We start from the raw sequence: 50,419 nt of genomic DNA, 5'->3' as shown, positions 1-50,419 counted from the left end.
GTTGTGGGGCCTGTTGTGCAGGGTTTGGGGTGGGGGATGGGTGTGGAGCGGGCCTGGCAACGCGGGTGGGTTTTGTTGTTGGGCCTGTTGTGCGGGGTTTGGCGCTGGGGATCGGTGTAGAGCGGGCCTCGCAACGCACACGCCGGCGCCAACCCGCACACGCCCGCGCCAACACGCCCAGCCCCCGCCCCCGCCCGACCCAGCCAGCCCGATTGTGACCGCATGCCGGCAACACATCAGCGCCCGCGACACCCACAGGTGTAAACTGAACCCGCCCATCAGGGCAGATTTGATAACGACAGGGGAGCGCCGCCGTCGGAGCCTGCAGAGATGCGGGAGACGCGAGGGCGCTGAGAGTGCGGACAGCCGCAGACCCTCGAACCTGATCCGGTTAGTACCGGCGCAAGGGAGTCGAGCTTCTCAGAGTGTCCGGATCCAGGCGGCGCAGGCCGGTTGTAAATCCGGGGAGCACTTTCCCCTCCTGTAACCTCAGGAGGCAGAAAATGACCACGGTAAACGTGAAGAAGACCAGTTATAACTGGCGTGTTGTAGACATTGTTGTGGCGGCTTTGATCGCCATCGCGGGCGGCGTGATTTTCTGGGCATGGTCCCAGGGCGCTGCACTGGTATCCATCCCCCTGAACGCAACGTACCCGCCGCTCACCGGCCTGATCGCCGGCGGTTGGATGATCCCCGCAGTGCTCGGCATGCTGATCATCCGCAAGCCTGGCGCCGCGTTGTTCTGCGAGGCCATCGCTGCCACAGGCGAACTCATCATGGGTTCGCAGTACGGCACCACGGTGTTGATCTCCGGCATCCTGCAGGGCCTGGGCGCCGAGCTCATCTTCGCGGCCTTCCGCTACAAGAAGTTCAACCTGCCTACGTCCCTCCTCGCCGGTGCCGGTGCCGGGCTCTTCTGCGGCCTGAACGACTCCTTCCTCCCGTGGGGCTGGAACATCGCCTACGAAGCCATCGACAAGCTCACCTACATCACGTTCACCACGATCTCCGGCGCTGTGATCGCAGGCGGACTGTCCTGGATCGCCACCCGCGGCTTGGCAAAGACCGGCGTCCTGAGCTCCTTCGCGTCGCGCAAGGCCGCTTCGGAGCCAGTCTTCAACTGATGCGCGCCACCAACAGCGGCGCAGTGAGGCCGGCCGCTATCTCCGCCGAGGGCTGGGGCTGGCGGCATGCCGGCAGGGCCGCCCCCGCCATTGAGGGCCTGGATCTTCGTATCGAGCCGGGGGAGCGGGTCCTGTTGCTGGGGCCCTCGGGCGCCGGTAAATCGACGCTATTGCATGCCCTTGCTGGGGTCCTGGGCGACGAGGAAGACGACTCGGATGAAACCGGCTCGCTGCTGATCGACGGCGTTGCGCCCCGCGGGCAGCGTGGCCGCGCCGGATTGATGCAGCAGGACCCGGAAACGCAGGTGGTTCTCTCCCGCGTTGGCGATGACGTGGCCTTCGGCGCAGAAAACCTTGCCGTTCCGCGCGAGGAGATCTGGTCCCGTGTCCATGAAGCGCTCGACGACGTGGGGTTGCGAACCGCTGCCGGCGGCGGCTTGGCGTTGGACCACCCGACGGCGGCGCTCTCCGGTGGCCAGAAGCAGCGCCTTGCGCTGGCAGGGATTTTGGCGATGCGGCCCGGTTTGATCCTTTTGGACGAGCCCACGGCCAACCTGGACCCGGCAGGGGTGCTGGAGGTCCGCGACGCGGTCAAGCGCTGCCTGGACAAGACCGGAGCCACCATGGTTGTGGTGGAACACCGCGTGTCCGTGTGGAAGGACCTGGTGGACCGGATCGTTGTGCTGGCACCAGGGTCGGGCGCGGCTGCTGCGGCAATCCGTGGCTCGGCAACAGCAACAGCCACAGCCGGGGTGCTCCTGGACGGACCCCCGGATCAGGTCCTGTCCGAGGCCCGCACCATGCTGATGGCGGCCGGCGTATGGGTGCCGGGGTACGTTCCGGCAACCCGGACGCGGCACAACCAGCCCGAAACCGCACAACTGCTCCTGGCAGCACAGGACCTTTCAGTTTCCAGGGAAAAAGCCCGGCGCAAGGGTTTCAGGACCATCCCGCCTGTGCCGGTGCAGACAGGGATCACCGCACAGGTCCGGGCTGGCCAGGCGTTGACCATCACCGGCCCGAACGGGGCCGGCAAGTCCACGTTCGCGCTCACGTTGGCCGGCCTTTTGGCGCCGGTGGACGGCACTGTGAGTGCCACCGTCGAGCTTTCCGAGGGAGCTGGAATTGATCCGTTCAAGTGGAAAGCGGACCAGCTGATTTCACGCATCGGAACGGTGTTCCAGGAACCGGAGCACCAGTTTGTCACGGGCAAGGTCCTGGACGAGCTCATGTTTGGTCCAAGGCATCTGGGCCACGGTGAGGAACGCGTGGATGAGTTGCTGGAGCGGTTGCGTCTCACCCATCTCGTGGACGCCAACCCGTACACACTGTCCGGAGGCGAGAAGCGACGGCTTTCGGTGGCCACCGTGCTGGCCGCGCATCCCAAAGTCCTGGTGCTCGACGAGCCCACCTTTGGCCAGGACGCCAATACATGGGCCGAGCTGGCCTCGTTCCTTTCTGAGCTGCTGGATGCCGGAACCGCGGTTGTCTCGGTGACACACGACCAAGAGTTCAGCGCCGTGCTGGGTGGAACCGAATTGCGCCTGGGCACGAGCCAACAAGGCGAATCCACGCATCAGGAGGCGGGTGCAGCATGAGGGATGCCCTGAATCTGCGCGGGAATCATGCCCTCCTCACGCGTGCAAACCCCTTGGCCAAGTTCGTGTCCGTTTTCCTGATTTCGCTGGTGTTGGCCCTTTCCATCGACTGGGTCTCGGCGTCCGCAGCGCTGGTTGCGGAACTTGCCGTGTTTCCGCTTGCCGGGCTCACCCTCAGGCTGCTCTGGCAACGGGCGTGGCCCCTGATCATCGCGGCGGCCATCGGCGGCTGGAGCACGGCGATTGTGGCGGCGGACAGCGGCGCTGTACTGCTCGACGTCGGACTCTGGTCCATCAGCGAAGGTTCCCTTGAACTGGGGCTGGGTTTCATGTTGCGCGGTTTGGCGATCGCCTTGCCCGCCATCTTGTTGATGACCTGCACCGACCCTACTGACCTGGCCGATGCGCTGGCGCAGAAGGCAAAGTTGCCGCACCGCTTTGTCCTGGGATCCTTGGCCGCGATGAGGCTGGTGGGGTTGATGGCCGAGGAGTGGCAAACCATCGGAATGGCCCGCCGCGCCCGCGGAGTCGGTTCCCAGGGCAGCCCGTTCCAGCGGCTGAAGGCAACGCTGGGCCAGAGCTTCGGTTTATTGGTCCAGGCTGTTCGCCGGGCATCCCGGCTGGCGGTGACTATGGAAGCGCGCGGTTTCGGTGGCGGACAGCGGACGTGGGCGCGCGAATCCACTTACTCGTTGCTCGACGTCTGGGTGCTCCTGGGTGGCTTGGTGATCGCAGCCGGCGCCGTGCTGGCAGCTGTTGGTGCGGGAACGTGGAGCTTCGTCTGGCGCTAGTGCTTTCATGCACTGGGGCTCCGGGCACCAAGCGTGCCGCCGGCTTTTTGGGAGCCGGCGGCACTTCGCTTTTTGGGCCACGCCTACAGTGCCTGTTGGTCCTGGATCTCGTCGAATCCTGAACGGGTAAGGAAACCCAACTGGGCTTCCTTCTCCGCAAGCTGAATGATCGGCCCCAGCTCAAAGCAGGTCGCTTCCAAACGACGCAGGGCTTTGGCGTTGCGTGAGTCCGGTTCCACCACAATCCGGTCCTTGCCCGGCAGGGAGAACATGTACTTGATGAGGGCTGTTCCGAGCTTCGGCGTGAAGTGCGGGATGGGCCGTGTGGCCGGGGCCAGGAGCAGGTGCATGCCGATGTCGGCCTCCCGGGCGGGGTAGGCCTCGCCTACGGGGTCGTGCAAGGGCTCGTAGGTCTGGAAGAGTGCCAAGGGCTCGCCATCAAGGATGGCCAGGAAAGCGTGGTGGGTGTCCAAAGAATCAAGGAACTCATAAATCCCCTGGACTTCTTCACGGGTATTTTCCGTCATTCCCCAGAACTTTGCCCGAGGCTGCGTGACCCACTCAAAGATGAGATCGATGTCCTCGGCGGGGATCAGCGGGACGATGCGCAGCGCGCCCCATCCTTCGAGGTCCTCGGAGTAGGTGGTGGTGCGGACGGAGAAGTCCTGGGTGGTGGTGGTGGTCATGGCTTCCTTCGGGGCTGATGCGTGGCTGGTGCGGTGCAGGCGAGGTGCTGGTGCGGTGGTGGTGTGGGAGTAACGCGGGCTGGTGCGGTGGTGGTGTGGGAGTAGCGCGGGCTGGTGCGGTGCTGATGCGGGAGTAACGCGGGCTGGGTCAGTCTTTGATGAGTTCATGCCAGTCGGTGACTACCGGGGCCACTTCCCCGGCAGCCCAGAGCGGGAGCTGGTCGGCAAAGTGCTCGTGGTCAGGCGTGCCGGAGGCTCCGAATGGGACGATCCAACGGCTGTTGCGCCGCTCGGACAAATCCCACACGTAGCGGGCCACAGGTCCACGGAAGCTTCGGTCATCAACACCGGGCAGGCTCTCGGTGCAGAGTACGCAGCCCGTATCTCCTGCCAGCCTGGCCGTGGGTGCCGCTGATGCGAGGGGACCGGGAAGGACATGAACGGCCAACAGAGTGTGGCGGTCGCCCCAGGAGAGCACCCGGGGCTCCTCTACCGCGACGTCTTCAAGGGCTGCAGCAGCTTCCGCCGGGACGTCGATGCCAAGTTCGGAACCACGAACCAGCAGGGTTTCCAGGGCGAAGCCGATGCGGGACGCCACTGAAAGCCACGGGCCGAACAACGACGAGTAGCCAGTAGGCGCGTCCAAGGGTGCCAGCGCGGAATGCCCTGCCAGCCGCCGGACCAACTGCCCCCGCCAGGCCGCAAACACCGAGGCATGCCGGCTCCCGGCGTCCATGCGGCCGTCCCAGTCCAGCAACAGCGAACGGAGGACCCCCGCGTCGGGGGACAAACCGACTTCCCCGGACAATTCGTCCTCCCTGGACGAACCATCCGCCGTGGACAAATCGTCCTCCCCGGACGAACCATCCGCCGTGGACGAACCATCCCCGGATGAACCATCCGCCGTGGACAAACCGCCCTCCCCGGACGAACCCTCCCCGGACGAACCATCCCCGGACGCTTCATCCGCAGTCAATCCGGAGAGCAAGGAACGGAACAGCGGCCAAGGTCCCAGCAGGGTGTCCGTGTGGATGGCTTGCATGTCACCCACGGACAACGGCCCCGACGCCGACGCCGACTCGAGCAGTTCACGGATACGCACGGCCCGATGCACAGGGGCGAACTCCATGGCCACGGCGTCGCCCCCTCCGGCCGCACGGTCATTCGCGCTCACGGCAAACTGCTCCACGTCGGTGCGGGGCAGGACGACGTACTGCTGCTCCCACTGGTGACGGGGCGAGAAGGCCGGAGCCGGAAGGCGACGGTTTGCCGGATTGCGCTGTGGGACAAGCCCTGCAACAAAGTGCCGGACGGCTCCGGACGTGTCCGCGGCGATCACGCTGTTGACGGGCTCAACCCAGGCATCGAAAGCTGCTTCCACCTCAGCGACGCTGCGGCTCTCCAGCAAAGGAAGGAGGGCCTCGAAACCCAGCCGCCCTTCAACGCGGGCCGGAAAGCGCAAACTCAGGGCGTCGCCGTCGGGCGCTTCGGAGATCACCGAACCCCGCGCGGTCTCAATGACCTCAACGGTGACCGGCTCACTGTCGCGCACGGTGATGGTTTCGAGACTCACGACGGCGGTTTCCCAACCGTCCGCTCCCCGCGCCTCGATGCGGTCCCCGCCGGCGTCCGTGACCCGGCGCAGTTCTTCCTCGAAAAGGTCCTGGTAATCGGCCATGGAATTGGTGATGGCCCAGGCCGTGTGCCCGGTGTGGGCGAAATGGGGGAGGCCGGGGACACCTGGGAAGGCGAAGCCGATCGCGTCGAAGTCCGGGCAGGCGAGCCGTATTTGCTGGTACACGCCGGGAAGTTCCATGAGGCGGTGCGGGTCGCCGGCGATCAGCGGGAGGCCGGTCGCCGTTGTCGAGCCGTGTGCAGCCCAGGCGTTGCTGCCGGACCAGACGGGAGCTTCGATGCTGAACAAGCCAACGGCGTCATCGCCCAGAGTCCGGGCCACGTGGGCCCTGAACAGTTTGTTGGGGAACGTGGAAAAAAGTACGTGGTGTACCAGGAAGACACCCAGCGGGGTCCACGGATTCCAGGGCTCCGGCGCGCTGCCGGACGCAGCGAATTCCGGGCCGTTGCGCAGCCCGTCGGCCAGCGCCTGGTTGATGCCGGCTACGTACTGTCCGCACCAGCGCTGGGTCCGGGTGTCGAGGTTCCCAAAGCAGCGGCGGGCTGTGTCATCGAGCCTGGCTTGGCGGGCGAACCGGTCCCAGACCACGGCGTCGGCTCCCAGGACTTCGGCGGTGCGGCCTTCTGAGCGCCACCGTTCCAGCTCGATCTGCCACGATCGGTCGGCAGCGGCGTTGTTGCCTTGGAGGAAGGCGAGTTCGTCGGCCGAATCAGCCCACAAATGCGGGATTCCCCACCGGTCGCGGTAGGTGCCGGGGCCGCCTGCCGGGGCGGAAGGGTGCGTCAAGGCAGGCGTCATAATCTCTGGCCGCTTTCGAGCTTAGGTTAGGCTTACTTAAGTTCAAGATAAATGGCTTTGGCCCCGTTCACAAATCGTGGACATTCGTGAAGGAGTGTTGCTTGAAGCGCAATTGGGAAGGCGTCGTCCTCAAAGTCATGGGCGCCAAGGACTTCACCTTGGAGGTCACCGGGAAGGACGAAATAACCCCGGACTTCCTCCGCGTGCACGTTCGGGACGGCGGGTTGCTGGAGCGAAGCGGATTGCATCCCACCATGTGGATCCGGCTGTGGTTCGACGACGCCGGCAAGGCCCACCAGCGCGCCTACACGCTGGTCAACGCTTCCCCTGCTGACGGCACGTTCAGCATGGACTTCGCACTGCACAACGGGGTTGCCGCTGACTGGGCCCGTTCTGTCCAGCCCGGCGACACCATCGATGCCACGGTCCAGGGCAGTTCCTTCACGTTCCCGCAGCCGGTCCCGCGCCGGATCTGGGTGGTGGGCGATCCCGCCTCCATCCCGGCCATCAACTCCTTGCTGGACGAACGGAACCTTACCGCCGCGGGCGCGGCTCCCGTCACCGCCTGGCTTGAATACCAGCACGACGCCGACCCCTCGCTTCAGGTGCGGACGTCAGAGTCCGACGTCGTCACCTGGGTTCCGCGCAAACGTGACGGCGCCGCCTTGGTGGAGGAAGTCTGCGATGCGCTCACGGCCGGGACTGTGTCCGTGGAGGAGGACTTCTTCTGGATCGCCTGTGAAGCCTCCAGCACCCGGGCAATCGTGAAGCACCTGCGCAAGACGCTGGGCGTGGACAAGCACCGGATCGACGCTTTGGGGTACTGGCGCGTCTAGGAATCACGTCCAGGCGCCGCGGCGCTTCTGCCGTATCGCAGCGTTACTCGCGCCAGTTCAGGAAGCCCTTTTTCCCCTCCGGCGGCGTGAGGACCACGTCCCGCCCGTACTTCTTCTTCGCGTCATCGCCGAAAAAGGCATCAGGAACTATCCGGATTGCCTTGGCAACCTTTCCGTCCTTCATGAAGACGAACAGCGCCGGGGATGCCGTGTAGCGGTTCTCCTTGGTCAGGGGTTCGCCGAAGGCCGCTTCGATGTCCTTGGCCGGCGTCCCTTCGGTCACGAATCCGGCCTGGTCCCACTCGAAGTCCGTGGCGTCAGCCAATTTCAGGGCCGTCCCGTTCTTGGCGGATTCGAGGACCTGGTTGTTGAGCTTCTCATTCGATTCGGGCATAACGGATCCTCCTAGTGAACAGGCGGCCAGGGCGCAGGCCAGGACGAGGGTGAGCAGGCTTGCGAGCGTGGCGCGGGTTGCGAGGGTGGCGCGGCGTGTGGGGGTGGCGCGGCCCGCGGCGGGGGTGCGGCCTGCTGAAGTCCGTGGCCGGTGTCGTGCCTGTGTTGCGGGCTGGGTCCTCACGAGGTGGTCCGGGACTCGTCGTTGAACTCCGGATCCTCGCCCGGGGCGGGTTCGGCATTGTTGGCATCGCCGGTCTGGTCCATGGGGACCTCGTTGGACGGGTGGGGCAGCAGGTCCTGTCCCACCACCACGGTGTCGCCGTTGTTCACGGCTTCCTCAATCAAATCCGCAAGCTCCTCAGCACTGGCATCCGGGTTGGCGATGGCCACATTGCGGCCCACCTCATTGTTGTACAGATCCATGGCTTCACGGGGCGCAGGGTTTCCAGGGAGCTGCTCGTGGGCCGTCGCGTAATCCTCCGCCCAGTCGGCGCCGAACTCCTTGACCATGAGGGCGTTCCAATAGGCGTGGCGGAAGGCGTCATTCTGGTCATCGTTGCGGTCTGCGCTGGGAAAGCGGTCATCAGCGGTGCTGAACGCGTCATCGTGGATGTCCTTGAAAGCGTTCATCTCAAAAGGGCCCAAGCCGTTGAGGAGCTCAGCTTCCTTCTCGGTGACTTCCCTTTGGTCGACGATGAAACGCAGGGGATCCCAGTCCCCGGGCCACTTGGTGACCTTGGCATCGCTGACCTGGTACTTGTCCAGGATTTCCTGCGGTGTGGGCTGGTCCGGGTTGGACGCGGTCTTGGTGCTGGCGTCACCCCCGGAACTGCCGGAGCTGCCGGTGCTGCCGGTGCCTCCTGAGCTGCCGGCGGCCCCTGAGCTGCCGGCGTCCCCGGCGCTCCCTGAACCGCTCCCGGAACCGTTGCTGCCGGCGCCTTCAGTGGAAGCGGAGGATTGCTGGTCCGCGTTGGTCAGGACGGACCGTGACGCTTCCTCCAGGCCACGCGTTGTCCGTTCCAGCAGCGGCTTCAGCCGGCCTTGCCAATCCGCGGCAAAACGCTTGGCGTCCTGGCCCTGCCACCCGCCGCCATGGCCGGTCATTCCCTGCCCGATCAACGAGTCGAGCTCCCTGGCCCGGCTGGTCAACAGTGTGGCACCGTTGGACAGGGCCTTTGAGAGTGCTTTGAGTTGGTCGACGTCGGCGCCGTAGAAAGGCATGTTTCCCCCTGAGCTTTGCCTCCATGCTTTGGTATTGTCGCGCGAATCGCAATGGGGACCTCTGCCCAGCCACGACGGGTGGAAAGCGTTAGCCGGAAGTGAGCGGCCGCCGTCGAGCCTTTATCTCACAATCCGGGTACGGTGTGACGTTTGCCGCTCAAACGGCGTTTTATGCTCCAGTTCTAGCTCACCTGTGATATTTCTTGGATATGACGCAACCTACCGCTGAACACGTAGGCCTTCTGCTCCGTAACGCCCGCGGCGAAAAAGGGTGGACGCAGGGGCAGTTGGCTACCGAGCTTGGAACCAGCCAGAGCGCAATCGCCCGGATGGAGCAAGGCAAACAGAATCTCAGCCTTCGGATGATCGAGCGGCTCGAGGCCATCTTCGGCCGATCAATCGTCAAAGTGGGCAAGCCCCAGATGACCCACCTCCGGGTTGAGGGCGGCAGGACCCTTTCCGGAGAAGTGGATGTCAACAGCAGCAAGAATGCAGGCGTGGCCCTTCTGTGCGCCAGCCTGATCAACCGCGGCACCACCACGTTGCGCCGTTTGGCCCGGATCGAGGAAGTCAACAGGATTGTTGAAGTCCTGATGTCCATCGGCGTCGAATGCACGTGGCTCAACGGAAGCGACCTCCGCATCCGCAGGCCCGACGTCCTGGACCTGGGTTCCATGGATGTGGACGCTGCCCGCCGTACCCGCAGCGTCATCATGCTGCTTGGTCCGCTCTTGGACGAGACCAGCGAATACCTGCTCCCCTACGCCGGTGGCTGCGACCTCGGAACCCGCACAGTGGAGCCGCACATGCAGGCGCTGCGCCAGTTCGGGCTCGACGTCGAAGCGAAGTCCGGGTTCTATTCCGTGACTGCGCCGCCCGCTGATGGACACGACCGTTCCTTCGTCCTCACCGAACGTGGCGACACCGTGACCGAGAACGCCATCATGGCCGCCGCACACCGCGAGGGCACCACGGTCATCCGGAACGCGAGCCCCAATTACATGGTCCAGGACCTCTGCTTCTACTTGCAGGGACTCGGCGTGGAGATCCAGGGTGTGGGAACCACCACGCTGAAGATCACCGGCCGTTCCGCCATCGATGTGGAAATCGAGTACTTCCCCTCCGAAGACCCCATCGAGGCAATGAGCCTGATCACCGCCGGGATTGTCACCAACTCCGAGGTCACCATCCGCCGTGTCCCCATCGAGTTCATGGAAATCGAGCTCGCCACCTTGGAGCAGATGGGCCAGAACCTCGAAATCTCCGGGGAGTACATGGCACGCAACGGCCGGACCCGCCTGGTGGACGTGACTACCAAGCCATCCGAGCTCCGCGCTCCCCAGGACAAGATCCACCCCATGCCGTTCCCCGGCCTGAACATCGACAACCTGCCGTTCTTCGCAGTCATCGCAGGCAACGCCGAAGGCCAGACCATGATCCACGACTGGGTCTACGAAAACCGTGCGATCTACCTGACGGAGCTCAATAAGCTGGGCGCCCAGGTGCAGTTGCTTGACCCGCACCGGATCTACGTCAATGGACCCACCAAGTGGCGTGCCGCGGAGATCGGCTGCCCGCCGGCCCTGCGTCCTGCCGCGTGCTTGCTCCTGGCAATGCTTGCTGCCCGTGGCACGTCCGAGCTCCGCAACATCTACGTGATCGAGCGCGGCTACGAGGATCTGGCAGAGCGGTTGAACACCATCGGCGCCAAGATCGAGTACTTCCAGGACTAGGCTCCACGCCACTGTCCTCCGCAGGCCGCCTGACGCAGAATGGAGCATGCGGACGTTCGGGGTTGAGGAAGAGCTGCTCATCGTCCATCCTGTGACGGGCGAACCCTTGGCCTTGGCCGATGCGCTGCTGGCCACCCACGACCAGCCTGCCACTGCGACCGGGCTCAGTCCCGAGCTCAAGCTCGAGCAGATCGAGACCCAAACCCGGCCCTGCCACAGCTACGCCGAACTCCGGCACCAGATCCGCCGTGGCAGGGTCATGGCCAATGAGGCGGCCCGCCGGCACGGCGCACAGGTTGCTGCGATCGCTACTTCTCCACTGGATTCGAACACCCACACCACCCCGGATCCCCGGTATGCCGCCATGCTGGACCGCTTTGGTATTACCGCCACTGAGCAATTGACGTGCGGATTCCACGTCCACACCTCCGTGGAGTCGCCGGAGGAGGGCGTGGTGGTACTGGACCACATCCGCGACAAACTCGCGGTGCTCACGGCGCTCTCCGCCAACTCGCCCTACTGGCGGGGACTCCCCACGGGGTTCGACAGCTATCGCACGCAGGCATGGAACCGTTGGCCCACCTCTGGACCCTCCGCTCTTTTCGGCTCCCTTACCGCGTATCGACGCCTTGTGAAGCGGCTGCTGGATACGGGCGTGATCCTGGATGAAGGCATGATCTACTTCGATGCCCGCATCTCCCGCAACCATCCCACCGTGGAGGTCCGGGTAGCCGACGTCTGCCTCCGCGCCGAGGACGCGGCCTTGATTGCGGTGCTGGTGCGGGCATTGGTGGAGACGGCTTCCCTGGAAATGCTCGACGGCGTTGAGCCCACCCCGGTGCCCACGGCACTCCTGCGGATGGCAAGTTGGCAGGCCAGCAATGCCGGGCTGCGCGGAGATCTCCTGGATTTCGGTGATTTCCGGCCACGTCCGGCAGCGGAAGTGGTGTGGGCGTTGGTGGATTATGTGAGCCCGGTCCTGGATGACCAGGGCGAATTGGAACTGGTCAAGGCCGGCATCCAGGAGTTGCTGGATCGAGGCAATGGCGCCCACGAGCAGCGGGAAGCGGCGGTGCGCTTTACCAACAGGAGGCACGGCGGTCAGAGCCAGGCGGGTAGTCCGCCTACCGCGGAAGCCTTGGCCGCCGTCGTCGGGCATGCAGCGAAGGTGACGGTCCGCGGAACCTCTGCCGACGCGCACAAGGAGCCCGCGCCGACGCTGGCCAGGGTCAGGCGGCCCTAGGTCCGCAGGTTTCCCCGGTCTTCCGTGGACTTCGCCACCGTGCCGGCAGCGTTGACTGCTCCGGCACGGTGGGAAGGATGCTTCCCCGGCTGCAGGATCAGACCTGCTTGAGGGCCTTCTCCAGGTCCAGGATGAGGTCGTCCACGTCTTCCAGGCCGACCGACAAACGGACCACGCCGTCGCTGAGGCCGATCGCGGCCCGGCCCTCCGGTCCCATGGCCCGGTGGGTGGTGGTGGCCGGGTGGGTGATGAGTGACTTGGAGTCACCGAGGTTGTTGGAAATGTCCACCACGCGCAGCCCATCGAGCAAGGCGAACGCAGCCTCCTTGGCTGAGCGTCCGGCCGAAGGCGACAACTCGAACGTCAGCACCGTACCGCCGGCCTTCATCTGTTTCGCGGCAAGCTCGTACTGCGGGTGGGACTTCAGCAGCGGGTATTTGACCCAGCTGATGGCGGGTTGCTGCTCAAGCCACTCTGCGATCTTCAAAGCCGATGCCGAGCTGTGGTTTACCCGCAGGCCGATGGTCTCCAAACCCTTGGTCAGCACCCAGGCATTGAACGCGGACAGCGACGGGCCGGTGTGCCGCATTAGCTGCTTGACCGGGCCGTCGATGAACTCCTTGGTCCCCAGGATCGCGCCGCCCAGAACACGGCCCTGGCCGTCGATGTGCTTGGTCCCGGAGTACACAATCACGTCCGCGCCCAGCTCACCGCAGCGCTGCAGCAGGGGAGTGGCGAAGACATTGTCGACGACGACGGTCGCCCCGGCGGCATGCGCCAGTTCGCTGACGGCCGCGATGTCCACGATTTCCTGCATGGGGTTGGACGGCGACTCGAAGAAGACGGCGGTGGTCGGCTCCGAGAGGGCTTCACGCCATTGGTCCAGATCCGGGCCATCCACGAATACCGTCTCCACGCCCCAACGGGGCAGGATCTCATTGAGGATCACAAAGCAGGAACCGAACAAGGAACGGGCGGCCACCACGCGGTCGCCGGCAGCCAGCAAGGCACCCAAGGCGGTGAACACCGCGGACATGCCGGACGCCGTCGCAAAGCATGCCTCGGTTCCTTCGAGCAGCCGCAGCCGCTCCTGGAAGGTGGCCACGGACGGGTTGCCGTAGCGGGAGTAGACGAAGCGTTCGTCCTCGCCGGTGAAGGCACGTTCGGCCGCAGCGGCTGACTCATAGACAAAGCCGGAGTTCAGGAAAACCGGCTCGGACGTTTCCTGGAAATTGGTGCGGTCAAGACCACCGCGAACGGCCTGGGTGTCAGGGCTCCAGCCGGCGGCGTCGGGATTGAATGTCACTTACTCGGTCCCCAGGTTCGTCGGCAGGCCGCGGTTTTTCCAGCCGTTTACGGTGCGCTCGCCGTAGCGGTCCGGTTCGCCTTCAAAGCCTTCAAGGACGTTGTAGGCAGTGAAGCCGGCTTGCGTCGCGGCGATCGCAGCGGAGATGGAGCGCTGGCCGGAGCGGCAGATGAAGACGAGCTCCACGGCTTCGTCCTCGGGTGCCTGCTGCTGCAGGTCCTCGATGAAGCGGGAATTAGGGATGCCGCCGGCGAGGTTCCACTGGATGAAGAGGGGATCGTTCTCCGTGGCTTTGGTGTCCGGGATGCCGATGTGGGCCCATTCGCCCTCGGTGCGGACATCCACCAGGATGGCGCCTTGTTCAAGCTTGGCCCACGCGTCCTGTGGGGTCAGGTCACCTGCGTAGCTCATGCGTGGCCCTCGAATGCTTCTTCGTCGTCGTAGTTCTCAAGCTGGTCCACTGCGTTGGCCACGGCTGCGTCAGCGTTGGCGATCGCGGCGGGAAGGACAATTGCTTGGGCAACAATGACGGTGGTGCCGTTGAACGTTGCTGCCGGGCTGCCATGGAGCACATAGCCCTCGGCGAGTGCGCTATGGATACGCTCACAAAATTCACGGTTGTCCGGGCCTGTAATCAGGCGGTAGGAGAGTTTTTCTTCAGTGGGTTCAGGCATTGCTGGTGCTCCTCAGTCACGCTTGCAGTTCGAATTTGTCGATACGCCGAGTAGTCACCTGAGGCACCCCGCCGGAGAGAGGGTTGCCGACCAGCAAGTCAGGGCTTTGCGCTGGTACTCATTACTCAAGAAAAACGTAACATCGACCGGCCTTGGGCCGCACTTGCGTGCTGTTCTCCGGTCGTCATGTTGCGTAATCGGAGGCCTCCCGGGACCTCACCAAATGTGACGTCCCGGGAGCATAATTGACCCAGTACGACCCCCTGTAACTTCGCATGAAATCAGGTCGCGGTGAACGGACAGAGCAGTTCTACACTCAAGCCCATGCTGCACTTTGGATGGTTTGTAGGCCACGGATTCGGTGTCCAGGGGTGGGGGACGCCGGGCTACGGCCTGGGCTACGACTGGAAGAAACCCGCCCTGTACCAAGAGGCCGTCCGGGCGTTCGAACAATCCGGTTTGGACCTCTTCATCATTGAGGATTCCCTCACCGTGCCGGACACGTACGGCGGATCGGCGGAGGTCTCCCTGGCTCATGCCTCCTTCGCACCCAAGCATGATCCCCTGGCGCTGGTCCCGTATCTTCTGTCCGCCACCGAGCACCTGGGGATCGTCCCGACGGTCAGCGCGTCCTTTTATCCGCCCTTCACAGCTGCCCGGCTCCTGGCCACGCTGCAACACTTCTCGGAAGGGCAGCTGGGCTGGAACGTGGTGACGTCCGGCAGCGACCTCGCCGCGCAGAACTACGGGCTGGACCAGCAGATAGAACACGACCTCCGGTATGAAAAGGCGGAGGAATTCGTCGACGTCGTCAGGCGGCTCTGGCGGAGTTGGGAACCTGGCGCTGTGGTTGAGGATGTGGAAGCCGGCATGTTCGCGGACCACAGCAAAGTGCATCCGATCAACCACCACGGCGACTTCTTCAAGGTACGCGGTCCCCTGAACACGGCGCCTTTGCCTGAAGAACCCGTGTTGGTGCAGGCCGGGGCGTCACCGCGGGGGAAAGCGTTCGCAGGTGGCCATGCCGACGTAGCCATTGCCTTGGCCCGCGGCGTTGACGGTATGAAGGCCTACCGGGACTCCATCCGTGCCGAGGCCGCCAAGGCAGGCAGGAACCCCGACGACGTCAAGGTACTTTTCGTCCTGAAGCCCACCGTGGTTGGCTCTACCGCCGAGGCTGAGGACTTGCGGGCCCAGCGCCGCGAGCTCACCCAGCGGGACATCGACAGCCAGCTCAACTCCATTTCGTATCTTTCGGTGATCGACTTCAAACAATTCGACCTCGATGCTCCACTGCCGGAACTGAGTACCAACAGCAACCAGGGGACCTTGGAACACTTCGCCAAGGCGGCGCCTCCCGGTTCCACTTTGCGTGAGATCCTGCAGGCCCGGAGCGGCGGGGCAGGGGATTCGATCATCGGCACGGTGGGCCAGATTGCCGACTACCTTGAGTCCACCGGCTCCGAGGTGGGCGGCGACGGGTTCCTCTTTTCCGGTTTTGTGGATCCGGTGACGGTCCATGGCGTGCTGGATAAACTCACTCCCGAACTGCGGCGCCGTGGCCTGTTGAGGAAGAGTTACGGCAATGGTGGGTTCCGGCAGAACCTCCTGGACTTTTGATGGCCTCTGTTGAGCCCCGCACCCTTCATCTGGGGATGACGCCGATTTCCGCGCGGAGTGTTGCCCTGACGGCCGCTGAGTCCTCGTTCCACGTGAAACTCAATCAAGATGCGTTGACTCTGATGACCCGCTCACGGGATGTTCTGGAGCATGCGGCGGCCGCCGGACAGCGGGTTTACGGGCTCAACACTTTGCTTGGATCCGGCAGGGATACCGCTGTGGAGGAGAAGTCACTGCTGGCGTATCAAATCCAAGTCGTCAGGTATCACAACAGCGGCGTGGGCTCCTATCTGGACCGTCCCGCTGCCCGCGCTGTGATCCTGGCCCGGCTCATCGGGTTCAGCCGGGGAGGTTCCGGCGTGCGCCCGGAGACAGCCGCTTTCTATGGGGAGATGCTGAACCGTGGAGTCCTTCCCGCCATCCCGCGCGAAGGCTCGGTGGGTTCCTCGGACCTCACCCAGCTGGCCGCCGTCGCAGCCGTTGCCATTGGTGAGGGCCAAGCCTTCGACGCCGACGGCACTTTGATCCCCGGTGCCAAAGCGCTCGCCGACGCCGGCCTGCAGCCACTGGTCCTCGCGCCCGGCGAAGCGCTCGCCTTGGTCAGCGCCAACGCCTACTCCGTGGGCGTCGGAACCCTCGCCCTGGTGCGGTTGCAATATTTGGCCCGCCTGGCCGACGTCGCGCTTTCCCTCTCGCTGGAGACCATCGCCAGGTACGACGGCGGCGGGAACCTCAGTCCGTTCTCGTCGGCCATCCAAGCGGCCAAGGCGGTAAACGGCCAGGGTGATTCGGCGGCTGCAGTGCGCCACCTGATCAGTGGTGGCTGGATGGAAGATGTGCGTCCCGAGGTGTCGGTGCAGGATGCGTTGTCCTTCCGGGCCGCACCGCAGACGCACGGGGCGTTTCGATCCCTCGTGGCGCAGCTGGGTGCTGCGTTGGAGGTAGAGCTGAATGGTCGCGGCGACAATCCGTTGGTTGATGTCGAGTCCGGGCTCATGGTGTCCGGCGGGAACTTCCAGCCGATGCAACTGGCCCTTGCGTTCGAAGGCCTGCGGGTCGCGGTGGCACACGTGGGGATCTCCAGCGAGCGGCGCATCGCCAAGCTGTATCCGCCGCAACGGGCCATCCGGGCCAGGCACCTGCAGGCAGCATCGACTCAAGCCCCGTCTGCGAGGTCTGGACCCGGGGCCGGACTGGAGTCTGCCCCGGCTGCCGGGCTTGCCCAGGAGGAACTGCCCGGGCTGCTGTGGTACTCCGCGGCCGGGCTGTTGGCCGAACTCAAGTTCCTGGCCGCCCCGGCCACCCTCGGCGCACCAACCCTGTCTGCCGACGTCGAGGACCATTCAACGCTGGCCCCTTTGGCCCTGCAGCAACTCGAAAAGTCGGTGGAGGTGCTGGAAAAGCTGTTGGCAATCGAGGCATTGACGGCGTCCTATCTGCTGCTGGAAGCGGGAGCCGCGCAGGCGCTCGGGAAGGGGACAGCCGTCGTCGTGGGTCGACTCGCTGATGTGCTGGCCGACAGGCCGGCGGCGCCCGACCTCGTGGAACGGGCGCGGATTGCACTGCGGGACGCGACGGACCGAGTACTCCCGGAAACAGAGGAAGGGGCGGAGTTGCGGTGAACACAACAATTCGCAAACACGGAGTCCACTCGGCAACGGCTACCCCGGACGGGCTGGACGCCTCTGTCCTGGACAAAGTGGGCAACACGCCTTTGGTGAAGTTGGAGTCGCTGGGCCGCGGCCTGGGGAGCGCCATCCACATCAAGCTTGAGTCCGAGAACCCCGGGGGCTCCATCAAAGACCGCACCGCCCTCAGCATGGTTCGCGCGGCCGAGAAATCCGGGGAACTAAAGCCGGGAGCCACCATTGTGGAGAGCACCTCGGGCAACACGGGGATCGGCCTGGCACTGATCGGGCACCTGACGGGCCACCCAGTGGTGGTGGTGACGGGCGATACGATCTCCGAAGAAAAGCTCGCTGCGCTTCACAATTACGGAGCCCGCGTGATCCTGACTGACTGGAATGCGCCGTCCGAATCACCAGAGAACGCCCGCGCAGTAGCCGCCCGGATCACTGCAGAGACACCCGGTGCCTGGCGGCCAATGCAGTTCGACAACCCCGCCAATCCCTTGGCGCACTATGAAACCACCGGACCGGAAATCTGGGAGCAGACGGGCGGCCAGGTCACGCACTTCGTTGCCGGCATAGGGACCGGTGGGACCATCAGCGGGAACGGGCGGTACCTGAAGGAACGGGTGGCGGATTCACGGCCCGGCGGGCACCTGGAAGTTGTTGGAGCCGACCCCTGTGGCTCCGCCTACAGCGGCGGGCACCCCGGCGAGATCCTGGTGGATGGCGTGGGTAACTCCTGGCCGGAACCCGAATGGCCCAAGGCATTCGACCGCTCCATTGTGGACCGATTCCTGCGCATTCCCAACGACGAGGTCTACACCACCGTCCACAGGCTTCTCGACGAAGAAGGCCTGGCGCTTGGCCCGTCCTCCGGGCTCGCGGTGGCCGCGGCTGTCCGGGTGGCTCGTGCTGCGCCGCACGGTTCGGTGGTGGTGGCCATAGCGCCCGACGCCGGCACGAACTACCTGAGTAAGGCCTTCAACCCGGCGTGGCTGGCCGAGCATGGGATCCGGCTCGCCGCCGACACCCCTGCCGCGCTCGAATAGAACCCTCTTTCACATCCCCCGGGTTTGGGGCGAACCCTCTTTCACGTCCCCCGGGTTTGGGGTGGACCTTCTCTCACATCCCCGGGTTTGGGGCGAACCTTCTTTCACATCCCCCGGGTTTGGGGCGAACCTTCTCTCACATCCCCGGGTTTGGGGCGGACCTTCTCTCAGTTCCCCCGGGGTTTGGGGCGAACCTTCTTTCAGGTCCCCCGGGTTTGGGACGAACCCTCTCGCGTCAGGCTGCATGGGCCCTTTGCGCTAGGCTCCAACCATGCCCGAACAGGAAACAAAACCACGTCTGGCCGGCTATCTGGACAAGCAGCAGCCGGAACTTTATGCCACGCTGAGCCACTATTCCCAGCAACTTGTAGACGAAGCCGACCGACTGGGAATCTCGCGTCGCACCCTCGAACTCGTCAATTACTTGTGCTCGCAGATCAATGGTTGCGCCTTCTGCCTTGACCTTCACCATCGCCGGGCCCTTAAGCTCGGTGAAACAGAACAACGGTTGTCCTTGGTAGCTGTTTACAAGGAAGTTCAGCTCTTTGATTCCGCTGAAGTGGTGGCCATGGAAATCGCTGAGCAAATAACCCGCATGAGTTCTTCACGGCCCAGTCCTGAGCTCTTTGAGAAGGCACGGCAGCACTACAGCGACGAGCAAATCAGTGTGCTCTGCATGGCTGCCATCGGCATCAACGCTTTCAACCGGCTGTCCATCTTGAGCGAGCACCCGGTCCGCGCAGCCAAGAAGTAGCCCGGAAGATACAGCCGGGTGATTAAGGGGCGTGCCTCCACCACCAACTTTGGCTGGCAGGGCCGATCCGACACATCTCTTGCCCGGCGTGTCAGGGCTGCCCGGGTTTCAATGTGGGTGGTGGAGGTCCGGGAGGTGTGGCGTCCTGACCCTCTTTGAGATGGGCTCAGCCCCTGATCAACCCGCAAAGGTTGTCCAGGGGCTGAGCTGTCTCCAAACAAGGTCAGGAAGCTGCGAACCAGAAAGAACTATGCGTCCGCTGCCTTCTTGAGCGACCGGCGTCGGCCGTACTTGAAGTAGAAGACGGCGTAGCAGGCGCCCACGAACGGAACGCCGAACAACAGTGCTGCGACCTGGTTGGGGTCGAACGCGATACCGATCAGCGATACAAGGCAAAGTGCGAACGCCAGGATCGGGACCAGCGGGAACAATGGGGCCTTGTACGGCAGTGTGCTGAGGTCTCCGCCGTTCCTGATGAAAGTCCGCCGGTAAATGAAGTGCGACGCCACGATGGACATCCAGACACCCACGGTGGCGAAGCCGGCTACCGAGACGAGCACAAGATAGACCGTGGCCGGAGCCACCACGCTGCTGATCAATGAGGCCAAGCCGCCCAGCATGCTCACGCAGAGCGCCACCATCGGGATGCCGCGCTTGGTGAGTTTCTTGAATACCTGCGGTGCGTGGCCTTCATCGGCGAGCGAGAAGAGCATGCGTGCACAGGAGAAGAGGCCGCAGTTTCCGGCGGAGAGCAGCGCCGTGATGATCACGAAGTTCATGATGTCCGCGGCATAGGGGATGCCGAGCATCGAGAAAACGGTGACGAACGGGCTCTCGTCCACGCTGACTTTTTCATAGGGGATAGTGGCCGCGATGACCAGGATCGCCCCGACGAAGAAGATCATGAGCCGGATGACCGTGGTCCTCATGGCCTTGGGGATGTTGGCGCCCGGGTTGGCGGTTTCGCCCGCGGCAACGCCGATCAGTTCCGAGCCGGAGAAGGCGTAGAAGACAGCCAGGCAGGTAACGAAGACGCCGGTGAAACCGTTGGGGAACAGGCCCGCCGGCGTGCTGAAATTCTCACCAAAGGAGGGATAGTCTCCCGTAGCGAGGGGGTGGAATCCCGCCAGCGCGGCGCCACCGAGAATTATCAAGCCGACGACGGCGGCAACCTTGATAAGCGCGAACCAGAACTCCGATTCGCCAAAGACACGCGATGAAATGGCGTTCAGTGTGAACAGGACCGTGGCGAAGATGAAGCACCAGATCCAGACGTCGACGCCTGGGAACCAGCGCTGCATGAGGAGGCCGGCCGCTGTAAATTCCGAACCCAGGGCAACCGCCCAGCAAAGCCAGTACAGCCACGCAGTGGCGAATCCTGTGGCGGGGCCGATGGTGCGGGCCGCATAAATGTGGAAAGCGCCGGAGACGGGGAACGCGACAGCGAGCTCCCCGAGACAGGCCATCACCAGGTAAACCACTACGGCGCCGATGAAGAACGCCAGGACAGCGCCCAAGGGGCCGGCTGTAGCGATGGTGTATCCGGAACTTACGAACAGGCCTGATCCGATGACGCCGCCCATGGCGATCATGACCAAGTGCCGGGCCTCCATGGACCGGCGCAATCCTGTTTGCGAGGCGTCAGTGTGGGACTGTGCCTCGGTTGCCGATGCTTCGGCTTCTGTGGGGGAGCTGAGTCCCATATTCCCTCCGGGAAGTTAGCCAGCAAAGTCTGAAGTAGTACCAGCCGGACGTGATCCAACTAACACGAGAACAAGATTCATCACATGACGAATGACCATTTCAAGGAGAATAAGGAATGCGATTGAACACCCAGACAGCCCTTGGCTGAGGCTAAGAGTTCCTAATCATTTAGTCATGCGAGCGATTACTCTACTTGTTATCTGCTAGGTTCCATGCGGAGCTCCTTAGCCGGAGGCCCGCTGATGGGGTGATGCTTACTCGATTCCCGCGAACAGATGGTTCAGCTCCGCGGTGAGCTGCTTGCGCACCTCGGGCGTGCCGATTTCCTTGCCGTTGATGTGGTTCACAGGGGCGATCAAGCGAATGCTGGAAATGAGCCAGACGGCGTCGGCGTCGAACAGGTCCTGCGGTTCCAGGGGACCATAACCCAATTCCCAGCCGGCAGACTTCGCGGCAGCGAACAATGCGCCCTGCGAGGTGCCCGGGAGGATGCCGCTGTCCAGCTGGGGAGTGATGAGCCGACGAACAGTCCTGACCGAACCATCGCCGTCGTCTGCTGTTTCAAGGTGCGCCAGCAACACGGTGGACGTGGGGCCTTCCAGGACCCGGCCGTCAGTGGAGGTGAAGATGGCATCGTCGGCACCCTGCTTGTGCGCGTAGCGCAGCGCGGCCATGTTAACGGCGTATGAGAGCGTCTTTGCGCCCAGCAGCAGCCACGGTGCGCGCTCGCCGGCTTCGGTATCAAAGCCGCGGTCCAGAAGCACGACGTCGATGCCCGTCTCGCGCTGTCGGCGACTGCCCGCAGGTGAGGGCGACGCTTGTACCCAGCATGTGGGGTTGGCTGCGCCTTCAACGCCCCGGGTCACGATGAGCTTGACTACGACCTCGTCCTCTTCGGGTGTCTGGGCAGGGTGGACGTCGCGGAATTCGTTGATGGCTGTCTCGATGGCCCGGCGCCAGACGTCCTGCCCGGGGAGCTCCAGGTCCAAGGCTGCCGCGGAACTGCCCAGACGGTTCAGGTGCGCCTGGACTTTGCGGGGGCGGCCTTGAACGGCAAGGAGTGATTCGAACACACCGTCGCCGCGGGTGGCACCCAGGTCCGTTGCCATGAGTTGCGGTTGGCTGGAATCGGCAATACGGCCGTTTTCGAAGGCTGGGTCCAGGAAAACGAGGACCGTGGGGGCAGGTGAAGTCATGGTCCCAGCTTAGTGCGGGGCCACTGCGGACGACTTTGCCGGATAGGCTGTGGTCACCGTTGTTCATGGACCGTAGGGGTTATCGCGTGCTCTTTCCTTTTCCGTTTGGCCAGGAGTGGACCTGGTTGTTGGGTGCGTGGGCCATTGCGGAAGTCATCATGCGCATCGTGTTGCTGGGCATCATTCCGGGCAACCGTCGTCCCACCACGGCCATGGCATGGCTTTTGGCTGTTTTCCTCATCCCTTCTGTTGGGTTTGTGCTCTTCCTGCTTTTTGGCAATTTCAAGTTGTCCAGGCGCAGGCGGGAGCAGCAGGAAGAAGTCAACCGCCGCGTCCGCGCGGTGACCTCCGACCTCGCTGATCCCGTGAGCGTCTACTCCGGGCCGGAATGGGTGAAATCGGCGGGAGAGCTCAACCACCGGCTGGGTTCGCTGCCGATGGTTGACGGAAACAAAGTGGAGCTGATTCCCGGCTACGAGGAATCCATCAAGGCCATGGCCGAGGCGGTCAAGGGTGCGAAGACCTACGTCAATGCCGAGTTCTACATCATGAGCAGCGACTCGGTGACGAACGACCTTCTGACTGAGCTGGAGAAGGCTGCCGAACGGGGAGTGACCGTAAGGCTGCTCTTTGACCACATCGGAACGCTTCGGGTGAAGGGCTACCGTCGGCTGATCCGCCGGTTGAAGGCAGGCAAGATCCAGTGGAAGCGGATGCTTCCGCTGCTGCCCATCCATGGCCAATGGCGCCGTCCGGACCTCAGGAACCACCGCAAGATCATGGTGATCGATGGGATGGTTGCTTTCACCGGCTCGCAGAACCTCATCGAGCCGTCCTACAACAACCCCAAACACCACAAAGTGGGCCGCAAGTGGGTTGAGCTGATGTCCCGTCTTGAGGGTCCAATCGTGGCTACGCTCAACGTGGTGTTCGCTACGGACTGGCTTAGTGAAACGGACGAATCCCTCGAGGACCAGCTGCGTTTGCCAACCCAGCCGGCTCCCGGACACGTCACCGCCCAGGTAGTGCCGAGTGGCCCCGGTTTCGCCACTGAGAACAACCTGCGCCTGTTCAACACACTGATCTACTCTGCGCAGCACCGGATTTCCATTTGCAGCCCGTACTTTGTCCCGGACGACTCCCTGCTCTATGCAATCACCACGGCCGCACAGCGAGGTGTCGACGTGGAGCTCTTCGTCTCAGAAAAGGGCGATCAGTTCCTGGTCCACCATGCCCAGCGCTCCTACTACGAAGCTTTGTTGGAAGCCGGTGTGCGCATCTACCTGTACCGTGCGCCATACGTTCTCCACGCCAAGCACTTCACCATTGATGACGAGGTGGCCGTCCTCGGTTCCAGCAACATGGACATGCGCTCCTTCTCCCTGAACATGGAGGTCTCGGTGATGCTCCTTGGCGCCGAAACCGTGAACCTCATGCGGGCCGTGGAGTCCACGTACCGCGAGGTGTCCCGTGAGCTTATGTTGGAAGACTGGATGGATAGACCCCCGCTGGCCAAGTATGTGGACAACGTGGCCAGGTTGACCGCGACGCTGCAGTAGTCCTCAACAGCAGACCCAGGGTCAGTCCGGGAAGCCGGCCCCCAGCGCGGACAGCACCCCGAACGCCTTGGTCCTGATTTCCTCGTACTCGTCGTCGGCCACGGAGTCTGAGGTGATGGCCCCGCCCACACCGAGGGTAAGGATCCGCCCTCCGGTGCCGTCCGGGTTGACCACCAACGTACGGATCACCACGGCCAGATCAGTGGCCGCATTCAGCGAAAAGTAGCCAACAGCTCCCGAATAGATGCCGCGGGGTCCGGACTCGAGCTGGTCCAGGATGTCCATGCTGCTGATCTTTGGTGCACCGGTCATCGAGCCGGCGGGAAAGGCTGCTGCCAGCGCTTCCGCCCGGGGTGCGCCCGGCTTCAAATGGGCGTCAATGGTGCTGACCATTTGATGGACGGTTGCGTAACTCTCGATCGCGCACAAGCGGCTGACTGTGACGGAACCAGGGATGGCGAAATGGCTGAGGTCGTTGCGCAGCAGGTCCACGATCATGATGTTCTCGGCGCGGTCCTTCAGCGACGTCTCGAGGTCGTGCCGCAAAGCAGCATCCTCGGCAGCGTCCGGAGAACGCCGCCGGGTGCCCTTGATCGGCTCGGCGCGCATGCCGCCGTCGGACAGGATCCGCAGGAAACGCTCGGGCGAGGTGCTTGCCACCACCAGTTCGCCGAACCGGAGGTAACTGGCAAACGGTGCCGGGTTCCGGCGTCGGAGGTTCAAGTAGCTGCGCCAAGGGTCCAGGTCCCCGGCGGGGGCTTCGAGGGTGGTGGTCAGGCAGATTTCGTAGGAGTTTCCCTCGCTGATTTCGTGCTGGGAGTCAGCGATCTTGCGCTTGTAGTCGGTGGCGGAGTCGCGGCTCACGAATCGGGGAACATCCCCGGAAGAGCCGGCAAAAGGCTCGGCAGAAGAGGCGGCAACAACAGCAGCCCCGACGGCGGTGCGGGCCGCGCGCAACCACTCACCGGCGTCGGGCGCTTCCAACGCGAGCAGCCAGACGGCGTGTTCCCGGTGATCCAGGACCACGGCCCGGCCGGCGAAGAGCAAGGCGGCATCGGGGGTGTCGGAGGTGACGTCGTTGCCGCCGGTTTCGCGTTTGAGCTCGTAGCCGAGGTAGCCGAGCCAGCCGAGGGTGAACTGGCCGTCGTAGCCGCGTGGCGCGCGGACGGCGCGGCGGCCCCAGACGGAATCGAGCCAGCGGAAGAACGGCCCGGTGGTGTTGACGGAGGCCGAACCTGCGGTCACCCGGGTAGTCCCGGACTCGTGACGTACCGACTGGCCGAAGGTGCCGCCGTCGTCAGCCAGGATGCTGAAGCGGCTGCGGGCCGCGGCTTGGGCCCTGCCGGCCACCGAGGCGGCGTTGGAGGAATCGAGCCACACGGCGTTTGCGGAGCGGCCGTAAAGGGACTCGAACAACAACGCTGCGTCCGGGGTGGCGTCCAGGCGTTCGGAGCGCAGTTGAAGGCCGCGGCGTCCACTAAGTTCCGGCGACAGGATCGAGGCAACTGAAGGCAGGTACATGAGGGCCTGCAGGACATCTTCCGGTGCACTGCCGTCCGCGGGGTTCTGGACCCGGACGTCGGCAGCGCTGATCACGGCATCGGAGGCAAGCCACTGCTCCTCCTGGGCAGCCCAGCTGTCCCAGTACGGTTCGTAGGTACTTCCGTCCCGTGCCAAGGCTCGACGGCGGCGATCCTCACCTGGGCATTCCACCCAGACCACGGCGTCCAGCAGGGGTCGGGCAGCCTCTGCCGCAGCACCCACGCCTTCAACAATGATGATTTCGGCGGGCAGCGTGACGTTCAGTCCGCCGTCGTAGTGGCGTTCCCAGTCCCAGCTGGTCCATTCGGCGGCCTGGCCGGAGCTGAGCGGTGTCAGGACTGTGCCGACGTAGCGCTCAATGCCGGGCATGAGGCCGTTCCAGCCGGGATAAATGTCCTCAAGGTGGAACAGCGAGACTTTGTGGTGCTGCCGCAAACGGGCCGCCAGTTCCACGGCCAGTGTGGTTTTTCCTGCGCCGGACCTGCCGTCAACAGCGATGATCACGGGTGCAGGGGTCATGTCATAGAGGTTACCTGCTGGTGGTCGTGGCCCGCGGCGGCTTCGGCGGAGGCGATGGCTGCTTTGACGTACTGCACGATTCCGGGGATGGCGTCTTTGATGAGCGTCCAGGTGTTGTCGAAGTCCGTGTGGCCGCCGTACCAGGGGTCCTCGATGCCGAGATCCAGGGAGCTGCGGCCTTCCATGTGGGGATCGAAGCTGCGGAGCATCCGTACTTTTTCGAGCGAGGCCCGGTCAGGGGCGCCCTCCTGGAGCCAACCGAAGTGGTCAACGTCAAGGGCGAGGATCAGGTCCCGTTCGGCGTACCATTCGTGCAGCCACTTGCGGGCAATGTGGTCTTCCGAAGCGATGTGCTGTGCTGTCAGGACGCGGGCGGCGCGGGGGTCGATCGGGTGCCCCACCTCGTACCCGGTGGTGCCGGCGGAGTCCACCCGCACCAGTTGGCCGAGCCCTTCCGCGGCGAAGGCTTCGGTGAGCATGAGTGCTGCCATGGGTGAGCGGCAGATGTTTCCCGTGCAGACCGTGATGATGCGGTATGGGCTCGTCGTTGAGTACATTCAGCAAGCATGATTGATGGCACCCCTTCTTGGCTAGGGGCCACTTCACAACTGAGTCACTTTTCGTGTCAAAGCTGTCACAGAGCAGCTGGCTACCCCTGCGTGGTGAGCACAGGATCAGTGGTCGAGGCTTCGGCGGCCAGCGCTGCGGCCGCAAGGTAGACGGTGCGTACGACGGCGGCGCGTCGCCTTTGCACTCGGCCGGGGTCGTTGCCGGCCATCAGCCCATCGAGTGCCGGGAGAACGGGTGCGGCATCGCAGAGACTGACGATGGTGATGAGCAGGTCTCCGGCGTCTTCCCTTGAAATGCCGGGGAGGGCGGCGATGGTGCTGTTAACCTTGGAGGCGCAGTTGGCCATCCTCATGGGCAGCCCAACAACTTCCACGCCCCGTTCCAGTCCTTCCCAGAAAAGGAGGCGGGGTGCGGTGGCGTCTTTTTGGTGGTGGTCGAAGAGCCGGCCGGCGTAGTCTGCCATGGCCTCGGGTCCGTTGCCCTCGATGGGCACTTCATCCATCAGCGAGCTCAGGGCGGTGACGATCACGGCATCAAAGAGGGCGTTCTTGTTGCCGAAGTATTGGTAGATCCGTTCCTTGTTGACGCCGGCTTCTGCAGCGATGCGGTCGATGCGGGCGCCAGCGAGTCCTCGCGCGCAAAACTCGGAGGTCGCTGCCTCAAGAAGCAGTCCCTTAGTTCGCTCTGTGTCCCACGCCATAGGGTCATATTACCATTTTCCAACTAAGTAGTTGTAATTGATTCGCGGCGGGGTTATGGTGATCTCAAGCCAAAAGCAACCGTTTAGTTGGAGAATGCCATGACAGCACAAACAACCTCCGAAATCGCCGTCGAGCCAGCAGCGCCTGCCCGTCCGCAGGGCCCTTCCGTCCACATGCGGGCACTCATCACATGGCTGGCGATCTTCCCGCTCGTCTCCATCGGCATGCTGCTCCTGGGCCCCATCATGGAGCCGCTCCACCCGGTCCTCCGCGCGCTCATCCTGACAGCCTTTGTTGTTCCCACCGCCGTCTACCTGGTGGTTCCCCGCCTCATGGCCGGCCACGGCGCACTGTCCCGCAAGGCCGTGGAACGCGCAGCACAACGGGCAGCCCGCACCTCCGCTTAACCCAAGAAGGGCGCAATTGAGCGCGTTTTGAAGGCTCAAAACGCGCTCAATTGCGACCCAGTTGGGTGCCGGACTGGGACTAAGCGTCCCTCAGCTGTTCGACGTCCGCGATGCCCGGGTACGCGGCCTGCGTCCCCTTCTTGGTTGCAGCCAACGCAGCGGCAACCGAAGCGAAGGAAGCGGCCCCTGCCAAGGAATCCCCGGCAGCCAAACGGGCAGCGACAGCACCAGTGAAGGCATCACCGGCGCCAGTGGTGTCAACAGCTGATACCTGCGTCGGAGCGATGCGCGTGATCTGATCTTCAGCGCCGTGTGCCAACGAATCCAGGACCACGGAGCCCTGGGCGCCGAGTGTCACCAGCACCCGCTGCAAACCTCGGTCCGCGAACTGGCTCCGAACCGGCTCCCAGGCCTCCGCGCCAGCCCCGGCGTCAGGAATGTCCGCTTCGGCACCAAGGAACAGCGAAGCCTCGTGGGCGTTCACCAGCAGCACGTCGCTCAAGTGCGCCAGCTGCTCCGGCACCTCCGCGTAAGGCGAGAGGTTGAGCAGGACAGTGGCGCCGGCGTCGTGCCCTGCTTGGGCGGCCGCAATCACGGTCTCCATCCCCACCTCAAGGCAGAGGCACACCACGGCCGCTTCCTTGAAAGCGTCCGGCGCGACGTCCGCGGGCTTGAGTGTGCCGTTGGCGCCGGCAGAAACGATGATGCTGTTCTCGCCGCTGGAGTCCACGGAAATGACGGCGACGCCAGTAGCGACCTCCCTGCGCAGGACGCGTGAAACGTCCACTCCGGCGTTGGCCGTCGAATCCAGGAGCATGGTGCCGTTGGAGTCCTCTCCCACGGCGCCGATCAGGCTGACCCGGCCGCCGAGTTTGCTGGCAGCCACCGCCTGGTTTGCGCTCTTGCCTCCGGGATTCACCGCGAAACCGTTGCCGTGGACCGTCTCGCCGGGTTGGGGGAGGCGGTCGCAGTAGATGGTGAGGTCGGCGTTGAGGGAACCGACGACGACGATTCCCGCCTTCGGTGCGCTGGTCATGCGGTCACCGCCTGGTCCTCGGTCACTTCTGCGTCCACCGGCTTGGGGATCAACAGCGAGGCCGCGAAGGCAGCGAAGGTGATGACAAGTCCCACCACCACGACCGTCAGGTAGGACGCCTTGGCATCATTGAGCGAGGCTGTGGCCACGAGAACGGCGGGAAGGACCAGGAAGCTCAGCCCGGCGCCGAGGTTGAAGGCGCCGGCGTTCATGCCCGGAAGGAAACCGGGGTTGCCTTGCGGCGAGAGCACCACGCCCAGTCCGTTCAGCATGATGTTGACCGTACCGGCGTACATGATGCCCAGCAAGGCCGTTCCCACGATCATCATGGGCAGGTTGTTGAGGCCGAAGAAAGCGATGATCGCCAAGGCCACCAAGCTTCCGACCAAACCGATGCGCAGGACCTTGGTGTAGCCGAGGACGGGTGCGAGGCGGCCGCTGATCGGACCGAAGAGCCAACCAAGAAGGGCGTACGGGGTCAGGATGATCAGCGACATCTCGGTAGGACCAACGCCGAATCCGGGATCCGCAGCCTGCACATAGGCGGGCACGATCCCGTTGATGACCGCGAAGATACCGGTCATGGTCAGCGTTGTGGTCAGCAGCGGAGCCCACGTGGAGCGCTGGCGAAGGTGAACGGTTTCCACCATGGGTTGCTTGGCGCGCTTCTCCACGGCCCAGAACGCAGAGAACGCGACGACGGCAATCACCGTGAGCACGAGCGCCAGGGTCAGCGTGCCGGCGTCGAAGGCCGTGGCCAGCTTGGCGCCTTCGTTCAGTGCGGTCAGCAGGGCACCGACGGCGATGACAATGCAGAACACGCCCAGCCAGTCCATGGTGGTGCCGGCAGCGGGCTTGCTCTCGCCGGCGAGGACGGCGATCAGGACGGTGGCGATCAGGGCCAGGGCAACCATGAGCCAGAAAATGCTGCGGAAGCCGAAGTTCTCAGCGAAGTAACCGCCAACGAAAGAGTCCACGCCGGCCACGCCACCGTTGACTGCCGTAATGAGCCCCATGAGGGTGCCGTACTTGCGCGGGTTGGTGACCGCGGAACGGAGCATGATCAGGCAGAGGGGAACCGTGGGACCACTGACACCTTGGATGATGCGGCCCACGAATAGCCACGTCACGTCCGGAGCCATTGCCGCGATGACCGAGCCCACGGCCATGAGGATCATCATGCCCACAAGGATTTTCTTGCGGCCCACGATGTCACTCAGGCGGGGAAGGAAGAGCGAGAACAGGGCGGCCGCAGTGAAGAACCAGGTCTGGGACAGCCCGATGGTGGCTTGGTCGGTGTTGAGTTCGTTGCCCATGGTGACCAGGGCCGGGCTGAGCATGGAGGCGTTGAGCTGGAAGGCCACACAGGCTGCCAGCAACGCCACCATGAGGGCGGTGACGTTGCCGCGGGAGGTCTTGGAAGCGGTTGCGGGGGAGGACATTACTTTGCCTCTCCTGCCAGGATGGCCTCTGCTGTGGCGCTGACTTCGACGTCGGAGGGGCGGCCCGCCGCGGTGGCGGCAGCACCGGCGTCGTGCGTTGGTTCGCCGATACGTTCGATGGCATCGGTGACCAGGTCCCAGAACTTCTTGTGGTCCAGGTCCACAGCCACCGACGTGTGGCAGTCCTCGGGGGCCGGGGCGCGGAAGTCGGCAACAGTCATGCCCAGGGTGAGCTTGCCCTGCAGTTCAATGTCCACGGGGACCTTGCGGGTGGTCATGACGGTGGGGTCGATCACGTAAGCAACGGCGCAGGGGTCGTGGACGGGCGGGAAGTCGAATCCCTGGGCGTCCTTGTAGGTCTTTTGGAAGAAGTCCATGAGTTCCATGACGAACTTGGCCGGCTTGGTGCCGATCTTTGCGATGCGATCCACTACCTCGTCCGTTGCCAGCGCCTGGTGCGTGAGGTCCAGGCCAACCATCAACACTGGCCACTTTTCGTTGAAGACGATGTGCGCGGCTTCGGGGTCGATGATGATGTTGAACTCCGCCACGGCACTCCAGTTGCCCACGTGGCAGCCGCCGCCCATGAGCACGACTTCCTTCACGCGCTCCACGATGCGTGGCTCCTTGCGGGCTGCCATCGCAATGTTGGTCAGGCCCGCGGTGGGGACCAAGGTGACCGTGCCCGGCTCATGTGCCATGACAGTTTCGATGATGAGGTCGACGGCGTGGCGCGGGTCCAGCTCGATGGTGGACTCGGGCTGCTCCGGGCCGTCCATGCCGGAATCACCATGGATGCTGGGAGCGGTTTCGATGGTGCGTACCAGGGGGCGGTCGCAGCCGGCAGCGAAGGGGACGCCGGTGATGCCGGCAATGGTGGCCACCGAGAGGGCGTTCCGGGTGACCTTTTCCAGGGTCTGGTTTCCCACGACCGTTGTCACGGCCAGAAGTTCGATGTCCGGGTTGCCGTGCGCCAGGAGCAATGCCACGGCGTCGTCATGGCCAGGGTCACAGTCAAGAATGATTTTCTTGCGTGCCGGTGTCATGGTGTTGGGGTCCACGTTTCTCTCCACGTCATTGGGGCCTGCCTGGTACTTGCCCCGGGCAGGGCGCTAAGCATTCAGGGGAATTCTGGCACTCGTTTGTGGGCTACGTCAAACGCTTAACGTGTTTGTGGGGCGTGTCATTTCCCTCCGACGTCAAGCGCTTGATGCCTTCGCGCAGGTCAGGGCGGATTTGGAACGCTACGATCGATGCATGGAATCCCTGGACCGGCGCCACGGCCGCGCACCCCGCTCACCCCGGGTGACGGCTGCGATGGTGGCTGCCCGGGCAGGCGTTTCGACGGCGACCGTCTCACTGGTGGCGAACGGCAAAACCCAAGGACGGGTGTCAGAGGACAACATCTCACGGGTCCGCTCCGCGATCGCCGAACTCGGTTACGTGGTGGACAGCATCGGCAGCTCCCTGGCCCGCGGCGTCAGTTCCATCGTCATCCTGGTAACCCCGGACGTTTCCAACCCGTTCTTTGCCAACGTGATCGCCGGGGTGCGTGAGTCCTTGGGAACCCAGTATCAGCTGCTGCTCTCCGTGACCGACGCCGGCGAATCGCCGCAGGCTTCCGACGTACGCAAACTATTGGCACTCCGTCCCGCCGGCTTGCTGGTAGGCGCCCCCAGCGCAGAGTTTTTGGAGGATCTGTCAGCGGCGGCTCCGTTGGTGCTGCTCGACGCACCGGGCCTTGAGTCCTACGCGCCGTCCGTGAACCTTGACGTTGCCCAAGGTGCCCGCGAGCTGGCCCGTCATCTGGCCGCATCCGGCCATACCCGCGCCGCCTACGTGGATGGCGTGACAGGAACAACAACCTTCCAGCTGCGCCGCGAAGCCTTCCTGGCCGAGGCTGCCGCCTGCGGGCTCTCGGTGGCTGAAGGCCATGTTGTCAGCACCCCGATCGACGTCGGTGCTGCCGCTGCCGCGTTCGCCGACGCCTGGCCGGAGTGGCAGCGCGAGGGGGTGACCGCCGTCGTCTGCGGTACCGACACGCATGCTTATGGTGTGCTGCAGGAAGCCCGCGTGGAGGGTGTCCGGATCCCTGCAGAACTGGCCGTGGCAGGCTTCGACGACCTGCCCTACTCGGCCACCAGCAACCCAAGCCTTACCAGCGTCCATCTTCCGGCAACGCCCCTGGGGCGCAAGGCGGGGGAGCAGCTTCGGGGGCTCATGGAAGGCCTGCCGTTGGCGGAGCCCCATGTGACGCTGGAGAGCTCGCTGGTGGTCCGGGGATCTACGTCGTAGCCCTGCCCGGAAGCCCGCGGGACAGCGGGCGAAGCTGGTCCTCCGGGATGGGATTGGGTACGGTGAAGTAGACCTGCGGAGCGGTCATATCTCCCCAGTCCTCCCTTTTCACCCGCACCAAGGTGGGCGTGACTTCGGCGATCCGCACGCGCAGCCACCCGCCGTCGTCGAGCAGTAATTCGTGCGGGTCGGCGAGGTATCCCAGACCTAGCTCGTCAAGGGTTTCCTCAGCCACGAACCAGTCCACTGCTTCCGTGCGCGCCCGTCCCAGCAGGTCGATGGCCACAAAACCGTCGTCCACGGGCTTCATCCAACCCACGTGCTCACGGTCGTCCGAGCGTCGGTGTTCGATCCAGTCCGGTTCCATGTCCTCGACCGTAGCACCGGGTGTGGGTGGTTCGCTGGGCTGGTTCGCTTGGTTGGTTCGCTGGCCGACTCGGCTAGTGGATGACGGCGAGCAGGATGCCCACAAGGACGAACAAGCAGCCGAAGACCCTGTTGAGGACCTTCTGGCCGTGCTCATCATGGGTGAATCTCTGGAAGGACCGGGCCGCGAACGCGAAGAAGAACCACATCACCATGATGTCGATAATGATGACCGTAGTAGTCAGCACCGCGTATTGCTGAAGCAGCGGCTGATCCGGACGGATGAACTGAGGCATGAACGCCAGGAAGAACACGATTGCTTTGGGGTTCAGGAGGTTTACCCAGATGCCGCGTTGGAACATGGAGAGGGCGGACTCGTTCTTCTTGTCCGCGACTTCTTCCTCGTCCAGATCCGGTTTGCGCAGGAACTGCCGGATCCCCAGGTAGACCAGATACGCGGCCCCGGCGTACCGGATGACGTTGAAGATCACCGGAGAACTCGAAACCAGCACTCCGACGCCCAAGGCAACAATGACGATGTGGATGACCAGGGCCACCTGTTGGCCGAGGATGCCCCAGATGGAGCGTCGGAAGCCGGAATTGAGCGAGTTGCTCATGGTGAAGATGGCCCCAGCGCCGGGAGTGAAACTGATCAAGGTGCCGGCGCCAACCAGGGCCAGCCAAAGTGAAAACTGCACATCTCAGCTTAGGCCCGGGGAACGGGTGCTCTTGACGCGTTGCTTCCTGACCTTCTTTGGCGGCTGACGAGGGTGAATGCACCCGGAATAGGTTGATTCGCCCGTCCGCCCGGGCCAAAGAAGGTCAGGACGCCACGGCGTAGGGCAAACTGGTGCCGTGAGCGGAATCCCTTGGGTACTCCACGTCGATCTCGACCAGTTCATAGCGGCTGTCGAGATCCTGCGCCGGCCTGAGCTGGCGGGCAAGCCCATCATTGTGGGCGGTAGGGGAGATCCCACGGAACGCGCTGTTGTGTCCACGGCCTCCTACGAAGCCAGGGCGTTCGGCGTCGGCTCCGGAATGCCGCTGCGGATTGCGGCCCGGAAGGTACCGGATGCCATCATCCTGCCGGTCGACCAGGAAGCGTATCTCGCGGCCTCGGACGTCGTGATGGCCACCCTGCGAGCACAGCCGGGCGCCACCGTTCAGGTGCTGGGTTGGGATGAGGCGTTCGTCGGCGTAGAGACCGAGGACCCGGAAGCTTACGCCAGGCAGATCCAGGCCGCCGTCCTCGAACAAACCCAGCTCAACTGCAGCGTGGGCATCGGCGACACCCTTGTCCGCGCCAAGAATGCCACCGATTTCGGCAAGCCCGCAGGAACATTCACCCTGACCAAGGAGAACTGGCTCGAGGTCATGGGAGCCAAGCCCACCAGGGAACTGTGGGGCGTCGGGCCAAAAGTTTCGCAGCGGCTTGCGAAGCACGGCATCACTACTGTGGCTGAACTCGCCGCCACGGAGCCGCAGGACCTCGTCACGGAGTTCGGGCCGAAAATGGGCCCCTGGTACGCGCAGTTGGGACGCGGGGAGGGCGCCAGCGAAGTGGACGACACACCGTGGGTCGCCCGGGCACATGGCCGCGAAACCACGTTCCAGCAGGACCTGACCGAGCCCACGCAAATCAGTGACGCCATTAAGGATTTGACCGCTCGCGTCCTGGAAGATGTGGCCGCGGAGGGGCGGCCGGTGATCGGGCTGACCCTGAAAGTCCGCTACGCGCCTTTCTTCACCAAGACTTACGCAAGGAAGATTCCCCAGACTTTCGACCGGGAAGAAGTCCTGGGGCAGGCCTTGGAGCTGACCGCGAAAATGGAGCCGGACCGCCCCATTCGCCTCCTCGGCTTGCGGGCCGAAATGTCCATGCCCGAGGAAGCCCGCAAGGGACATACGCCGACGCGCAGCGGCTGGTAACGCGGTCGAGCCCTAACGCTGCCGGGCCCGACGGCGGTCCGCAGCTGACCGAAGAAGCCCCCAAGGGACATACGCCGACGCGCAGCGGCTGGTAACGCGGTCGGGCCCTAACGCTGCCGGGCCCTAACGCCGCCGGGCCCTAACGCCGCCGAGCACTAACACTCGACGGCGGCCCTCCTACTACCAGCGCGGGTGGATCGCTTCGCGGAAATAGCGGTCGTAGATGTCCCGGACATTGTGGGCGAGGCCGGTACCAAGGTCCTGCATTCCGCCGGCCTCGGCATTTGCTGCTGCCTGCGATGCGGAGCGTGCACCGGGAATGACCGAGGTGACACCGTCCTGGGCAATCACCCAGGCGAGGGCCGCTTGGGCGGTGCTGACGCCGTCGGGCACCAATCCGCTGAACTCCTGTGCGGCCTTGACGCCGGTTGCGAAGTCGACGCCGGAGAACGTCTCGCCGACGTCGAAGGCAGAACCGTCGCGGTTGTAGTTCCGGTGGTCGTTCTCCGGGAATTCGGTGTCCCGTGTGTACTTCCCGGACAGCAGGCCGGAGGCCAGCGGGACCCGGGCGATGATGCCGACTCCGGCTTCCTTCGCTGCGGGCAGTACCTGGTCAAGAGGCTTGAGGCGGAAGGCGTTGAGGATGATCTGCACGGACGCGGTATTCCCGCGCTTGATGGCCTCAAGGGCCTCGTCCGTCCGCTCGACGCTGACCCCGTAATTGCGGATGACTCCTTCGCTGACGAGGGTGTCGAGTGCGTCGTAGACTGCGTCGCTGCTGTAAACGGACGTGGGCGGGCAGTGCAACTGAACAAGGTCCAGCGTGTCCTGCTGCAGGTTGCGCCGTGAGCGGTCAGTCCATTCCCGGAAGTTTTCCAGGGTGTAATTTTCCGGGACTTGATCCACGCGGCGGCCCATTTTGGTGGCTACTGTGATGTCCAGTTCCGGGTTGGCGCGCAGGAAACGGCCAATGAACTGCTCGCTGCGGCCGTCACCGTAGACGTCCGCGGTGTCGAAGAAAGTGACGCCGCCAGTCACGGAGGCTTCCAGGACTGCGAAGGCGTCCTCTTCGGTGACGGAACCCCAGTCGGCTCCGAGTTGCCAAGTGCCCAGTCCCACGGTGGAGACCGATCGGCCGGTTTTGCCAAGTATGCGCTGTTCCATGGTTCCGACTATATGGGGTCGCCTTCCGGGGCGCCCACCCCTGTTAGCCCGCTCATGGATTCAATTTCATATTTGTCAGCAACCAGCCGACAACTGCGCCGACGATCACAACAACCACTGGAAGCGATGAGAGGGCAGTTGTTCTCCGCCGAATCTCAGTCGAGAGAAGCGCACCTGCCTTGGGGCTCGAGATGCTGTCAAACTCTCCCTCATATACTTGTCGGATAAGTTTTTCGGCACTCTCCACAACTTGCCGGTTGATTTTCGCATAACTGCGAGGCTTTCCCGCAGCGAGGTGACGGGAAATTTTCCGAAGACTGCGATCGCCTTCAGGAATACCCAGTTGCCGAGCTGAATCCAGGAATACCCGGCCGGACGATGAGATACTTCTTCTTTCCTTGGCTGATGAGCGCGGTGAATGGACGCGGGCCTGTTCAGCCAGACGTAGTCCGGCCTCCAGGAGACGCCTCTTGGGAGACAGCCGCTGTGGGCCATGGAGGGTAAGAAATGAACAGATGGCGCCAAAACCTACAGCGAAAACTACGCAATAGATGAAACCTATCCAGTTTCGAATTGCTTCCAATTTCCAAAAGAGCATAAGGGCTGGGACGAAGAAGGTGAGAGTTCCGAAGCCCCAAGCGGCGAGCCCTGCTGCTGTTGAGGTATTTGTTTTCAGATCTAAAATGAGCTCGCGTTGATCCCGAACGATTTTTGGGAGGCAGCCTCTAACAGATTCGGCCCATCGCAATTTCAACTTCGGATAGAACCGCCATGGGTCGCTCGCGGATGGTGAACGAAGGAACACGTTCCGGACGAACACTACCGTGAAGCCAAGAAGGCCGGCCGTTGCAGCCAGAATGACAAGACCTGTGGCGATAGTCCAAAGGATTTGTGACTCGATGGGGGACATTGCTCGCTCCTTCAGTGTCGCTTCAAAATCTTCGTCAGCGGAGATCATCGCTCTTCGATTCAACGCAAACCTAAAACGAGGGGCCGACATTATGGAGCAGCAGTTGGGGCTGCGACCTTCTTTGGGGGCGTCGCGTCGCGAAAAGAAACCCATATCAGTTGATATCTGACATTTAGCGAGGTAAAGAAGGTCAGGAAGCCTCTCCGTCGTCCATCCGCGCCACTTTTCCCAGTAGGTAGCGCCGTTCCTGCAGGCTGGCCGTCTTCTTGGCGGCGGAAAGGTAGGCTGCGCGGGCCTCCGGATACGAGCCTGCGGTCTCCCAAAGATGCGCCCTGACCGCGTCCAATCGATGGCTCCGCCCCAGGGCTTCATCCAGACCGGCCAGCAACTCCAGCCCCGCGGCCGGGCCGTGGACCCTGGCCACCGCTACCGCGCGATTCAGCGTGACCACGGGACTGGGTGCTACGGCATCAAGAACTGTGTACAGGGCAAGAATCTGCGGCCAGTCGGTCTCCTCATCTGAGGCCGCTTCCGCGTGGACCGCTGCGATGGCGGCCTGTAGCTGATAGGGCCCGGCGGTCCCCTGGCCCAGGACGGAGGACAGCAGCGCGATGCCTTCCTGGATCTGGTCCCGATTCCAGTGACTGCGGTCCTGCTCCGCCAACGGCACCGGCATCCCATCCGCCAAAGCCCGCGCAGCCCGGCGGGAATCGGTCAGCAGCATCAACGCCAGCAGGCCCGTGGCCTCAAGCTCACCCGGCACCGCGGCCACCAGCAGACGTGTCACCCTGATGGCCTCGGTGGTGAGGTCCTGACGTTGCAGCGACGGACCCGAGCTCGCTGCGTAACCTTCGTTGAAAATCAGGTACAGGACGTGAAGTACGACGCCGAGCCTCGCCTTGCGCTCCGAAGGCGGCGGCAAGGTGAAGGTGGCGCCGGCTTTCTGGATCCCTTGTTTCGCGCGGCTGATGCGTTGCCCCATGGTCGCTTCGGGGACGAGGAAAGCCGAGGCGATTTCCGCCGTCGTGAGTCCTCCAACTGCCCGGAGCGTTAGGGCGAGCTGCGACGGAGCGGACAGGGCCGGATGGCAGCAGAGGAACATCAAGGTGAGAGTGTCGTCGGCTTCCGAAACCGTACCCGGCTGGATGTCGGCGTCCATGGCAGCAACGCGTTCTTCGCGGGCCCGGCGGGCGTTTTCGCTTCGATAAAAGTCCACCAGCCTGCGGGTTGCGACTGTTATCAACCACGCCCGCGGGTTGTCCGGCAATGCGGATGGCCACTGCATTGCGGCCTCCAGCAGCGCCTCCTGGACGGCGTCTTCGCAGGCATCGAACTGTCCGTGTTTGCGTGCCAGCACGGCAAGGACCTGCGGCGCCAGGCTGCGCAGCAGGTCCTCGATCCGTGCATTCGGCGAGTGGTCCAGCTAGACCTCCGGCGGAGCTTCCTGGACTGCGCGCAACTCAACCACCTGCGCGTACTTGACGATGCTTGAGCAAATTTCGACGGCGCGTTCCTCGCTGGCCACGTCAACCACCCAATAACCCACCAAGGACTCTTTGGATTCGGCGAACGGGCCGTCGGTGGTGATGACGCCGTCGGGGGTCTGCTTGACCAGCTTCGCGGTGCTGCCGTCGGCCAGGCCCGCGTTGAACACCATCTCGCCGGACTCGGTCAGGTCCTTGTCGATCTGGATCATGAACCCGATCATCTCCTGGATCCACGCGGGGTCAGCTGTCTCCATCATGCCCTCGGCCGATCCGAACATCATGATCATGTATTTCATCTCAAACTCCTTGTGAGGGGCGGCCTTTGGTGGCGCCTTCACCCGTGGGTCGGAACTGCGGTGGGCTTTTCTACATGGTTGGGGAAATTCTTTCTTGCACCGCTCAGGCCCGGGCGATCACCTCACCGTTGGGGATCAGGAAGTATCCGTCATCGGTGGCTCCCCAACGGTGCCATCCCGCGGCAATCCGGGCGAGGTCGGCCTCGTTGGCGTAACCGTACTCCAGGGCTTGCTCGGCGAAGGCGGAGTGCAGGACCCGTTCGCTCCACACGCGTGATTGCCAGGCACGTTGCTGGGCGGTGGCATAGAGCCAGTTGCTGCTGGTGGGAGCTACCTGGGTGAAGCCGGCCTGCTGGGCCCACGACACCAAGCGCCGTCCGGCGTCCGGTTCAGCTCCGTTGCGGCGGGCGATCTTTTGGTACAGCTCCATCCAGTCGTCCAGTTCAGGGACTTCGGGGTACCAGCTCATGCCATGGAAGTCTGCGTCGCGCACGGCAACAATGGCGCCGGGCTTGGCGACGCGCCGCATTTCGCGCAGCGCCGCGACCGGGTCGGTGAGGTGCTGGAGCACTTGATGGGCATGGACGAGATCGAACGACTCGTCTTCGAAGTCGAGATCATAGATATTGCCGGTCTGAAAGGTCACGTTGTCCACGCCGCGTTCGATGGCCAGCCCGGTTGCCTGCGCAACGATATCCGGCGAGCGGTCCAAGCCGATTACTTGCCCGGGCGTCACCAGCCCCGCAAAGTCGCACGTGATGCTCCCGGGTCCGCACCCGACGTCGAGCACTGACGTTCCGGTGGTGAGGTGCGGGATGACAAACGCTGCCGAATTCTCGGCCGTCCGCGAGGCGTGGGCCCGGACAACCGACTCGTGGTGCCCGTGGGTGTAGACATCTTCAGGCTGCTGCGCGTTCATAGGGAAACGCTACAACTTGGAAGGTGGAATTAGGTGGAATGCGCTGCGCCGGGTTGGGTCGCTTCCTCGCGTGCGGCGAGGGTGGCTTCCACCATGTCCGTCATGAACCGGGTGACGAGCTCCAGTTCCTCGGAACTGTAGGCGGCCATGGCCTTGCCCATGCGGATGGCAAGCGGCATGAACATGGCGCTTCCGTCCTTATAGGCCTTGGGTGTCATCTGGAGCTGGACCTGCCGGCGGTCCGTGCCAAGGCGTTCGCGCACCACGTGGCCACTGGCGTGCAAGCGATCCACCAGCGCAGTGGTGGCGGGGGAGCTGAGACGCAGCTCGTTACGGAGGACCCCGGGCGTGACCACCTTGCCGGCGGCCGTGTGGCGCATGATGACGGCGAGCGCGTTCAGGTCCGTGCGGTGCATGTCATTGCGCCCGCCGGCTGCGTCCACGTAGTGGTTGGCTTCCAGTGTGAAGTTCTGGAGGAGCCTCACCAGTTCCTGGGGTGCGGCGTTCTGGGGACGCCCCTGTCCGGCTTCGCCTGGTTCGGGCCGCTGTGCTTCGGGGCGCTCTGGATCGGGGCGCGTGGCTGCTGTATCCGACATGTCCGCCCTCCTGCCAGCGTTTGCCTGGTGATTAGTGCCTTCCGGATATTACTCCCAGCAGCCGGGGATTCCGGCATTCGCTTCTACTAACCCTTGGAATAGTTCCATCATAGAGATAATCTATGATGGAATAAAGACCCTTACGCATCCCCACAGAAGAAGGACCCATGAACACGCGGAAAGTACCCTTCTGGCTTCGATGGCTGATACCCGTGGTGCTGGTCATCACCTGGCTTGGTATCGCAGGAATCGGTGGCCCTACGTTCGGCCGATTGGAGGAAGTCTCCTCCAATGACCAGGCCTCGTTCCTCCCCGCAGGTGCCGAAGCCACCGAGGCCGGCGACTGGCAAGCCAAATTCCGGGACTCTGAAGAGATCCCTGCAGTGGTCATCGTTGAGAACGATGCCGCCTTCACTCCGGCCCAGCTGGGCGAAGCAGCCCAGCTGAAAGCCGACATCGAGGCACTCAAGCTGGGGAGCGCCGTCGTCGGGCCCATCCCCTCCGAAGACGGCAAAGCTGTCCAGTTCATAGTTCCGATGGCGTCCTCGGATGAGCTGCGAGATAAGGTCCAGGAGCTGCGCGACATCGTCCAGCCCGGAGCACCCGACGGCATGAAGGCCTTCGTGACCGGGCCAGCCGGCCTGACCGCCGATCTGGTCAACGCTTTCGGCGGGATCGACGGCATCCTGCTGCTGGTAGCGCTGGGCGCTGTGTTCGTGATCCTGCTGCTGGTTTACCGTTCCGTGGTGCTGCCTCTTGCTGTGCTGTTCACTTCGGTCTTTGCCTTGTGCGCCGCCATTCTGCTGGTGTTCGGCATGGCCAAGGCGGGCTGGATCCAGCTCAACGGCCAAAGCCAGGGCATCCTTTCCATCCTGGTCATTGGTGCAGCGACCGACTACGCGCTGCTCTTCGTGGCGCGTTTCCGTGAGGCACTGACCCACACCACCAACCGCACCCAGGCCGTCATCACCGCATGGAAGGCCTCGTTCGAACCGATCCTCGCCTCCGGCGCAACGGTGATCATCGCGCTCCTCTGCCTGCTCTTCTCGGACCTGAACTCCAACAAGGCGCTGGGCCCCGTGGCGGCTGCAGGCATTCTCTGCTCCCTGTTCGCAGCACTCACGCTCCTGCCGGCGCTGATGGCCTTGCTCGGCCGCGCAGCCTTCTGGCCCTTCCGCCCCAAGTTGCTGCCCGACGACGAACGCGAACCGGAGATTGTCACCGGACTTGAGGGACAGAAGGGTCTGTGGCGCGCCACGGGTCGCCTGGTCTCCAAGCGGCCGCGCGTTGTCTGGGTGGCGTCAGTGCTGCTGCTCCTTGCGGCCTCGACCGGCCTGATGCAACTGAAGGCCAATGGTGTTCCGCAGACGGACGTCATCCTTTCGGCATCCGACGCCGTGGACGGCCAGGAAGCCCTGGCGCGCCACTTCGACGCCGGCAGCGGCAGCCCCGCCGTCGTCATCGCCCCGGAAGGTTCCGCGCAGCAGGTCCTGGACAAGGTCAAAGCCGCCGACGGCGTGGGCGATGCCTATCTGCTGGCTGATGGAAACGTGCCCATCACCGGCGCCCCGGGCGCTCCAGCCGATCCGGCCGTCCGCGATGGCAGGGTCCTGATCAACGCCACCCTGAACTCCGCCGCTGACTCCATAGAGGCCGAAGAAGCGGTGAAGTCGCTGCGGGTTGCGGTCAAGGAGGTCGACGCCGATGCCCTGGTGGGTGGCGTTACCGCCACTGCGTTGGACACCAATATCACCGCGCAACGCGACTTGGTGGTGATCATCCCGATCGTGCTGATCGTGATCCTGTTCATCCTGATGCTCCTGCTGCGTTCGGTGGTGGCTCCGGTGCTGTTGGTACTCTCCGTGGTGCTTTCCTACGGTGCCGCCATGGGTGTCTCGGCGTGGGTGTTCAACGGAATCTTCGGATTCTCAGGTGCCGACGCCACGGTGCCACTGTTCGGCTTCGTGTTCCTGGTGGCCCTGGGCGTTGACTACAACATCTTCCTGATGAGTCGTGTCCGCGAAGAGTCTTTGAAGCACGGGACCCGACCGGGGATCCTGCGGGGCTTGGCCGTCACTGGTGGTGTCATCACCTCTGCCGGTGTGGTCCTCGCCGCCACGTTCGCGGCCCTCGGGGTTATCCCCATCATGTTCCTGGTGCAGCTGGCTTTCATCGTGGCATTCGGTGTGCTGCTGGATACCGTCCTGGTCCGCTCCCTGTTGGTTCCCGCGCTCGCCTATGACATCGGCAGCAAGATCTGGTGGCCGGGCAAGCTCGGGCGCGAGTCCTCGCCTGCGACCCCTGTTGGGCGTCACAAAGAGGAGGAGGCCCCGGTGGGCCGATAACCGTCAGTCAATAACTGGCGAGCGGCGCTCCAGCAGCAGGGTGTCGCGCCATTGTCCGGCGGCGGGTCCGGTGCTCAGGCGAGCAATACGTTCCCGTCGCCCGACAATGGCGAATCCATTGGCCTGATGCAGCCGCAGGCTGGCCTCGTTTTCAGGGAAGATGCTGGACTGGATGGTCCAGATTCCCTTCGCCTCCGTGGAGTCAGCCAAGGCCGTCAGGAGAAGTGCGCCGACCCCTTGGCTGCGGGCGGCGCCGGCGACGTAGATGGAATGCTCCACGACACCGGCGTAGGCCGGACGCTTGGAGACCGGCGAAACCGCGGTCCAACCCAGAACGTTCCCCTCGCCGTTGACGGCCACAAATCGGTGGTCGGGCAACCTGGAGTTATTGAAGGCGTCCCATTCTGGCGCGGACGATTCGAACGTGGCGAAGCCGGTGTCGATGCCTTCCTGGAAGATCTCCCTGACGGCGGGCCAGTCTCCGGGCTCCATGGCCCTCAGCATTACCGTCACAGCCCCGTCACCATGCCGGCAACAGCGTCCAAGGCGCCAGGGACGAGCGAGTAGTAGGCCCACGTGCCGCGCTTTTCCCGGTGCAGCAAGCCTGCGTCCACCAGGATTTTCAGGTGGTGCGACACCGTTGGCTGGCCGAGGCCCAGGGGCTCGGTGAGATCGCACACGCAGGATTCCCCCGATGCCTCAGCTTTGACCATGGACAGAAGCCGCAGCCGGTTGGGGTCAGCGAGGGCTTTGAAGACCGAGGCCTTCTGCTTCGCATCCTCGGCATCGAGGGCGGGCTGGCTCGTTGATTCGCGGCAGTCTTGCGTCGAGGCGGATTCGAGCGTGGGGAGGACGGTCATGTACCTATTATGCGCTTGCATTGACGGTCATCAATGTTCTCAGCGGCGACCGGTGGGGACCACTTTCGACTTCGGCCTGTCCTGTGAGCGGCGTACTTTTTTGCGTTGTCGCCGCCGCTTAATGTCAGCACTGAATGGTGGCCTGGGCGTGCCACGGAGCGGGCCGCTCCAGTAGTGCCCACCCAAAAGGACTCCGGCCAGGGCGCCATACGCCCACGCGAACGGAAGAGCCGGCTGGCTGGTGTTCCCGCCCAGGAATGCCAGTAAAAAGAACTCCACGGGGACCACCAGGAGGAGCATGTTCCGGGTCAGTGGTGACGGCGGAAAACGGAACAATGCCCAGCCGCAGAGCAAGGCACCGGCCAAAACGGCGGCGACTGCCGCCGTCGGACTCTGGAAGGCGAGGTGGGCGAGGCCGCCGCCAATGAGGACAGCGACGCAGCCTGCAACGGTCGGCAGGAGTCGGCGGCTACCCACGGCCTCTACCTCCTTGGCGTTGCTCTTGGCCTCCTGCGGATCAGCGGTCCGCGGACGCTTGCCCGACCACGGGCGTCCACTGCCTAGTGCCCCTGCGATGAACCCAAGGCCCCAGGACGCTGCTGCAGGAATCCCCAGGCTGTCCTCGACTGAGAGCCACGAGTAGAAAGTCAGCGGAAGCGCCAACAGCATCACCATGGAAGCTCGGGACGTCTGCGGAACCTGCCGGAACAGCAGCGTGGTGTACACCGCCCCCAGGACAAAGATCGGGGATGCTCCGAGCAGGACGCTGCGGGCCATCCATGCGAAAGCCACGATAACAACCACGATCATCCCAACAGGGAGGACCCATGCCGGCCATTGGCTTGAAGTCTTCTTCATGTCAGCATTCCCCACGGGACCAAGGGTAGATCACGCCCGGGTGTTCACTGTGTGCGGCACGACGACGTCGTCCGCCGTGCGCGCATCCCTGGGAAACAGGGCCACCAGAAGGCCGAGCCCAACGGCGGCGCCGATAAGTTGCGCGAGGACAAAGCCCGGGACGGAGACGGGTGCGATGCCGGCGAAGGTGTCGCTGAAGATGCGGCCCACAGTCACCGCGGGGTTCGCGAAGGACGTGGAGGACGTGAACCAGTATGCCGCTCCGATGTAGGCGCCGACAGCGGGGGCTGCCAGGGAGCTGCGCTTGGTGGCAGCAAGGGAGAAGATCAGCAGAACAAGTCCGGATGTAGCCACGACCTCGGCCAGCAAGTGGCCAGGAGTTGCACGTTCTTTGCCGGAAATCGACGTGCCGACTTCAAACATGGTGTTGGCCAGAACGCTGCCGCCGATCGCCCCCACGGTCTGCGAGGCAATGTACGTGCACAGTTCCTTCACTGACAGCCCACTGCCGGTTCGCCTGCCCAGAATCCAGTCCACCAGTGAAACTGCCGGATTGAAATGCGCGCCGCTGATGGGTCCATAGATCAGTATGAGGACCGTCAGTCCGAGCACCGTGGCTGTGCTGTTTTGCAGCAGTTGCAGGCCGACATCGTCGGGGGAGAGCTGCTGGGCCGCAATACCGGAGCCCACAACGATCGCAACGAGGAGGCAGGTCCCCAGCGCTTCGGCGAGCGCGCGGCGCCACAATGCCGGCGGATGAGTAGTCATGGGAAACAGCTTGACTCAAGAAGTTGGTTCAGTCAAAATTGAATCAATGACTATTGAACGAAACTCAAGCCTTCTGGAGCGGGCGGCCAAGTACGCGGCCTTGGCTGATCCTGCGCGGCTCCGCATCGTGGACCTGCTGACATTGGGGGATCTGTCGCCGACGGAATTGCAGGTGGAACTGGACATGCCCGCCAACCTGCTGTCCCATCACCTGCGGTCCATGGAGGCCGCCGGGTTGGCTGTTCGGCATCGTTCGGAAGCCGACAAGCGGCGCAGCTATGTGCGCCTGGCTCCCGGGGCGCTGGATGGCCTCACTCCCGGCCGCGAGCACGGGGCTAGCAGGGTTTTGTTTGTCTGTAGCCGGAACAGTGCCCGCTCGCAGTTGGCGACGGCTTTGTGGCGAACCGCCAGCGACATCCCTTCGTTGTCGGCGGGAACTCATCCGGCGGACCATGTGGCGCCGAGGGCTGTTGATGTCGCCCGCCGGCATGGTTTGGACCTTGCCGGAGCCAAGCCATGCCTGATAGACCGAGTGATGCGGGACGAAGATCTGGTAGTCACGGTCTGCGATAACGCCCATGAGGAGTTGCGGGGGTTGCGCGGCATTCACTGGTCCATCCCCGATCCGGTTCGACTCGACAATGAGGAGGCGTTTGAAGAGGCTTTCGCAGACATTTCGCGCCGGGTTCACGATCTCGCGCCCCGCTTGCGTGTGGCCTAGCCATGCAGGAGCCATATATTGACAATCATCGATGTATTAGCCAATACTCGATTCATCGATGAACATCAATACGTTTCATCGCGGCATTGGCACGATGCCCACCAAACCGGCCCAACCGATGTCAGGAGAAACCTGTGAGCACCGAAACCGCCAAGAAGCCCTCCGTTTTGTTTGTCTGCGTTCATAACGCAGGGCGTTCCCAGATGGCTGCTGCGTTTCTCACAAGCCTGGCAAAAGGTGCCATCGAGGTCCGCTCCGCCGGCTCGCAGCCCGCAGACAAGGTCAACCCTGCAGCTGTTGAAGCGATGTCTGAGCTAGGTATCGACATGTCCGCTGAGGTTCCGAAGGTCCTCACTACCGAAGCCGTCAAGGAATCCGATGTTGTGGTGACCATGGGTTGTGGCGACGAGTGCCCGTACTTCCCGGGAAAGCGCTACGAAGATTGGGTCCTCGAGGATCCCGCGGGCCAGGGCGTCGAAGCCGTCCGTCCCATCCGCGATGAAATCAGGGCCCGCATCGAGAACCTGATTACCGAACTGCTGCCTGCCCGCCACGCCGACGCCCAGTAATTCACCCGAACCCTCCCAAGGAGACCACGTGAACACCGAACAGCTGATCATCATCGGGTCCGGCCCTGCCGGCTATACGGCCGCCATCTACGCCGCCCGCGCCGGTCTGAACCCCTTGGTTTTGGCCGGCTCGGTCACCGCCGGTGGCGCCCTCATGAACACCACGGAAGTGGAGAACTTCCCCGGCTTCCCGGGTGGGATCCAGGGTCCGGAGCTCATGGACGGGCTGCAGGAACAGGCCGAAAAGTTCGGTGCGCGGATAGTGTTCGACGACGTCACTGAGGTCGACCTCAAAGGTCACCTCAAGCGCGTGGTCACCGGCGCGGGAGAGAGTCACGAAGCGCAGGCGGTCATCCTCGCCACGGGCTCCGCCTACAAAGAGCTTGGGCTTCCGGAAGAAAAGAAGCTCAGCGGGCACGGCGTCTCCTGGTGTGCCACCTGTGACGGCTTTTTCTTCCGCGAACAGGACATCATCGTGGTCGGTGGGGGCGACTCCGCCATGGAGGAGGCTACCTTCCTGACACGGTTTGGAAAGTCTGTCACGGTAGTGGTCCGGAAGGACGAACTCCGGGCCTCGCGCATCATGGCCCAGCGCGCCAAGGACAACCCTAAAATCACTTTTGCGTGGAACTCGGCCATCACCAAGATTCATGGGGACACGAAAGTAACCGGAGTGACGCTGCAAGACACCCGCACTGGCGAAACCCGGGAACAAGCGGCAACCGGGATCTTCGTGGCTATCGGCCACCTCCCCCGGACGGAGCTCGTGGAAGGACAAGTGGATCTCGACGCTGAGGGTTACATCAAGGTGGACTCACCCACCACGTGTACCAACCTCTCGGGCGTCTTCGCCTGCGGTGACGCCGTGGACCACCGGTACCGCCAGGCCATTACCGCTGCGGGTACCGGTTGCTCGGCGGCACTCGATGCTGAGCGATACCTCGCCGCCCTGGATGATGCCCACAGCATTGCCACTGCGCTGGTCGAAGAGCCCACCCACTCCTGAACATCACCTCTGAAGGTAAGAGCAGCATGAATCAGCACCTCCCGATTGCAGTCATCGGTGCGGGCCCTGTTGGCCTGGCGGCCGCAGCACACCTGCTCGAACGCGGCCTCGAACCGGTCATCTTCGAAGCCGGCGCTTCGGCAGGGGCTGCCATCGAACAATGGCGCCACATCCGCCTCTTCTCGCCGTGGAAGTTCAACCTCGACGCCGCTGCGGTGCGGCTACTCGAGCCAAGGGGCTGGAAATCGCCCCGTCCCACCGCCCTGCCCTACGGCGGGGAACTGGTTTATGACTACCTCACCCCCTTGGCGGAGCTCCAGCCCATTGCTTCCCGCCTGAAGACCGGTGCCCGCGTCATTGCAGTAACCCGGGCCGGCCTCGACAAAACCCATGTCCGCGACCGGGACACGGCTCCCTTTTTGGTTCGGGTTGAACACGGTGACGAGGTGCGCGATTACACCGTGTCAGCGGTCATCGATGCCTCCGGCACGTGGTCCACCCGGAACCCCTTGGGAACCTCGGGGTTGCCCGCCATCGGTGAAGAGCGTGCAGCAGAGCGCATCTCTTCGCCCTTGCCCGATGTTTCCGGCAGGGATCTAACGGCTTTTGCTGGTCGGAGGGTTCTGGTGGTCGGCGCGGGCCACTCCGCTGCAAACACCCTGATCAACCTCGCCCAACTGGCCAAGGAGGCACCGGAGACCAGGATCCTCTGGGCCGTCCGGGGGTCCACCGCGGCGAAGGTCTATGGTGGCGGCGACGCGGACGGCCTGCCCGCCCGCGGCCAGCTCGGCTCGCGGCTGCGCAGGCTTGTTGAATCCGGCACCATCGAACTGCATACCAGTTTCGGAATTCGCTCCCTGACCGATTCAGAGGACGGAGTGACCATCACCTCCGGCGACGGACGCTCCCTGGTGGCGGACGTCGTCGTACCTTGTACCGGCTTCCGTCCCGATCTGGACATGCTCCGGGAACTCCGCTTGGACCTGGACCCTGCCGTTGAAGCTCCCACCGAATTGGGGCCTCTGATTGATCCCGAATTCCACTCGTGCGGCACGGTCCCGCCACACGGTGCGAAGGTGCTTGCCCATCCGGAGAAGAACTTCTACATAGTCGGCATGAAGTCGTACGGGCGTGCACCGACGTTCCTGCTGGCCACCGGCTATGAGCAAGTCCGTTCGGTATCCGCTGCCCTCGCAGGAGATCAGCTGGCGGCGGACACTGTCCACCTTGAACTGCCGGAGACGGGGGTTTGCTCCTCTGACGCCGGTACCAGCTGTGACGTTCCTGCTGTGGCACCATTGGCACCGCAACTGGCGGCCAGCGGCTGCTGCTCAACTCCAGAACCATCATTCGTTGGATTTCCCACCGGGCTTGCCCACGGTCGCTCGGGGAGCTAGCTGGCGATGCGGCCTCCTCAGGCGGTGACCGTGTTCCGTTCCCGGTAATCGTCGGCAGCGTAGACCCCGAGGATCCGGACTTCGGTGGTGAAGAACTCCAATTCCTCCAACGCCCGGCGGAGTCGTGCGTCTTCGGGGTGGCCTTCGACGTCGGACAGGAACATGGTGGCGGCGAACTCGTCACCCACCATGTAGCTTTCCAGCCGCGTCATGTTCAGGCCGTTGGTCGCAAAGCCGCCGAGTGCCTTGTAAAGGGCTGAGGGAACGTTGCGGACGCGGAAGACGAAGCTGGTGATCGCAGGGCCGGGCAGTTCATCCTTGCTGGGAAGCTCGCGTTCCCTGGCCAAAACAACAAAACGCGTGGTGTTGGTGGGATCGTCCTCTACTCCTGAGGCCAGGACGTCGAGTCCATAAAGGCCGGCGGCCAGCGGCGGAGCCAAGGACAGCTTTCGGGGATCGTTCCAATCCCTTACTTCGCGGGCCGAACCGGCTGTATCGCCGGCGATCACGGGCTTGAGGCCAGCCTCCCGGATGATCCGCCGGCACTGACCAAGCGCGTGGATGTGGCTGTGGACCTCGGTAGCTCCCTCGATGGTGCTTCCCGGTATGCCCAGAAGGTCAAAGTGGATCGGCAGGAAGAACTCGCCCACGATCTGGAGCTTGGACTGGGGGAGGAGCACGTGGATGTCGGCTACGCGTCCGGCAATGGAGTTCTCAATCGGGATCATGGCCAAATCCACTTCACCCGTGGATACACGCTCAAAAGCATCCTCAAAGCTCGCGCACGGCACGCTTTCGAGTTCGGGGAACATTTCCTTGCATGCGAGATCCGAATTGGCTCCGGGCTCACCTTGGTACGCAATCTTCTGGGCCATGATGCTCATGGTTACACGCAGGCCGCCCGGCTTCCCAACCGCGTCCACCCTGTGACTGGACAAGCGGGCGCCACCGGCCCTAGGTTGGGCTGCTCTGTTTCGCAGCCGCAGCGTTCTTCTTCGCCGACGTCGCATTGGGCTTTCAATACAGCCCGTTCTTCGGAATTGCCCTCATCGCTTGGGCAGCCAGTGCCCGCCGCCCCTTCCTTGCCGGAACTGGAGTCTTGGCTCTAGGGGCCGCCATTTTCGCCAGATTCGACCATGAGCTCGGGGGCGTCGTCGTAGGTGCATGCGGCGCGATCATTCTTGCGATTGCAGCCTGGCCAAACGGAGCGCTGGAACGCAAAAGTAAGTGACAGATAACGTCGCTATGAGGGCTCATTGCGACGTTATCTGTCACCTGGATGGGTAAGCGCGGCTTAGCCGTTGATAACCTGCGGGACACCAAGCGCCTTGAGACCCTCGGCGCCGAACTCCAGGCCATAGCCGGACTGCTTCGCACCACCGAACGGGACCCGCGGGTCCACGGCGCCATGCTTGTTGATCCACACGGTGCCGGCCTGGATCCGCGAAGCCACTTCGCGTGCGGCGTTCAGGTCGGAGGACCAGACTGAGGCGCCGAGTCCGACGTCGAGCGCGTTTGCCTTGGCGACTGCCTCGTCAACGGTGCTGTACTTGATGATCGGCAAGGCCGGGCCGAATTGTTCCTCGGCAACCAACGGGTTGTCGTTGTCGATGTCGGCCACCAAAGTGGTGGGGTAGAAGTTGCCGGGAGCATCGGCGTCGGGGTTTCCGCCCAAAAGGACCCGGGCGCCCGACTCGCGGGCGGCTTCAACCAGGCGGGCAACGATGTCGTACTGCTGGCGGTTCTGCAGGGGACCGAGGACGTTGTTCTCGTCCAAACCGTTGCCCATGGGCATCGCGGCGGCCACGGCAACAAGTTCTGAACAGACGGCCTCGTACTGGGATTCGTGCACGTACAGGCGCTTCAGCGCAGCGCAGGTCTGGCCGGTGTTGATGAACGCGCCCCAGAACAGGCCCTCGGCAATGGCCTTGGGATCGGAATCGGGCAGGACGATCCCGGCGTCGTTGCCACCGAGTTCCAGCGTGAGCCTTTTGACCGTGTCAGCAGACGAGCGGATGATCGCCTTGCCTGTGGCTGTGGAACCGGTGAACATGACCTTGCCAATGGCCGGGTGTTCGGCAAGCCGGGCACCGACGTCGCGACCACCGGAGACGACCGAAAGCAGGCCTTCGGGCAGTTCCTGGTTGATGATCGAGGCCAA

Annotated in this window: 48 protein-coding genes and 2 riboswitches (1 of these 50 only partly in view); of the genes, 19 read left to right on the top strand and 29 right to left on the bottom strand. The window is 63.7% G+C overall.

All coding sequences use genetic code 11. The features are described from left to right. Positions 1-290: 290 nt before the first annotated feature. Positions 291-427: riboswitch (TPP riboswitch) on the top strand. Between the two features lie 76 nt (positions 428-503). Genes BLQ01_RS13940 through BLQ01_RS13930 form a run of 3 tightly spaced genes read left to right on the top strand, consistent with a single transcriptional unit; the run spans position 504 to position 3,513 of the window. Next, the gene (locus tag BLQ01_RS13940; protein ID WP_026543340.1) at positions 504-1,124 is read left to right on the top strand and encodes an ECF transporter S component; all 621 of its coding nucleotides are present in this window, start codon (positions 504-506) and stop codon (positions 1,122-1,124) included. Continuing rightward, the gene (locus BLQ01_RS13935; protein WP_091552372.1) at positions 1,124-2,722 is read left to right on the top strand and encodes an ABC transporter ATP-binding protein; all 1,599 of its coding nucleotides are present in this window, start codon (positions 1,124-1,126) and stop codon (positions 2,720-2,722) included. The genes BLQ01_RS13940 and BLQ01_RS13935 overlap by 1 nt, the downstream gene beginning before the upstream one ends. Continuing rightward, positions 2,719-3,513: an energy-coupling factor transporter transmembrane component T family protein gene (locus tag BLQ01_RS13930; protein ID WP_091552371.1), complete on the top strand. Its 795-nt coding sequence runs from the start codon at positions 2,719-2,721 to the stop codon at positions 3,511-3,513. The genes BLQ01_RS13935 and BLQ01_RS13930 overlap by 4 nt, the downstream gene beginning before the upstream one ends. Positions 3,514-3,596: 83 nt before the next feature. Here the strand turns inward: BLQ01_RS13930 and BLQ01_RS13925 are convergent, their stop codons facing one another. Beyond that, the gene (locus tag BLQ01_RS13925) at positions 3,597-4,199 is read right to left on the bottom strand and encodes a GNAT family N-acetyltransferase (protein WP_091552369.1); all 603 of its coding nucleotides are present in this window, start codon (positions 4,197-4,199) and stop codon (positions 3,597-3,599) included. A 148-nt stretch (positions 4,200-4,347) separates the two neighbouring features. After that, the gene (locus BLQ01_RS13920) at positions 4,348-6,633 is read right to left on the bottom strand and encodes a penicillin acylase family protein (RefSeq protein WP_091552367.1); all 2,286 of its coding nucleotides are present in this window, start codon (positions 6,631-6,633) and stop codon (positions 4,348-4,350) included. A 101-nt stretch (positions 6,634-6,734) separates the two neighbouring features. On the opposite strand from BLQ01_RS13920, the gene BLQ01_RS13915 reads away from it, so the two are divergent. Further along, positions 6,735-7,469 carry a siderophore-interacting protein gene (locus BLQ01_RS13915; protein WP_026547842.1) on the top strand — a complete coding sequence of 245 codons (735 nt, stop codon included), beginning with the start codon at positions 6,735-6,737 and terminating at the stop codon, positions 7,467-7,469. 43 nt (positions 7,470-7,512) lie between these two features. On the opposite strand, the gene BLQ01_RS13910 is transcribed toward BLQ01_RS13915, so the two are convergent. Both BLQ01_RS13910 and BLQ01_RS22155 read right to left on the bottom strand, forming a co-directional pair. Continuing rightward, a complete protein-coding gene (locus BLQ01_RS13910; protein ID WP_026543346.1) occupies positions 7,513-7,863 on the bottom strand; it encodes a hypothetical protein in 351 nt (116 codons plus the stop codon). Between the two features lie 179 nt (positions 7,864-8,042). Continuing rightward, entirely contained in the window at positions 8,043-9,086 is a 1,044-nt protein-coding gene (locus BLQ01_RS22155) for a WXG100 family type VII secretion target (protein WP_139183495.1), read from the bottom strand. A 209-nt stretch (positions 9,087-9,295) separates the two neighbouring features. On the opposite strand from BLQ01_RS22155, the gene BLQ01_RS13895 reads away from it, so the two are divergent. Continuing rightward, positions 9,296-10,819, top strand: a complete 1,524-nt coding sequence (locus tag BLQ01_RS13895) for a UDP-N-acetylglucosamine 1-carboxyvinyltransferase (RefSeq protein ID WP_091552361.1) — start codon at positions 9,296-9,298, stop codon at positions 10,817-10,819. A 46-nt stretch (positions 10,820-10,865) separates the two neighbouring features. Further along, positions 10,866-12,062, top strand: coding sequence for a glutamate--cysteine ligase 2 (locus tag BLQ01_RS13890; RefSeq protein WP_091552360.1), 1,197 nt, complete (start codon positions 10,866-10,868; stop codon positions 12,060-12,062). A gap of 97 nt (positions 12,063-12,159) precedes the next feature. Here BLQ01_RS13890 and BLQ01_RS13885 read toward each other — a convergent pair whose 3' ends face one another. Genes BLQ01_RS13885 through BLQ01_RS13875 form a run of 3 tightly spaced genes read right to left on the bottom strand, consistent with a single transcriptional unit; the run spans position 12,160 to position 14,042 of the window. Further along, complete coding sequence (locus tag BLQ01_RS13885) at positions 12,160-13,368, bottom strand: O-succinylhomoserine sulfhydrylase (protein ID WP_026543349.1); 1,209 nt, start codon at positions 13,366-13,368, stop codon at positions 12,160-12,162. Then, a complete protein-coding gene (locus tag BLQ01_RS13880; protein WP_026543350.1) occupies positions 13,369-13,779 on the bottom strand; it encodes a rhodanese-like domain-containing protein in 411 nt (136 codons plus the stop codon). Continuing rightward, on the bottom strand, positions 13,776-14,042 hold the full coding sequence (locus BLQ01_RS13875; protein ID WP_026543351.1) for a DUF1737 domain-containing protein: 267 nt from the start codon (positions 14,040-14,042) through the stop codon (positions 13,776-13,778). The genes BLQ01_RS13880 and BLQ01_RS13875 overlap by 4 nt, the downstream gene beginning before the upstream one ends. A 13-nt stretch (positions 14,043-14,055) precedes the next feature. Continuing rightward, a riboswitch (SAM riboswitch) is annotated at positions 14,056-14,168 on the bottom strand. Positions 14,169-14,333: 165 nt separating this feature from the next. Here BLQ01_RS13875 and BLQ01_RS13870 point away from each other — a divergent pair. From BLQ01_RS13870 to BLQ01_RS13855, 4 genes are all read left to right on the top strand, one after another. Beyond that, complete coding sequence (locus tag BLQ01_RS13870) at positions 14,334-15,662, top strand: NtaA/DmoA family FMN-dependent monooxygenase (RefSeq protein WP_091552358.1); 1,329 nt, start codon at positions 14,334-14,336, stop codon at positions 15,660-15,662. Next, positions 15,662-17,284, top strand: coding sequence for an aromatic amino acid ammonia-lyase (locus BLQ01_RS13865; RefSeq protein ID WP_091552357.1), 1,623 nt, complete (start codon positions 15,662-15,664; stop codon positions 17,282-17,284). Before BLQ01_RS13870 ends, BLQ01_RS13865 begins: the two co-directional genes overlap by 1 nt. Then, positions 17,281-18,342, top strand: coding sequence for a PLP-dependent cysteine synthase family protein (locus BLQ01_RS13860; RefSeq protein ID WP_091552355.1), 1,062 nt, complete (start codon positions 17,281-17,283; stop codon positions 18,340-18,342). Before BLQ01_RS13865 ends, BLQ01_RS13860 begins: the two co-directional genes overlap by 4 nt. A 271-nt stretch (positions 18,343-18,613) precedes the next feature. Further along, the gene (locus BLQ01_RS13855; protein ID WP_091552353.1) at positions 18,614-19,096 is read left to right on the top strand and encodes a carboxymuconolactone decarboxylase family protein; all 483 of its coding nucleotides are present in this window, start codon (positions 18,614-18,616) and stop codon (positions 19,094-19,096) included. Between the two features lie 248 nt (positions 19,097-19,344). On the opposite strand, the gene BLQ01_RS13850 is transcribed toward BLQ01_RS13855, so the two are convergent. Both BLQ01_RS13850 and BLQ01_RS13845 read right to left on the bottom strand, forming a co-directional pair. Continuing rightward, positions 19,345-20,799: an amino acid permease gene (locus BLQ01_RS13850; RefSeq protein ID WP_091552351.1), complete on the bottom strand. Its 1,455-nt coding sequence runs from the start codon at positions 20,797-20,799 to the stop codon at positions 19,345-19,347. A 255-nt stretch (positions 20,800-21,054) separates the two neighbouring features. After that, positions 21,055-21,996, bottom strand: a complete 942-nt coding sequence (locus BLQ01_RS13845) for an aminodeoxychorismate lyase (RefSeq protein ID WP_091552350.1) — start codon at positions 21,994-21,996, stop codon at positions 21,055-21,057. An 86-nt stretch (positions 21,997-22,082) separates the two neighbouring features. On the opposite strand from BLQ01_RS13845, the gene cls reads away from it, so the two are divergent. Then, on the top strand, positions 22,083-23,555 hold the full coding sequence (gene cls / locus BLQ01_RS13840; RefSeq protein ID WP_091552348.1) for a cardiolipin synthase: 1,473 nt from the start codon (positions 22,083-22,085) through the stop codon (positions 23,553-23,555). A 21-nt stretch (positions 23,556-23,576) separates the two neighbouring features. Here the strand turns inward: cls and BLQ01_RS13835 are convergent, their stop codons facing one another. The 3 genes from BLQ01_RS13835 to BLQ01_RS13825 form a co-directional block, all read right to left on the bottom strand. After that, positions 23,577-25,616, bottom strand: a complete 2,040-nt coding sequence (locus BLQ01_RS13835; protein WP_091552346.1) for a chorismate-binding protein — start codon at positions 25,614-25,616, stop codon at positions 23,577-23,579. Continuing rightward, positions 25,613-26,173: a low molecular weight protein-tyrosine-phosphatase gene (locus BLQ01_RS13830; protein ID WP_026543360.1), complete on the bottom strand. Its 561-nt coding sequence runs from the start codon at positions 26,171-26,173 to the stop codon at positions 25,613-25,615. Before BLQ01_RS13830 ends, BLQ01_RS13835 begins: the two co-directional genes overlap by 4 nt. A 92-nt stretch (positions 26,174-26,265) precedes the next feature. Continuing rightward, complete coding sequence (locus tag BLQ01_RS13825; RefSeq protein ID WP_091552344.1) at positions 26,266-26,886, bottom strand: TetR/AcrR family transcriptional regulator; 621 nt, start codon at positions 26,884-26,886, stop codon at positions 26,266-26,268. A gap of 99 nt (positions 26,887-26,985) precedes the next feature. On the opposite strand from BLQ01_RS13825, the gene BLQ01_RS13820 reads away from it, so the two are divergent. Further along, positions 26,986-27,294, top strand: coding sequence for a putative antibiotic biosynthesis monooxygenase (locus BLQ01_RS13820; RefSeq protein WP_091552343.1), 309 nt, complete (start codon positions 26,986-26,988; stop codon positions 27,292-27,294). Between the two features lie 79 nt (positions 27,295-27,373). On the opposite strand, the gene BLQ01_RS13815 is transcribed toward BLQ01_RS13820, so the two are convergent. The 3 genes from BLQ01_RS13815 to BLQ01_RS13805 are packed head-to-tail and all read right to left on the bottom strand — an operon-like array spanning position 27,374 to position 30,818. Next, positions 27,374-28,330: a ribokinase gene (locus BLQ01_RS13815; RefSeq protein ID WP_091552341.1), complete on the bottom strand. Its 957-nt coding sequence runs from the start codon at positions 28,328-28,330 to the stop codon at positions 27,374-27,376. Then, the gene (locus BLQ01_RS13810; protein ID WP_091552339.1) at positions 28,327-29,772 is read right to left on the bottom strand and encodes a uridine transporter UriT; all 1,446 of its coding nucleotides are present in this window, start codon (positions 29,770-29,772) and stop codon (positions 28,327-28,329) included. Before BLQ01_RS13810 ends, BLQ01_RS13815 begins: the two co-directional genes overlap by 4 nt. Further along, positions 29,772-30,818, bottom strand: a complete 1,047-nt coding sequence (locus BLQ01_RS13805; protein ID WP_091552479.1) for a uridine-preferring nucleoside hydrolase UriH — start codon at positions 30,816-30,818, stop codon at positions 29,772-29,774. Before BLQ01_RS13805 ends, BLQ01_RS13810 begins: the two co-directional genes overlap by 1 nt. A gap of 211 nt (positions 30,819-31,029) precedes the next feature. Here BLQ01_RS13805 and BLQ01_RS13800 point away from each other — a divergent pair, with 211 nt between their 5' ends. Beyond that, positions 31,030-32,067: a LacI family DNA-binding transcriptional regulator gene (locus tag BLQ01_RS13800; RefSeq protein ID WP_091552338.1), complete on the top strand. Its 1,038-nt coding sequence runs from the start codon at positions 31,030-31,032 to the stop codon at positions 32,065-32,067. Here the strand turns inward: BLQ01_RS13800 and BLQ01_RS13795 are convergent. Both BLQ01_RS13795 and BLQ01_RS13790 read right to left on the bottom strand, forming a co-directional pair. Continuing rightward, entirely contained in the window at positions 32,057-32,434 is a 378-nt protein-coding gene (locus BLQ01_RS13795; RefSeq protein WP_091552336.1) for a hypothetical protein, read from the bottom strand. The two genes, BLQ01_RS13800 and BLQ01_RS13795, sit on opposite strands and share 11 nt — an antisense overlap. 73 nt (positions 32,435-32,507) lie before the next feature. Then, positions 32,508-33,131: a LysE family transporter gene (locus BLQ01_RS13790; protein ID WP_026543368.1), complete on the bottom strand. Its 624-nt coding sequence runs from the start codon at positions 33,129-33,131 to the stop codon at positions 32,508-32,510. Positions 33,132-33,288: 157 nt separating this feature from the next. Between BLQ01_RS13790 and BLQ01_RS13785 the strand changes: the two genes are divergently transcribed. Beyond that, positions 33,289-34,362, top strand: a complete 1,074-nt coding sequence (locus BLQ01_RS13785) for a DNA polymerase IV (protein ID WP_091552334.1) — start codon at positions 33,289-33,291, stop codon at positions 34,360-34,362. A 180-nt stretch (positions 34,363-34,542) separates the two neighbouring features. Here BLQ01_RS13785 and BLQ01_RS13780 read toward each other — a convergent pair whose 3' ends face one another. The 6 genes from BLQ01_RS13780 to BLQ01_RS13760 all read right to left on the bottom strand — a co-directional run bounded on the left by BLQ01_RS13780 (position 34,543) and on the right by BLQ01_RS13760 (position 39,734). Beyond that, entirely contained in the window at positions 34,543-35,526 is a 984-nt protein-coding gene (locus BLQ01_RS13780) for an aldo/keto reductase (RefSeq protein WP_091552332.1), read from the bottom strand. 52 nt (positions 35,527-35,578) lie between these two features. Continuing rightward, on the bottom strand, positions 35,579-36,436 hold the full coding sequence (locus BLQ01_RS22150; protein ID WP_139183494.1) for a hypothetical protein: 858 nt from the start codon (positions 36,434-36,436) through the stop codon (positions 35,579-35,581). Positions 36,437-36,626: 190 nt separating this feature from the next. After that, a complete protein-coding gene (locus BLQ01_RS13775) occupies positions 36,627-37,859 on the bottom strand; it encodes an RNA polymerase sigma factor (RefSeq protein ID WP_175493451.1) in 1,233 nt (410 codons plus the stop codon). Continuing rightward, complete coding sequence (locus BLQ01_RS13770) at positions 37,860-38,219, bottom strand: YciI family protein (protein ID WP_026543372.1); 360 nt, start codon at positions 38,217-38,219, stop codon at positions 37,860-37,862. Between the two features lie 103 nt (positions 38,220-38,322). Next, entirely contained in the window at positions 38,323-39,138 is an 816-nt protein-coding gene (locus BLQ01_RS13765; RefSeq protein WP_091552329.1) for a methyltransferase domain-containing protein, read from the bottom strand. Between the two features lie 29 nt (positions 39,139-39,167). Beyond that, complete coding sequence (locus BLQ01_RS13760; RefSeq protein ID WP_091552327.1) at positions 39,168-39,734, bottom strand: MarR family winged helix-turn-helix transcriptional regulator; 567 nt, start codon at positions 39,732-39,734, stop codon at positions 39,168-39,170. Positions 39,735-39,901: 167 nt separating this feature from the next. On the opposite strand from BLQ01_RS13760, the gene BLQ01_RS13755 reads away from it, so the two are divergent. Further along, positions 39,902-42,079 carry an MMPL family transporter gene (locus BLQ01_RS13755; RefSeq protein ID WP_091552325.1) on the top strand — a complete coding sequence of 726 codons (2,178 nt, stop codon included), beginning with the start codon at positions 39,902-39,904 and terminating at the stop codon, positions 42,077-42,079. 3 nt (positions 42,080-42,082) lie between these two features. Here the strand turns inward: BLQ01_RS13755 and BLQ01_RS13750 are convergent, their stop codons facing one another. From BLQ01_RS13750 to BLQ01_RS13735, 4 genes are read right to left on the bottom strand one after another with little or no spacing between them, the layout of a single operon-like run. Beyond that, complete coding sequence (locus BLQ01_RS13750) at positions 42,083-42,592, bottom strand: GNAT family N-acetyltransferase (protein ID WP_091552324.1); 510 nt, start codon at positions 42,590-42,592, stop codon at positions 42,083-42,085. Beyond that, on the bottom strand, positions 42,589-42,939 hold the full coding sequence (locus BLQ01_RS13745) for an ArsR/SmtB family transcription factor (protein WP_091552322.1): 351 nt from the start codon (positions 42,937-42,939) through the stop codon (positions 42,589-42,591). Before BLQ01_RS13745 ends, BLQ01_RS13750 begins: the two co-directional genes overlap by 4 nt. 39 nt (positions 42,940-42,978) lie before the next feature. Then, complete coding sequence (locus BLQ01_RS13740; RefSeq protein ID WP_091552321.1) at positions 42,979-43,797, bottom strand: hypothetical protein; 819 nt, start codon at positions 43,795-43,797, stop codon at positions 42,979-42,981. Between the two features lie 30 nt (positions 43,798-43,827). Then, positions 43,828-44,565, bottom strand: coding sequence for an aquaporin (locus BLQ01_RS13735; RefSeq protein ID WP_026543379.1), 738 nt, complete (start codon positions 44,563-44,565; stop codon positions 43,828-43,830). A gap of 46 nt (positions 44,566-44,611) precedes the next feature. Here BLQ01_RS13735 and BLQ01_RS13730 point away from each other — a divergent pair, with 46 nt between their 5' ends. The 4 genes from BLQ01_RS13730 (at position 44,612) to BLQ01_RS13715 (ending at position 48,258) form a co-directional block, all read left to right on the top strand. Beyond that, positions 44,612-45,286 carry an arsenate reductase/protein-tyrosine-phosphatase family protein gene (locus BLQ01_RS13730; protein ID WP_091552320.1) on the top strand — a complete coding sequence of 225 codons (675 nt, stop codon included), beginning with the start codon at positions 44,612-44,614 and terminating at the stop codon, positions 45,284-45,286. A 134-nt stretch (positions 45,287-45,420) separates the two neighbouring features. Continuing rightward, a complete protein-coding gene (locus BLQ01_RS13725; RefSeq protein WP_091552318.1) occupies positions 45,421-45,855 on the top strand; it encodes an arsenate reductase ArsC in 435 nt (144 codons plus the stop codon). Between the two features lie 28 nt (positions 45,856-45,883). Further along, positions 45,884-46,861: a thioredoxin-disulfide reductase gene (trxB, locus tag BLQ01_RS13720; protein WP_026547869.1), complete on the top strand. Its 978-nt coding sequence runs from the start codon at positions 45,884-45,886 to the stop codon at positions 46,859-46,861. Between the two features lie 26 nt (positions 46,862-46,887). Continuing rightward, positions 46,888-48,258: an NAD(P)-binding domain-containing protein gene (locus tag BLQ01_RS13715; RefSeq protein ID WP_091552317.1), complete on the top strand. Its 1,371-nt coding sequence runs from the start codon at positions 46,888-46,890 to the stop codon at positions 48,256-48,258. A 17-nt stretch (positions 48,259-48,275) separates the two neighbouring features. Here BLQ01_RS13715 and BLQ01_RS13710 read toward each other — a convergent pair whose 3' ends face one another. After that, entirely contained in the window at positions 48,276-49,133 is an 858-nt protein-coding gene (locus tag BLQ01_RS13710; protein WP_026543384.1) for a prephenate dehydratase, read from the bottom strand. Between the two features lie 419 nt (positions 49,134-49,552). Then, a protein-coding gene (locus BLQ01_RS13705) for an aldehyde dehydrogenase family protein (protein ID WP_091552315.1) crosses the window boundary here: on the bottom strand, positions 49,553-50,419 show its 3' portion. It continues 546 nt past the right edge of the window; 867 of the gene's 1,413 nt are visible here — the last part of the coding sequence; its start codon lies beyond the right edge, outside the window; the stop codon is at positions 49,553-49,555.

This window comes from Arthrobacter sp. UNCCL28 (assembly GCF_900102805.1).
Classification (GTDB): Bacteria; Actinomycetota; Actinomycetes; order Actinomycetales; family Micrococcaceae; genus Arthrobacter; species Arthrobacter nicotinovorans_A.
This window is presented reverse-complemented; position numbering and strand designations above follow the sequence as displayed.

Bases quoted from the DNA above. Each gene is read 5' to 3' on its own strand.
- BLQ01_RS13940 (WP_026543340.1), top strand. From the start codon at position 504: ATGACCACGGTAAACGTGAAGAAGACCAGTTATAACTGGCGTGTTGTA.
- BLQ01_RS13935 (WP_091552372.1), top strand. From the start codon at position 1,124: ATGCGCGCCACCAACAGCGGCGCAGTGAGGCCGGCCGCTATCTCCGCC.
- BLQ01_RS13930 (WP_091552371.1), top strand. From the start codon at position 2,719: ATGAGGGATGCCCTGAATCTGCGCGGGAATCATGCCCTCCTCACGCGT.
- BLQ01_RS13925 (WP_091552369.1), bottom strand. From the start codon at position 4,199: ATGACCACCACCACCACCCAGGACTTCTCCGTCCGCACCACCACCTAC.
- BLQ01_RS13920 (WP_091552367.1), bottom strand. From the start codon at position 6,633: ATGACGCCTGCCTTGACGCACCCTTCCGCCCCGGCAGGCGGCCCCGGC.
- BLQ01_RS13910 (WP_026543346.1), bottom strand. From the start codon at position 7,863: ATGCCCGAATCGAATGAGAAGCTCAACAACCAGGTCCTCGAATCCGCC.
- BLQ01_RS22155 (WP_139183495.1), bottom strand. From the start codon at position 9,086: ATGCCTTTCTACGGCGCCGACGTCGACCAACTCAAAGCACTCTCAAAG.
- BLQ01_RS13895 (WP_091552361.1), top strand. From the start codon at position 9,296: ATGACGCAACCTACCGCTGAACACGTAGGCCTTCTGCTCCGTAACGCC.
- BLQ01_RS13890 (WP_091552360.1), top strand. From the start codon at position 10,866: ATGCGGACGTTCGGGGTTGAGGAAGAGCTGCTCATCGTCCATCCTGTG.
- BLQ01_RS13880 (WP_026543350.1), bottom strand. From the start codon at position 13,779: ATGAGCTACGCAGGTGACCTGACCCCACAGGACGCGTGGGCCAAGCTT.
- BLQ01_RS13875 (WP_026543351.1), bottom strand. From the start codon at position 14,042: ATGCCTGAACCCACTGAAGAAAAACTCTCCTACCGCCTGATTACAGGC.
- BLQ01_RS13865 (WP_091552357.1), top strand. From the start codon at position 15,662: ATGGCCTCTGTTGAGCCCCGCACCCTTCATCTGGGGATGACGCCGATT.
- BLQ01_RS13855 (WP_091552353.1), top strand. From the start codon at position 18,614: ATGCCCGAACAGGAAACAAAACCACGTCTGGCCGGCTATCTGGACAAG.
- BLQ01_RS13850 (WP_091552351.1), bottom strand. From the start codon at position 20,799: ATGGGACTCAGCTCCCCCACAGAAGCCGAAGCATCGGCAACCGAGGCA.
- BLQ01_RS13845 (WP_091552350.1), bottom strand. From the start codon at position 21,996: ATGACTTCACCTGCCCCCACGGTCCTCGTTTTCCTGGACCCAGCCTTC.
- BLQ01_RS13835 (WP_091552346.1), bottom strand. From the start codon at position 25,616: ATGACCCCTGCACCCGTGATCATCGCTGTTGACGGCAGGTCCGGCGCA.
- BLQ01_RS13830 (WP_026543360.1), bottom strand. From the start codon at position 26,173: ATGTACTCAACGACGAGCCCATACCGCATCATCACGGTCTGCACGGGA.
- BLQ01_RS13825 (WP_091552344.1), bottom strand. From the start codon at position 26,886: ATGGCGTGGGACACAGAGCGAACTAAGGGACTGCTTCTTGAGGCAGCG.
- BLQ01_RS13820 (WP_091552343.1), top strand. From the start codon at position 26,986: ATGACAGCACAAACAACCTCCGAAATCGCCGTCGAGCCAGCAGCGCCT.
- BLQ01_RS13815 (WP_091552341.1), bottom strand. From the start codon at position 28,330: ATGACCAGCGCACCGAAGGCGGGAATCGTCGTCGTCGGTTCCCTCAAC.
- BLQ01_RS13810 (WP_091552339.1), bottom strand. From the start codon at position 29,772: ATGTCCTCCCCCGCAACCGCTTCCAAGACCTCCCGCGGCAACGTCACC.
- BLQ01_RS13805 (WP_091552479.1), bottom strand. From the start codon at position 30,818: ATGACACCGGCACGCAAGAAAATCATTCTTGACTGTGACCCTGGCCAT.
- BLQ01_RS13800 (WP_091552338.1), top strand. From the start codon at position 31,030: ATGGAATCCCTGGACCGGCGCCACGGCCGCGCACCCCGCTCACCCCGG.
- BLQ01_RS13795 (WP_091552336.1), bottom strand. From the start codon at position 32,434: ATGGAACCGGACTGGATCGAACACCGACGCTCGGACGACCGTGAGCAC.
- BLQ01_RS13780 (WP_091552332.1), bottom strand. From the start codon at position 35,526: ATGGAACAGCGCATACTTGGCAAAACCGGCCGATCGGTCTCCACCGTG.
- BLQ01_RS22150 (WP_139183494.1), bottom strand. From the start codon at position 36,436: ATGTCCCCCATCGAGTCACAAATCCTTTGGACTATCGCCACAGGTCTT.
- BLQ01_RS13770 (WP_026543372.1), bottom strand. From the start codon at position 38,219: ATGAAATACATGATCATGATGTTCGGATCGGCCGAGGGCATGATGGAG.
- BLQ01_RS13765 (WP_091552329.1), bottom strand. From the start codon at position 39,138: ATGAACGCGCAGCAGCCTGAAGATGTCTACACCCACGGGCACCACGAG.
- BLQ01_RS13760 (WP_091552327.1), bottom strand. From the start codon at position 39,734: ATGTCGGATACAGCAGCCACGCGCCCCGATCCAGAGCGCCCCGAAGCA.
- BLQ01_RS13755 (WP_091552325.1), top strand. From the start codon at position 39,902: ATGAACACGCGGAAAGTACCCTTCTGGCTTCGATGGCTGATACCCGTG.
- BLQ01_RS13745 (WP_091552322.1), bottom strand. From the start codon at position 42,939: ATGACCGTCCTCCCCACGCTCGAATCCGCCTCGACGCAAGACTGCCGC.
- BLQ01_RS13740 (WP_091552321.1), bottom strand. From the start codon at position 43,797: ATGAAGAAGACTTCAAGCCAATGGCCGGCATGGGTCCTCCCTGTTGGG.
- BLQ01_RS13735 (WP_026543379.1), bottom strand. From the start codon at position 44,565: ATGACTACTCATCCGCCGGCATTGTGGCGCCGCGCGCTCGCCGAAGCG.
- BLQ01_RS13730 (WP_091552320.1), top strand. From the start codon at position 44,612: ATGACTATTGAACGAAACTCAAGCCTTCTGGAGCGGGCGGCCAAGTAC.
- BLQ01_RS13715 (WP_091552317.1), top strand. From the start codon at position 46,888: ATGAATCAGCACCTCCCGATTGCAGTCATCGGTGCGGGCCCTGTTGGC.
- BLQ01_RS13710 (WP_026543384.1), bottom strand. From the start codon at position 49,133: ATGGCCCAGAAGATTGCGTACCAAGGTGAGCCCGGAGCCAATTCGGAT.